This is a genomic window from Staphylococcus sp. GW823-FHT05F06, assembly GCF_058795495.1.
The window spans coordinates 57,672-115,342 of sequence record NZ_JBXAHW010000006.1 but is presented as its reverse complement, the minus strand read 5'-3'; the positions used below and the strand labels follow the sequence as shown (position 1 = coordinate 115,342).

The 57,671-nt window shown below is 32.9% G+C and carries 47 protein-coding genes and 1 pseudogene (2 of these 48 cut by a window edge); 7 read left to right on the top strand and 41 right to left on the bottom strand.

Annotation, left to right across the window (positions count from 1 at the left end; all coding sequences use genetic code 11):
- A protein-coding gene (locus AC1Q7N_RS05770) for an APC family permease (protein ID WP_002489706.1) crosses the window boundary here: on the top strand, positions 1-595 show its final stretch. Its footprint begins 857 nt before the window's first position; 595 of the gene's 1,452 nt are visible here — the last part of the coding sequence; its start codon lies off the left edge, out of view; it ends in the stop codon at positions 593-595.
- 127 nt (positions 596-722) lie between these two features.
- On the opposite strand, the gene AC1Q7N_RS05765 is transcribed toward AC1Q7N_RS05770, so the two are convergent.
- Entirely contained in the window at positions 723-2,060 is a 1,338-nt protein-coding gene (locus AC1Q7N_RS05765) for an aspartate aminotransferase family protein (RefSeq protein ID WP_001830675.1), read from the bottom strand.
- Between the two features lie 265 nt (positions 2,061-2,325).
- On the opposite strand from AC1Q7N_RS05765, the gene AC1Q7N_RS05760 reads away from it, so the two are divergent.
- Positions 2,326-2,757: a hypothetical protein gene (locus tag AC1Q7N_RS05760; protein ID WP_001830680.1), complete on the top strand. Its 432-nt coding sequence runs from the start codon at positions 2,326-2,328 to the stop codon at positions 2,755-2,757.
- 103 nt (positions 2,758-2,860) lie between these two features.
- Here the strand turns inward: AC1Q7N_RS05760 and AC1Q7N_RS05755 are convergent, their stop codons facing one another.
- Positions 2,861-3,739 (bottom strand): YdeJ family lipoprotein, encoded by an 879-nt coding sequence (locus AC1Q7N_RS05755; protein ID WP_002489707.1) that lies wholly within the window; start codon positions 3,737-3,739, stop codon positions 2,861-2,863.
- Positions 3,740-4,061: 322 nt separating this feature from the next.
- On the opposite strand from AC1Q7N_RS05755, the gene AC1Q7N_RS05750 reads away from it, so the two are divergent.
- Entirely contained in the window at positions 4,062-4,652 is a 591-nt protein-coding gene (locus tag AC1Q7N_RS05750) for a hypothetical protein (RefSeq protein ID WP_001830659.1), read from the top strand.
- Between the two features lie 3 nt (positions 4,653-4,655).
- Here the strand turns inward: AC1Q7N_RS05750 and AC1Q7N_RS05745 are convergent.
- Positions 4,656-4,835: pseudogene (locus AC1Q7N_RS05745) on the bottom strand (IS5/IS1182 family transposase); the annotation flags it as partial.
- A 609-nt stretch (positions 4,836-5,444) separates the two neighbouring features.
- Between AC1Q7N_RS05745 and AC1Q7N_RS05740 the strand changes: the two are divergent.
- Together AC1Q7N_RS05740 and AC1Q7N_RS05735 are read left to right on the top strand one after the other, a co-directional pair.
- Entirely contained in the window at positions 5,445-6,806 is a 1,362-nt protein-coding gene (locus tag AC1Q7N_RS05740; protein ID WP_001830662.1) for an FAD-dependent oxidoreductase, read from the top strand.
- Positions 6,807-7,110: 304 nt separating this feature from the next.
- Positions 7,111-8,001 (top strand): fructose bisphosphate aldolase, encoded by an 891-nt coding sequence (locus AC1Q7N_RS05735; protein WP_001830665.1) that lies wholly within the window; start codon positions 7,111-7,113, stop codon positions 7,999-8,001.
- Between the two features lie 132 nt (positions 8,002-8,133).
- Here the strand turns inward: AC1Q7N_RS05735 and AC1Q7N_RS05730 are convergent, their stop codons facing one another.
- From AC1Q7N_RS05730 to betB, 10 genes are all read right to left on the bottom strand, one after another.
- Complete coding sequence (locus AC1Q7N_RS05730) at positions 8,134-9,057, bottom strand: hypothetical protein (protein ID WP_001830655.1); 924 nt, start codon at positions 9,055-9,057, stop codon at positions 8,134-8,136.
- Positions 9,058-9,451: 394 nt separating this feature from the next.
- Positions 9,452-10,951 carry an L-lactate dehydrogenase (quinone) gene (gene lqo, locus AC1Q7N_RS05725; RefSeq protein ID WP_001830651.1) on the bottom strand — a complete coding sequence of 500 codons (1,500 nt, stop codon included), beginning with the start codon at positions 10,949-10,951 and terminating at the stop codon, positions 9,452-9,454.
- Positions 10,952-11,159: 208 nt separating this feature from the next.
- Positions 11,160-11,978 carry a pyruvate, water dikinase regulatory protein gene (locus AC1Q7N_RS05720; protein WP_001830630.1) on the bottom strand — a complete coding sequence of 273 codons (819 nt, stop codon included), beginning with the start codon at positions 11,976-11,978 and terminating at the stop codon, positions 11,160-11,162.
- Between the two features lies 1 nt (position 11,979).
- Positions 11,980-14,607, bottom strand: a complete 2,628-nt coding sequence (gene ppdK / locus AC1Q7N_RS05715; protein WP_001830624.1) for a pyruvate, phosphate dikinase — start codon at positions 14,605-14,607, stop codon at positions 11,980-11,982.
- Positions 14,608-14,954: 347 nt separating this feature from the next.
- Entirely contained in the window at positions 14,955-16,550 is a 1,596-nt protein-coding gene (mbcS, locus tag AC1Q7N_RS05710; RefSeq protein ID WP_001830656.1) for an acyl-CoA synthetase MbcS, read from the bottom strand.
- A 336-nt stretch (positions 16,551-16,886) separates the two neighbouring features.
- The gene (locus AC1Q7N_RS05705) at positions 16,887-17,333 is read right to left on the bottom strand and encodes an antibiotic biosynthesis monooxygenase family protein (protein ID WP_001830617.1); all 447 of its coding nucleotides are present in this window, start codon (positions 17,331-17,333) and stop codon (positions 16,887-16,889) included.
- Positions 17,334-17,360: 27 nt separating this feature from the next.
- A complete protein-coding gene (locus AC1Q7N_RS05700) occupies positions 17,361-17,579 on the bottom strand; it encodes a sterile alpha motif-like domain-containing protein (RefSeq protein WP_001830634.1) in 219 nt (72 codons plus the stop codon).
- A 446-nt stretch (positions 17,580-18,025) separates the two neighbouring features.
- Positions 18,026-19,201, bottom strand: coding sequence for an amidohydrolase (locus tag AC1Q7N_RS05695; RefSeq protein WP_001830632.1), 1,176 nt, complete (start codon positions 19,199-19,201; stop codon positions 18,026-18,028).
- Positions 19,202-19,522: 321 nt separating this feature from the next.
- Entirely contained in the window at positions 19,523-21,241 is a 1,719-nt protein-coding gene (gene betA / locus AC1Q7N_RS05690) for a choline dehydrogenase (protein WP_001830593.1), read from the bottom strand.
- Positions 21,242-21,400: 159 nt separating this feature from the next.
- A complete protein-coding gene (betB, locus tag AC1Q7N_RS05685) occupies positions 21,401-22,891 on the bottom strand; it encodes a betaine-aldehyde dehydrogenase (RefSeq protein WP_001830602.1) in 1,491 nt (496 codons plus the stop codon).
- A gap of 470 nt (positions 22,892-23,361) precedes the next feature.
- Here betB and cudC point away from each other — a divergent pair, with 470 nt between their 5' ends.
- Positions 23,362-23,943 (top strand): choline uptake/conversion transcriptional regulator CudC, encoded by a 582-nt coding sequence (cudC, locus tag AC1Q7N_RS05680; RefSeq protein ID WP_002489710.1) that lies wholly within the window; start codon positions 23,362-23,364, stop codon positions 23,941-23,943.
- A 28-nt stretch (positions 23,944-23,971) separates the two neighbouring features.
- Here the strand turns inward: cudC and AC1Q7N_RS05675 are convergent, their stop codons facing one another.
- From AC1Q7N_RS05675 to AC1Q7N_RS05545, 27 genes are all read right to left on the bottom strand, one after another.
- A complete protein-coding gene (locus AC1Q7N_RS05675) occupies positions 23,972-25,594 on the bottom strand; it encodes a BCCT family transporter (protein WP_001830660.1) in 1,623 nt (540 codons plus the stop codon).
- Positions 25,595-26,014: 420 nt separating this feature from the next.
- Complete coding sequence (locus AC1Q7N_RS05670; RefSeq protein ID WP_001830664.1) at positions 26,015-27,313, bottom strand: anaerobic C4-dicarboxylate transporter; 1,299 nt, start codon at positions 27,311-27,313, stop codon at positions 26,015-26,017.
- A gap of 363 nt (positions 27,314-27,676) precedes the next feature.
- Positions 27,677-28,213, bottom strand: coding sequence for an anaerobic ribonucleoside-triphosphate reductase activating protein (gene nrdG / locus AC1Q7N_RS05665; protein ID WP_002438021.1), 537 nt, complete (start codon positions 28,211-28,213; stop codon positions 27,677-27,679).
- Entirely contained in the window at positions 28,210-30,060 is a 1,851-nt protein-coding gene (nrdD, locus tag AC1Q7N_RS05660; RefSeq protein ID WP_002438017.1) for an anaerobic ribonucleoside-triphosphate reductase, read from the bottom strand. The genes nrdG and nrdD overlap by 4 nt, the downstream gene beginning before the upstream one ends.
- 318 nt (positions 30,061-30,378) lie before the next feature.
- Positions 30,379-30,684: a hypothetical protein gene (locus AC1Q7N_RS05655; protein WP_002438015.1), complete on the bottom strand. Its 306-nt coding sequence runs from the start codon at positions 30,682-30,684 to the stop codon at positions 30,379-30,381.
- A 323-nt stretch (positions 30,685-31,007) separates the two neighbouring features.
- The gene (cysC, locus tag AC1Q7N_RS05650) at positions 31,008-31,607 is read right to left on the bottom strand and encodes an adenylyl-sulfate kinase (RefSeq protein ID WP_002438013.1); all 600 of its coding nucleotides are present in this window, start codon (positions 31,605-31,607) and stop codon (positions 31,008-31,010) included.
- 15 nt (positions 31,608-31,622) lie between these two features.
- Positions 31,623-32,801: a sulfate adenylyltransferase gene (gene sat / locus AC1Q7N_RS05645; protein ID WP_002456703.1), complete on the bottom strand. Its 1,179-nt coding sequence runs from the start codon at positions 32,799-32,801 to the stop codon at positions 31,623-31,625.
- 23 nt (positions 32,802-32,824) lie between these two features.
- Positions 32,825-33,724, bottom strand: a complete 900-nt coding sequence (locus AC1Q7N_RS05640; RefSeq protein WP_002438011.1) for a sulfite exporter TauE/SafE family protein — start codon at positions 33,722-33,724, stop codon at positions 32,825-32,827.
- A gap of 20 nt (positions 33,725-33,744) precedes the next feature.
- Positions 33,745-34,356, bottom strand: a complete 612-nt coding sequence (locus AC1Q7N_RS05635; protein ID WP_002456704.1) for an NAD(P)-binding protein — start codon at positions 34,354-34,356, stop codon at positions 33,745-33,747.
- A gap of 74 nt (positions 34,357-34,430) precedes the next feature.
- The gene (gene cobA / locus AC1Q7N_RS05630; RefSeq protein WP_002438009.1) at positions 34,431-35,210 is read right to left on the bottom strand and encodes a uroporphyrinogen-III C-methyltransferase; all 780 of its coding nucleotides are present in this window, start codon (positions 35,208-35,210) and stop codon (positions 34,431-34,433) included.
- A 21-nt stretch (positions 35,211-35,231) separates the two neighbouring features.
- Positions 35,232-36,950 carry an assimilatory sulfite reductase (NADPH) hemoprotein subunit gene (cysI, locus tag AC1Q7N_RS05625; RefSeq protein WP_002438008.1) on the bottom strand — a complete coding sequence of 573 codons (1,719 nt, stop codon included), beginning with the start codon at positions 36,948-36,950 and terminating at the stop codon, positions 35,232-35,234.
- Between the two features lie 19 nt (positions 36,951-36,969).
- Positions 36,970-38,814: an assimilatory sulfite reductase (NADPH) flavoprotein subunit gene (locus AC1Q7N_RS05620; RefSeq protein WP_002469597.1), complete on the bottom strand. Its 1,845-nt coding sequence runs from the start codon at positions 38,812-38,814 to the stop codon at positions 36,970-36,972.
- Between the two features lie 297 nt (positions 38,815-39,111).
- Positions 39,112-39,843: a phosphoadenylyl-sulfate reductase gene (locus tag AC1Q7N_RS05615; RefSeq protein WP_001830661.1), complete on the bottom strand. Its 732-nt coding sequence runs from the start codon at positions 39,841-39,843 to the stop codon at positions 39,112-39,114.
- Between the two features lie 313 nt (positions 39,844-40,156).
- Complete coding sequence (locus tag AC1Q7N_RS05610; protein WP_002456708.1) at positions 40,157-40,633, bottom strand: glutathione peroxidase; 477 nt, start codon at positions 40,631-40,633, stop codon at positions 40,157-40,159.
- A 12-nt stretch (positions 40,634-40,645) separates the two neighbouring features.
- Entirely contained in the window at positions 40,646-41,989 is a 1,344-nt protein-coding gene (locus tag AC1Q7N_RS05605) for a dihydrolipoyl dehydrogenase family protein (protein ID WP_002456709.1), read from the bottom strand.
- 16 nt (positions 41,990-42,005) lie between these two features.
- Positions 42,006-42,446, bottom strand: coding sequence for a MarR family winged helix-turn-helix transcriptional regulator (locus AC1Q7N_RS05600; protein ID WP_002467790.1), 441 nt, complete (start codon positions 42,444-42,446; stop codon positions 42,006-42,008).
- A gap of 219 nt (positions 42,447-42,665) precedes the next feature.
- The gene (locus AC1Q7N_RS05595; protein WP_002456711.1) at positions 42,666-43,415 is read right to left on the bottom strand and encodes a zinc-ribbon domain-containing protein; all 750 of its coding nucleotides are present in this window, start codon (positions 43,413-43,415) and stop codon (positions 42,666-42,668) included.
- 5 nt (positions 43,416-43,420) lie between these two features.
- Positions 43,421-44,746 (bottom strand): PrsW family glutamic-type intramembrane protease, encoded by a 1,326-nt coding sequence (locus AC1Q7N_RS05590; protein ID WP_002467821.1) that lies wholly within the window; start codon positions 44,744-44,746, stop codon positions 43,421-43,423.
- 144 nt (positions 44,747-44,890) lie between these two features.
- Positions 44,891-46,000 carry a hypothetical protein gene (locus AC1Q7N_RS05585; RefSeq protein WP_001830606.1) on the bottom strand — a complete coding sequence of 370 codons (1,110 nt, stop codon included), beginning with the start codon at positions 45,998-46,000 and terminating at the stop codon, positions 44,891-44,893.
- Positions 45,997-47,181, bottom strand: coding sequence for a hypothetical protein (locus tag AC1Q7N_RS05580; protein WP_002456713.1), 1,185 nt, complete (start codon positions 47,179-47,181; stop codon positions 45,997-45,999). The genes AC1Q7N_RS05585 and AC1Q7N_RS05580 overlap by 4 nt, the downstream gene beginning before the upstream one ends.
- A 127-nt stretch (positions 47,182-47,308) precedes the next feature.
- A complete protein-coding gene (locus AC1Q7N_RS05575) occupies positions 47,309-48,901 on the bottom strand; it encodes a solute:sodium symporter family transporter (RefSeq protein ID WP_049387479.1) in 1,593 nt (530 codons plus the stop codon).
- Between the two features lie 522 nt (positions 48,902-49,423).
- Positions 49,424-50,014, bottom strand: a complete 591-nt coding sequence (locus AC1Q7N_RS05570; protein ID WP_049387480.1) for a DUF4064 domain-containing protein — start codon at positions 50,012-50,014, stop codon at positions 49,424-49,426.
- A 103-nt stretch (positions 50,015-50,117) separates the two neighbouring features.
- Positions 50,118-52,130, bottom strand: a complete 2,013-nt coding sequence (locus tag AC1Q7N_RS05565; RefSeq protein WP_002470142.1) for an ABC transporter permease — start codon at positions 52,128-52,130, stop codon at positions 50,118-50,120.
- A 1-nt stretch (position 52,131) separates the two neighbouring features.
- On the bottom strand, positions 52,132-52,881 hold the full coding sequence (locus AC1Q7N_RS05560; RefSeq protein WP_002456717.1) for an ABC transporter ATP-binding protein: 750 nt from the start codon (positions 52,879-52,881) through the stop codon (positions 52,132-52,134).
- A 110-nt stretch (positions 52,882-52,991) separates the two neighbouring features.
- Complete coding sequence (locus tag AC1Q7N_RS05555) at positions 52,992-53,888, bottom strand: sensor histidine kinase (protein ID WP_002456718.1); 897 nt, start codon at positions 53,886-53,888, stop codon at positions 52,992-52,994.
- Positions 53,889-53,893: 5 nt separating this feature from the next.
- Positions 53,894-54,559: a response regulator transcription factor gene (locus tag AC1Q7N_RS05550; RefSeq protein ID WP_001830679.1), complete on the bottom strand. Its 666-nt coding sequence runs from the start codon at positions 54,557-54,559 to the stop codon at positions 53,894-53,896.
- 30 nt (positions 54,560-54,589) lie between these two features.
- Complete coding sequence (locus AC1Q7N_RS05545; RefSeq protein WP_002456719.1) at positions 54,590-54,769, bottom strand: hypothetical protein; 180 nt, start codon at positions 54,767-54,769, stop codon at positions 54,590-54,592.
- Positions 54,770-55,065: 296 nt separating this feature from the next.
- Between AC1Q7N_RS05545 and AC1Q7N_RS05540 the strand changes: the two genes are divergently transcribed.
- Positions 55,066-56,535, top strand: coding sequence for an alkaline phosphatase (locus tag AC1Q7N_RS05540; protein WP_002456720.1), 1,470 nt, complete (start codon positions 55,066-55,068; stop codon positions 56,533-56,535).
- Between the two features lie 122 nt (positions 56,536-56,657).
- On the opposite strand, the gene AC1Q7N_RS05535 is transcribed toward AC1Q7N_RS05540, so the two are convergent.
- Positions 56,658-57,671 carry the 3' portion of an NAD(P)H-binding protein gene (locus AC1Q7N_RS05535; protein ID WP_002489712.1) on the bottom strand. It continues 531 nt past the right edge of the window, so 1,014 of the gene's 1,545 nt are visible here — the last part of the coding sequence; the start codon falls outside the window, past its right edge; it ends in the stop codon at positions 56,658-56,660.

The following is a 57,671-nucleotide window of genomic DNA, read 5'->3' as shown; positions in this document are numbered from 1 at the left end:
TGGCATGTTCCATTACTCTCAATACGCTGATAATGCAGAGCCAGTAGGTTGGGCATTACGAGAAAGTAGTCATGGTATTATTGCTGCAGTTGTTCAAGCAATTTCTGTCATCGGTATGTTCACTGCATTAATCGGTATGATGCTTGCAGGTTCACGTCTATTATATTCATTTGGACGAGATGGTTTACTCCCTTCTTGGTTAAGTCAATTGAATCACAAACATTTACCTAATCGAGCACTTGTCATACTTACAATCATTGGCGTAGTTATCGGATCAATGTTCCCGTTTGCTTTCTTAGCACAATTGATTTCCGCAGGTACCCTTGTTGCATTCATGTTTGTGTCACTAGCAATGTATCGATTAAGAAAACGTGAAGGGAAAGATTTACCTAAGCCAGAGTTTAAATTACCTTTATATCCTATATTGCCTGCAATTACATTTATATTAGTATTGCTAGTATTTTGGGGATTAAGTTTTGAAGCTAAGTTGTATACACTGATATGGTTTATTGTAGGTATAATTATTTATTTAATTTATGGAATTAGACATTCCAAAAAGAATGATGAAGAAGCGTATCAAGTACCTAGAAAATAAATGAAAGACTTATAGATTAAATTAAAATATAGGGAGTAGGACAATGAACTCGTTATGAATTCTGTCCCACTCCCTATATTAATATTGTTATTTATTATCGAGGAATTGCTATTCATCTACATGCTTCTTACCAACCTTGACCACTAATGTCATATTGATTTAATTCTCCTCTTTCCAACTTTTCAAGCGCCTCTTCTATTGTATCTAATGCTTTATCAAGTTGCTTATAGGTAATCACAAGTGGTGGTTGAAATCTTAAAACATTACCCGCAACTGCTATGATAATCACACCATTTTCAAAGCAGTAATTACATATCTTTAATGCTGCTTCAGAATCTCTAGTTTTCTCAATTTTATTTGATACTATGTCTATTCCAATTGATAATCCAATACCTCGAACATCACCTACATATTGGTAACGTTCTATCCATGGGTCTATTCTTTTTCTAACGTAACTCCCCTTTTTCCATGAAGCGTTTAGTAAATCTTCATCTTCAATCATCTTTATCGTAGCTAAGGCTGCTTCACAACTTACAGGATTTGCACCAGTTGTAAATAAATGAGCAGGTGCTTCAAGACTTTCCATGATTTCTTTACGACCTACAATCGCAGACATTGGTAAACCTCCAGCTAATGACTTTCCAAATGTCATTAAATCTGGAGTAAAATGATAATGATCTACGGAACTCCACTTTCCTGTACGACCTAATCCTTGTTGGATATCATCGACTGCAATAAGAATATTGTGAGCGTGGCAAAGCTCTTGTAATGCTTCAAAATAACCTGGTACGGGTTCAAGTAAGCCACCGTCACCTTGAATTGTTTCAACCACAATACATGCAACTTCCTCCGCAGGGACATATTTTGTAAACATTTCTTTTAAAGGAGCTAAATATTCCTCAACTGTGTTAGGTTTAGCTTGCTCAAACATCCCCCTATACTTATCGGGAAAAGGTATATGGTAAAATCCATTAAGTAATGGCCCGTAACGCTTACGCATATTCAAACTAATTGAAGACATCGATAATGAACCAAATGTTGAACCATGGTATGCATTAGTAAAACTTATGATGTATGGACGTCCTGTATACGCTCGTGCAAACTTTATAATCCCATCATTAGCATCAGAGCCACTTAATCCGAAAGTAACTCTTTTCTCATAATTTCCAGGAGCAATGTCACATAATTTTTTTGATAATCGCACTAACGGTTCATGATACATATATGCTGGTGTATAATGAATAAATTTCTCAGTTTGGTTCTTAATTGCTTCGACTACTGGCTTCGGAGCGTGACCCACATTTTGCGAACTTGCACTTGCTAATAAATCAATATAAGACTTACCGTCTATATCGATTAACGTGGCTCCATAACCATGATCAATAACTAGAGGATAATATTTAATCCGTCCAGAATGTGCAAAATAACGTTCATCTTCATCTATCAAATGATTAACCTTACTCATTGAGTTCCCTCCCAATAGTGACTCTTTTTAATATAGCTATCTACATATGAAGCTATAAAACTATCAACTGCTATCGTTTTAAAATAAATCAATATTAATAGGATAGTAATCAATATACTAATAATTTTCAGATTTGTAAATATTTTCTGATAATTTAGAATATTTGCGTTCCGAATCTTTTGTGATAAAGAAATATATGTCATTGAGGCTTAGAATATATGTTTAAAGGGAATTTAGAATAAAATGTTTTACGGAGGAGATTAATATGAATTGGTTAAAAATATTTTATCATTTATTATGCGCAACCACGATTAGCGTGATATTACTTATTATAACTATATTAATGGATGTGTTACTACAAAACACACATTTAACTCAGTTATTACTCAATATTGATTTTTTAATCAACCCTGATGAAGTGCCAACAATTATTGAAGTACTGATTCATTTAAGTATTGGAATATTGATTTATCTCGCCTTTTTAATTATCTATCATTATTCAAAATCCTTGTATCATCTAGCATACTTACCTTTAGTATTGATATTTACTTTGATGTATCCACTTCTCGTTTTTCTTGCGCAACGTCCATTTTTTTCCTTTAGTTGGAACGAATTTGCATGGTGGTTAGTTGCACATCTTTTTTTCATCATTTTAATGGCGACTTGTCTACCTATCATTTCGAAAAAAATTTTATGATTTTAAAACTCATATCTCAATGTCTTTTACACATTATAAAATAAATATTGGCAGTAGAAACATCATAGATAATTAGACTATGATATCTCTACTGCCTTATTAGTTATTCTGGCTCTCCATCTTCATCATACTTCGTTACTTCTCCATCTTTATCGATAATATAAGATCCTTCTAAATGGCCTTCTTTATCTGTAAATGAGAACCCCCAACTACCATCGCTATCTTTTTCTGGTTCTTTGTAAATATATGTGTCTGTATCTAATTGATGCCCTTCGTAGTCTTCAACTATATCGATAACATTACTTCGTGTCACCGTTGCTTCATCAGAACTACTTGATTGATCTTCAGATTCAGAAGTATCATCTTCATCTGTTAAATTATCACCAACTGAAAATTCAGTCCTCATCATCTGACTTATCTTATTGATTTCACTTTCACTAGCGTTGTATAACTTAACTGTACGAGCATCATCTATAATGCGTTGAGATTCTCTTTTAGAGTAATCAGCGTCACGCCAACTCCCTTGGAAATGTGATGGTACACTATATATTGTAATTGTGCCATCTCCATTACTTTTATAATAAACTGAACCTGCTGCAGTAACACTTGCTGTTAACAATTCTGTTCCTTCAGGTAGTTTGGCTGATTCGTCTGGGTGATAGGGATCTAAAACTTTATTAGAAATATTTTGATGTACAATTTCTAAATCGTCAAAAGGAAGGTCACTTTCACCTCTATAACTATCTAAAGCAGTTAACCAAACTTGAGCATAGTATCTATTCGAATGGGTATCTTGTTGTGTGTCCTGCTGATTATCTTCTGTTTGATTTCTACTTATACTTGATTTTGAATCTCTGTTACTTTTATATCCTGATTGTTGATCATCATTTATCGTTGAGCTTCCATTATTATCACTATCACCAAGACCACAACCAGCTAATATTAATATTGTAAACACACATATCACTGCTAATTTCTTCAATTCAAATACTCCCTCACATTCTAATATATTTAACTCAACAAAATAAACCACTTTATAAAATAATTATAAACTAACTATTTTTAAAAATGTACAACAATTTAACAAATTCTTAAAGATTCGCTATTTACGAAGCAATACTTGCCGTCTGTTTTACTGCTATATCATTAGCAATGGTTTATGATTATTAAGATTTTTAACGTATCTTAAAATTTGTATTTGAATTCTTTTAAACTACTATCATCTCGCAATCAAGGTGCTAAACTATAATCGTAAAGTAATTTAAATACATCATATATCATCAATTCGAAATGGGGTTATCAATGTGAAAAAGATTTCTCTAATTGCAACGACTGTATTAACAGGATTATTATTATTTCCAAGTGTCAATGACACAACGACACATGCAGCCGAAGTAACATCTCATGATGCACAAGCTGTAGCAATTCAAGCTATGAAAAATAGTGGTGGCAATCCGGACTTACAAAATTTCAAAAAAGTTAAGGATAAAGGGGATTATTTCACAATTGATATAAATAATAAATCTGGTGCAGGTGTCGGTACTTATAAAGTATACAAAAATGGAGTGGTGCTATATAAAAGTGGAAATTATGGAGAATATAGTCAACTCAATACACGACAATGTTATGTTGCACAAGATATTGCTACAACATCTTCACAAGTAAAACGACACTCTACTCAACAGACACAAGCAGTGGATAGTACACGTGAGCTCAATTCATACTACGTAGGTCAAGTTCAATCTTCTGACTTACCACAACAAAGTTCATCTGATATGCTACCGAATACTGGTATGAAAGATAAAAATTTCAATACAAATGGTATAATAAGTCTATTTTTACTCACTGCTGGTTTCATTACACTTTACCATCAACCTTTACGTAAAATGTCATAGTTCTTTTAAAATCATTTTTGAATGGTATGATGTTGCACCCCGATGATGTCTTAATTCATCGAATTCAGTCTCGGGAATTGTTTCTACAATATCATTTGCATGTCGTGAAATATCATTTGCGGGGATAAAAAATGAAGTTTTCATTGGTAGCGTAAGTTGAGTCACATTATAATCTTTATACATAAGGCACCTCGTTAATTTAGTTTAGTGATGTTTATTAAATTATACGAAAGGGTCTTATTTTTTTAGTATTTCACATATAAAGACAAAGTATTTTGGCGAGTCCTTGAGAGAACAGGACAAGCTGAAGCTGTCCCCTAAGAAAGCGAGACAACAATACGAGGTATTATAAATAAAAAGCCAGTAAATGAATTTATAAAAAACCCATTTACTGGCTATTTTGCTAGGAATTATGTCCCAGCCTCTCCTTTTAATTTCAATATTTGTAAAATAAATATCTAAGTAACTAAAAGCATAACTAAACTACAGTTTCGCAAAACATTTTGAACACATTATCCCCTCTTACCAATAACATAAATATTGAAACAAACTTGATAAAATCGTATTTCAATCCACTATCGACTACCCATATGTAAAAATCCTTGAGTCAATGACTTAAGTTCCATATTAATCGAACGTGAACGAATCCCCAATTCTTTTACAAAATTTTGAAGAATATATCACTTTTTCAATGACGTTGAATAGAATTTAACTACCTGGGTAAATATCATAATGTAATTGCTAAAACTAACGTAATCAATACGTTTTTATAAATAAAAGGAGGACCTCATAATGAAATATATTGTGGTAGGTACATCTCATTCAGGATATGAAGTGATCCAAACATTGCTTAAAGAAGATGAAAATGCTGATATTCAAGTTTTTGAAAGTGCAGATCAACCGTCCTTTTTATCTTGTGGTATTCAAAGTTATCTTGAAGACATCTCATCATCATTAGATGATTTACATTACGCATCAGTTGACTCTTATAAGGCACAAGGTGTAAATATTCATACGAATAGCACAGTCACAGATTTAGATACTGACAATAAGACTGTTGTAGTTGAACACCAAGGTCAAACAGCAACTTATTCTTATGATAAATTGTTCCTAAGTCCTGGTGGCAAACCTGTTACCCCTCCAGTCGATGGAATTGAAAAATATAAACATGTATTATTTATGCGTGGACGTGATTGGGCAAATCAAATTAAAGAACGCATGAAAGATGCCAAAAAGGCTGTTGTAGTCGGAGGTGGCTATATCGGTATTGAAGCTGCTGAAGCTTTTGCTAAAGCAGACATAGATACTACAATCGTAGATGTCGCTGATCGTATATTAAACACTTACTTAGATAAAGAATTTACAGACATATTAGAAACAAATGCACAGCAACATGGTCTTCATTTTAAAGGTGGCGAAACAGTAAAATCAATTTCAGGAAATCAAAATGGCGAAGTAACTACTGTAGTTACCGACAAAAATGAATATGACGCAGATACTGTCTTATTTGCTGTAGGTGTCGAACCAGCTACCGAGTGGCTAAAAGATAAAATTGATTTAGGTAAGAAAGGAATTATAAACATTAACCACCAACAACAAACATCTGCTAAAGATGTCTATGCGGGTGGCGATGCGACATTAGTTCCTTTTGCACCAGTATCTGAGGATCGTTATATTGCATTAGCAACAAATTCAAGACGTCAAGGCGTTGTCGCAGCAAAAAACATGTTGGGTAAAGAAATGACAATGCCACGCGTTTCTGGTACTTCAGGTTTACAATTATTTGATTATAAATTTGGACAAACTGGCATTCACGGTACAGAAATCGATAATTATGATGGCAATTTAGGTCAAACATACGTAGAAGAATTGATTCGTCCTCAGTTTATGCAAGATGATACGAAAATTCATATGAAAATTATTTATGATAAAGACACTCACCGTATACTTGGTGGTCAAGTCATGTCAAAAGAAGATATTACTGCTTCTATTAACACAATTTCAGTAGTAATATCTGCTGGTTTCACACTTGAACAGCTCGCTGTCCAAGATTTCTTCTTCCAACCTGATTATGATAGACCTTGGCATTATCTTAATGTGTTAGCCCAACAAGCATTGGGAGATACATTTGGTAGCGATAAGATGTTATTCTAAATCTCTTAATCTGATATAGGAAAAAGTAATTATCTATTGTTGTCCTAGGTTGATTTAACCTTTATCAGTTGATAGTTAAATTGCAAATACCAGTTAAACTTTTTCAATTCTATTCATCGGTGTTTCTGACGATATGATGCATTTAAGGAAAACCACTGTTACGATTTATTTACATTTCACACATCTAAATCATAGTTAATTACAACAATTATGTGATTTTTCATCATTTTCAAGTAGAAAAACTTGAGATAAAAAGTAATTTTTATCATACTGTATATGAAAGTTATATTAAGGAGTGGAAAGTATGAATAAAGAACAATTAGAAAAAATGACTCATGGTAAAGGATTCATTGCTGCATTAGACCAAAGTGGTGGTAGTACACCTAAAGCACTTAAAGAATATGGTGTGAATGAAGACCAATACAGTAATGAAGACGAAATGTTCCAACTTGTTCACGATATGCGTACACGTGTTGTAACTTCACCTTCATTTTCACCTGATAAAATTTTAGGTGCGATTTTATTCGAACAAACTATGGATCGCGAAGTTGAAGGTAAATACACTGGAGACTATTTAGCGGACAAAGGCGTTGTTCCTTTCTTAAAAGTCGACAAAGGTCTTGCTGAAGAGAAAAATGGCGTACAATTAATGAAACCTATTGATGATTTAGATGAAACTTTAGATCGTGCAAATGAACGTCATATCTTCGGTACTAAAATGCGTTCTAACATCCTTGAACTTAATGAACAAGGAATCAAAGATGTTGTTGAACAACAATTTGAATTCGCTAAAAAAATCATCGCTAAAGGTTTAGTACCTATTATCGAACCAGAAGTTAATATTAATGCTAAAGATAAATCTGAAATTGAGAAAGTTTTAAAAGCTGAAATCAAAAAAGGTTTAGATTCATTAAACGATGATCAATTAGTTATGTTAAAATTAACTATTCCTACTGAAGCTAACTTATATAAAGATTTAGCTGACCACCCTAATGTTGTACGTGTAGTAGTATTATCAGGTGGTTACAGCCGAGATGAAGCTAACAAATTGTTAAAAGATAACGATGAATTAATTGCAAGCTTCTCACGTGCATTAGCAAGTGACTTACGTGCTAGCCAATCACAAGAAGAATTCGATAAAGCATTAGGCGATGCTGTAGATTCAATCTATGATGCGTCAGTAAATAAAAACTAATCATTTATCAGTTCATAACGAACAATGTTTTATCTAAACAACATCACATTGTCTAGATAAATATTAAAACCGTGTGGTAGATTAATCTGACCACACGGTTTTTTTATACTTTACACACATATTGTCCTTTGATTATTCATCGAACGACATACTACTTTCGATAATTTTTTTAAATACGCCTAGTTGATAAGATGAAAAATCGTTTTGAGCACTTAAGAATGGCGCTGATGCAACTTCAACGTATTTATGATTATCGTCACTATCTAATTCCGTTGGTGAAAATAGATAATAAGCTAAGATGGCTGAGGAAATATCATTCTCTTCATCAGAATCACTGCCTAATATTGAAACTTGAGTGTATGGTTTCCCTTTATATTTCGTCTGTAAAATACCATATGATGTCGCTTTAGGATCTTTCAAACGCGTTAAATCTTCCAATGTCTTAACTTTTTCTAAGTCTTTAGCTTTAACCATTTTCTTTTTGTCTAAAGCAAAAAATCCAGGTTGAATATTTGTAGCTACTAATTTACCTTCTTTAAATGTTGCAAGTATTTGAGCGTAGGACATAGGTTGCTTATTTTCACCTGTTTTTTTACCATCTGGATCTACATACATATAATTGATATGCTTAATATTTTTTTCCTTACTTTTCATTCGTTTAATCTCTACACCTTTTTTATCTTTAAAGAACTTATTAACTTCTTCTATAGATGACCCTTTAGATTCTTTTGTGTATTTATAATCTGCAAGTGTTACCTTATCCACTAATTTTTTATAGTCTTCCCAGCCTTGCAATCCCGTTTTGTTTGTAAAACCTTTTTCTGTAATAAGTGCATCGATTTCATTAAGAACTGGCTTTTGTTTAAGATCCTTAGCTTCTTTTTCTAGTTCTTTATATTCGTCCTCTTTTGTATATTCAGTCGCCACATCCGTTTTTTTCTCCGAACTTTTTGATGATGACTTTTCATTAGAAGATTGATCTGAATCATTGCTATTCGAACATCCCACAAGAGCAATTGACATCACAATTAATAAAATTCCCCAAAATTTTTTCATATTCTATCTCCTTTTAATTTTTATATACAGAGAAATAACAATTAAATATTACTTAGTTTTAAATTGCTATTTATAAATTTATAATACACTATTTAAGTTTTTGAATATATAGTTATCTATACATATTTTTATTTATTAATTTTAAAAAATGAATTTTCATTAATTATCTATCAATTAAAGAAAAGATATGAAATATACTTTGTATTGAATTTTTCGCTGCCTTATCAAAGGATATGATAGTTAACGATCTTGATTTGAATCCCTTCCATCTGCAAATTAACACCATTGACTGTTAATATATAAAAATGCCTGAGACACTCATTGTCTCAGGCATTTATAAGATTAAATACAGCAACTTTACCTAATATGGATTAATAGATAACGCTATATCTTTTTATTTTGCTTTATTATAGAATCCTAATTCAAGATCTTTAGATGTTTGTTTACGTATTTTTCTCATTAATTGAACATCATCAATAAGTGATTCACCATATGAAGGAATCATTTTCTTGATTTTAGGTTCCCAGTCTTTCGCGTATTCAGGGAAGTTTTTCTCTAAAACTTCTAGTGCTACTGATACTGAAGTTGATGCTCCTGGTGATTCGCCTAGTAATGCAATAACTGAGTGGTCTTCAGAATTAACCACTTCAGTACCAAATTGGATAAATCCTTTACCATTCTCTTCAGTATCTTTAATAACTTGTACACGTTTACCAGCTGTATAAACTTGCCAATCTTCATCACGTGCTTCAGGATAGAACGTACGTAAATGGTTCATACAACCTTCTTTTGTCATGATGACTTGGTCAAATGAATACTTAATTAATGGTAAGTTTTTAACTGCAGAAGCAAGTAAAGTCGTAATGTTATATGGTTTAATTGATTTGAATAAATCCAAGTTAGAACCATGTTTTAGGAATTTAGGTCCCACGTTTGCAAATGGTCCAAATAATAATGTTCTTTCACCATCAATGTAACGTGTATCTAAGTGAGGTACCGTCATTGGTGGTGTACCAGGTGGTTCTTTACCATAAACTTTGGCATCGTGTTGTTCAATAACTTGCGGATTTGTACAAGCAATAAATTGACCACTGATTGGGAATCCACCTAAATGTTTACTTTCTGGAATGCCAGTTTTTTGTAATAATGGAATTGCGCCACCACCAGCACCGATAAACACATAATCAGTTTGATGTTCGAATACTTGTCCATTATTTAGATTTTTAATTTTAACTGACCATTTACCATTAGACAAACGTTCAAAATCAACAACTTCATGTTTGTATTGCACTTCAACGTTTGGTGAGTTTTTAAGATTTTGAGCCATTTTACGAGTTAATTCACCGTAGTTTACGTCAGTTCCTTCGTCTATTTTACTCGCTGCCATGTAGCCCTTATCTTCACGGCCTTTCATCATTAATGGAATCCATTTTCTCATTTCTTCAATATCTTCAGTATATTCGATATTATCGAACATAGGGAATTGCTTCATCGCTTCATAACGATCTTTTAAGAATTTAACGTTATTTTTACCACGAACAAAACTAATATGAGGTAATGGATTAATAAATTCTTTAGGATTTTGAATTTCTCCTGATTTAACTAAATGACCCCAGAATTGTTTAGAAATTTCAAATTGTTCATTAATTTCTTTAGCTTTTTCAATATCAATTGAACCATCAGGTTGTTGTACAGTATAGTTCAATTCACATAAAGCTGCATGTCCTGTTCCTGCATTGTTACGTTCATTTGAACTTTCAATACCAGGACGATCTAGACGTTCATATAAATGAATGTCCCAATCAGGTGCAATCGTTTTCAACATAGAACCAAATGTAGTACTTAGTACACCAGCACCGATTAACACGACGTCTTTTTTGTCAGACATAGCCATAATGTTCACCTCTTGTGTAGTAGTTATCATATTGCTTTCCAGCTAATTAGACGTCATCATTCTTGTTATATTACTTTATAACCTCAAAACCTTAGAAAAGAATCAAATCTAATAGCTTTTACATATCTATGTTAAAGCAAGCACTTTGAAAAGTAAATTGTTAATAGTAAATTTATGACAATTTTATGATATATATTTTTATGAACATTTAACGTTTAGCTAAAAACTTTTCAATATAAAATGCCGATTCCTCTATCGATTTATATTCTGTATTAATTACCGTTGCATTTAATTTTCTAAAAACTTCTTCAGCATAAGATAATTCTTTTTTGATACGCTCTAAACTATTGTAATTAGATTCTGAAGATAGCCCTAATGTTTCTGCACGATTACGTCGTATATTTGCGATATAATTGGGACTTGCTGTTAATCCAAATACCTTTAAATTCTTTTGTTGAAATACATTATCTGGAATAGCCACTTCAGGGACTAAAGGAATATTTGCAATCTTATATCCTTTATTAGCTAAGTACATACTTAATGGCGTTTTAGAGGTACGTGATACACCTACTATTAAAGCATCCGCTTCTCCAATATCTGTAAAATGCTTACCATCATCATATTTCACTGAATACTCAATTGCTTCTATACGCTTAAAATACTCATCATTAAGCTTACGCAACGCACCACTTTCCATTAATGGTTTAGCGTGTGTATGTTGTTTAATTATGCTAATTAACTCAGACATGTAATCTACATAGGGAATTTGATGTTCATTTGCAAACTGATGACCTAATGCATTAAATGACTCACTCACTAATGTTGTTGCAACAATTGCATTCTGTTCTTTAGCTAATTGTAAGACATTTAAAAATTCTTGTTCGTCCTTAATATATGGAAATTTCTTAATTTCTACTTGAGTTAAATCTGGAAACTGTGTCAGCGTCGCATGAATCATCCGTTGCGCTGTTTCTCCAATTGAATCTGAAACTATAAATAACTTTAATACTTCATTATTATCCTTCACCTTATCGCTCGCTTTCCTCCGCTTGACTCTGAGCTGTAGCTAAAATTGCACCCGGAACTCTAAATGGTGAACATGAAACATAATCAATTTCCCATTGGTTAAATTTACGAATTGATTTTGCATCGCCACCAAGCTCACCACATACACCAATTTTTATCTCTGGATTTGTATTTTTAGCTTGTTCAACAGCTAATTGAATTAGTCGTCCTACACCTTCTCTATCTAAAGTTTGGAATGGGTCAAGCTGTAAAATGTTATTTTCAGTATACACATTTATGAATTTTCCTGCATCATCTCTAGAGAAACCAAATGTCAATTGCGTTAAATCATTAGTACCAAAACTGAAGAAATCACAATGTTTCGCAAGGTCATTCGCAATCAAGCATGCTCTAGGCGTTTCAATCATAGTACCTATCATATATTGTATATCTTGTTGTGATTCTTTTTCTAAATGTGTAATTGTATTAACTAATCGTTCTTTTAAAGTTGTAAATTCTTCTACTGTTGACACGAGAGGAATCATAATTTCTGGTAGGCACGTTATGCCCTCTTTTTGAAGCTTAATAACACTTTCAATGATAGCTTCAACTTGCATCTCATATAACTCTGGATAAGTCACAGCCAAACGACAACCACGATGACCAAGCATTGGATTGACCTCATTTAAGTCAACGATTCGCTTGCGTAAGAACTCTGAAGATACATTCAGCTGTTGAGAAACATTGTTTATATCTTCTTCAGATGATGGTAAGAACTCATGTAACGGTGGATCAAGTAAACGAACAATCGTAGGTCTATCTTGAGATAATCTGAAAATTGTTTCAAAATCTTCTACTTGGTATGTTTTAATTTTTTCTAAAGCTTGTACACGTTCGTCATGATTTGAAGCTAAGATAAAACGGCGCATTTCTATTAAACGTTCAGGGCCAAAGAACATGTGCTCAGTACGAACTAAACCTATTCCTTTAGAACCAAAATTATATCCAGCTTTTATATCTTGTGGTGTTTCAGCATTCATTCTAACTTGCAGTCTTGCAATCTCTTCAGACCAAGTCATAAATTGATCGAACTCTTCACTATGTTCAGCATTGACTGTTTCAATTGCTCCTAAATATAAATCACCAGCTGAACCATCTACAGAAACGATATCCCCTTCATGTAATTCACCTTCAGGATAATATACTGTTTTGTTCACTGTATCTATCTCTACATTCGAACATCCTGTCACACAACATTTGCCCATTCCTCTTGCTACAACAGCAGCGTGTGATGTCATACCACCATGAGTTGTTACGATTGCTTCACTTGCTACCATCCCCTCAATATCTTCAGGTGATGTTTCCGGTCGCATTAACACTACTTTATTACCATTTTCAGCTTGAAGTTTTGCTTCTTCAGCAGAGAAGACTACTTTTCCTGTTGCTGCACCGGGACTAGCTGGTAAGCCCATTTTAGAAACCACTGTCGCTTGCTTTAATGATTCTTCATTAAAATTAGGATGTAATAATTGGTCTATTGATTTTACTTCTACTTTTGATACTGCTTCTTCACGTGTAATTAATTGCTCGTGAACTAAATCCACAGCAATTTTTATTGCAGCTTTAGCAGTACGTTTTCCGTTACGTGTTTGTAATAAATAAAGTTTACCATTTTCAATTGTAAATTCTATGTCTTGCATATCTTTGTAATGTTTTTCAAGTTGTTTGGTTACATCAACAAACTCTTGATGTACATCTGGCATTTGTTGTTTTAAAGTGTCAATATCCTTAGGGGTACGAATGCCTGCAACAACATCTTCACCTTGAGCATTAAGTAAGTACTCTCCGAATAAATGATTTTCTCCAGTAACTGGATTTCTTGTAAATGCTACACCCGTACCACTATTTTCACCACTATTACCAAATACCATTTCCTGAATATTTACGGCTGTACCAATATCATGTGGAATATCATTTAAATCTCTATATACACGTGCACGATCATTATCCCAAGATTTAAATACTGCTTCAATTGCTTCTTCTAATTGCTTTAACGGTTCTTGGGGAAAAGGTTTATATGCCTCTTCTACATAGATTTCTTTATATTTTTCACATATAGTTTGTAGTCCTTCTGCCGGAATTTCAGCATCATTTTGATAACGATGCTTTGTTTTAAAATCATTAAAATATGTATCGAAAGCTGTCATTGGAATACCATAAACAACCTCTCCAAACATTTGTAGTAAACGACGGTAACAATCATATGCAAATCGTGCATCATTTGTTTTGTCAACAAGCTTTTTTACATTATCATCATTAAGTCCTAAATTAAGAATTGTATCCATCATTCCTGGCATGGAAATTTTTGCACCACTACGTACTGATACTAATAACAAGTTATCATCAGAGGAAAAGGCTTTTCCTGTTCGTTTAGAAAAAGCTGCTAAATGATCAATTAATTGTGTCTTTACTTCTGTAGGTAGTTCTTCATTTTGTTTTAAATATGTAATACAAGCTTCAGTCGTAATTGTAAAACCATCTGGTACTGGTAGTCCGAGTCTCTTCATCTCTGAAAGATTGGCACCTTTACCACCAAGTAAGTCTTTCATAGCTATATTTCCTTCATTAAATGCATAAACGAATTGTGTCATTCTTGACCACCTCTTATTTTTTATTATGTCATACTATTTATTTACAAGTATGTCATAATAAAAAGAGAATTACAACATTTTTAAGAAAAGGCTTTCATTAAATTTGCTCTAAATATGTCAAAAGTATTAATTTAATGCTTTTTTATTCATGATTTTATTTTTCAATTCATCATTGATTAGGTTATACTCATGCAATCTAAAAAGCAGGGCAAAATTCATACTGAATTCCCTGTCCCATCACATTAACTAAATTAAACTAATGCATATTCTAATATTAGTCTCTGACAGTCAAAATAAAAAAACCTGAGACATTGTATAAGTGTCCCAGGAAATATTTTCATTCATGCTTAATGTGATGAATCTTGTTGTTTATATTTTTTTATTTCTGCGTCACGTAATTCAACACGACGTATCTTACCTGAATTTGTTTTTGGTAGATGTTCAACAAATTCAATTGCTCTTGGATATTTATACGGTGCTACTTCATTTTTACAAAATACTTGTAATTCTTGGATTAACTCATCACTTGCTTCATAATCATCTTGCAAGATGATAAATGCTTTAACAATATTTCCACGAATGTCATGAGGACTTGCAACAACTGCACATTCTTTAACAGCTGCGTGATTTGTTAGTGCATCTTCTACCTCGAAAGGTCCAATGGTATATCCTGAACTAATGATAATATCGTCACGGCGACCTTCGAACCAGAAATAACCATCATTATCAATATGAGCTTGGTCTCCAGTAACATAATAATCACCTGTTGAAGCTGCTTTTGTGCGTGCTTCATCTTTAAAGTAACCTTTAAATAAAGCCGGTAAGTCTAAAGGCACGGCGATATTACCTTTAACATTTGGACCAACCTCTTTACCATCATCGTCAATGACAGTAACAAAACTACCAGGTATACCTTTGCCCATAGAACCCATACGTGGTTCAGTATCTTTTAGAAATCCGATCAACAATGTACTTTCGGTTTGTCCATATCCATCTCGAACAGTAATATTAAAATGACGTTTAAATTGTTCAACAACTTCTCGATTTAAAGGTTCACCCGCAGACACCGCACTGTGTAAATACTCTAAATTGTACTGTTCTAAATGACTAAGTTTAGCCATCATACGATATTCTGTTGGTGTACAACATAGAACATTAATTTGATAATTTTGAAGTAACTCGAGATATGTTTCAGGGTGGAAACGACCGTTATAGACAAATGCTGTTGCTCCCATCCCTAATACAGATAAAAATGGACTCCACACCCACTTTTGCCACCCTGGTGCTGCAGTTGCCCATACAAGATCATTCTCTTGTATACATAACCAATGTTTTGGTGCCATTTGTAAATGGGCATACCCCCATCCATGTGAATGCGTTACTGCTTTTGGATTGCCTGTTGTACCTGATGTATAAGAAAGAATCGCCAAATCATCTCGTGTTGTATCTGCGCCTTTAAGGTCATCACTTACTTTTTCTTTTTCATCTTCTATTGAAACCCAATCTTCTTTGTGACCAGCTACTATAAATTTTTTTAATTGGTCATATTCTTTAACGTTTTCAAATTCTTTAGTTAGAGAATCAAATGAAATAACTGCATCAATCTCACCGTGAGTAATTCGATATTGTAAATCTTTTGTTCGTAACATTTCCGAACTTGGAACAATCGCTATCCCTAGTTTCAATGCTGCAATATATAATTCATATGTAACGATTGCACGTGGCATCATGATGAGAACTTTATCTCCCTTTTTTAGCCCATGATTGAGGAATACATTCCCTACTTTATTAGCATTACTGATAAGTTCTTTATAACTTACAGAAATATTTTCATGCTCGTTATCCTTGTAAATAATGGCTTTTTTATGATCTTCTGAGGCATATTTTTCTATTTCTGTAACAATATTATAATTCTCAGGTGCTAGTAAATTTGATTTATTCATAAGTGTACTTCCTTTCAATTCACTTTCATCTAAACATTACCAAAGGTTTATAATCTATCAAACCTCTTAAAAACATTCATATTATTCATCATCAACTAACAAATTTTCAAATAAGAAAAACCTGAAACATAAATTAATGTACAGGTTTATCATTAACTTTTTGATTGTTGACAATAACTTTTTGCTACATTCATTTATCTTATATTATTTGAACAAGTCAAATATACTTTTACGTGTGTACAATTCATTAAAAGCATCCACAAAATTTTATTCTTAATAAATTCAATGGCATATTATACTTTTTTATATTTTATCATTCATATATTCAACACAAATTTAGTTATTAAGACTTTCTAACTCTATTCTTATATTATAGGATAAATCTCTATTGACTATACGATGATCAACACCTTTTTGAGTTCCACGTTTTTTATGAGTTTGCGCATATGCTTGTGAATTTTGCCAATCATAGAAAGCTTGTCTACTGTTCCATAGCGTGATGATAATGTAATGTCTCCCTTTGACTACCGGTCTAAGAAATCTTAACGCTTTAAAACCAGGCACATCTTGCAAATGTTGATTTCGCTTTAAAAACCGTGACTCAAAAACCTCTTCATTACCTCCATTGACGAATAAGTGATTTAACACACAAAATGAATCATTAGATAAGCTGTTGATTGATTCTAATACTTCGTAGTGCTGCTGATCATTATTCTTTTCAATTGTGAATGAATTACTAGTTTCTTCTATTATATATGTTTTATTTGTATCGCTAATTAACATAAGACATCCCTTCATTTCAATTTAAGATTATAGGGCTACTTTACTTTGTTCATATAGTGATAGTGAGCGTTTTACAGCTTCAATACAATCGTCATCAAAATAATTTAACTGATTAAAATAGTTTAATATATTATGTGCTGTTGTTTCTTCCATAGGTAAATCTTCATCTTGGTTAATACATGTGGCTAGTTTACCTAGAGGTGTTTCATCACCAACGAAATTTTGTATAAAATGATAAAAACTCACCTTATCACCTCTTTAATATGATATAAATACATACTACCATGATTTAATATATAAAACATTAAATCCAAACCGACACTCTATGCACGTCACCTATACATATCAACACTATTTATATATTCTTACTGACATTTCGTGGTAAGAAAAGTCCGGATGATAAGGACTGCTGAAATTACCATTGATAGATTGAAACAAAAAACTTAAATTTTTATTTTGACGTTACCAAAAGTATCTTTTAAGCTTCCCTTAACAACTATAAATAACCCACAAGAAGTGTTGTTAGACTCACCACTATATTTATCGTATCTTTTCAATTTCCAAAAGAAGCTTGTATCGTAAAAACAAAATTTAATTATCAATTAGATAATTAACAAATCGTAATAACTATAAAATCGGTACCTAATTACAATGTATAGATACCTTTATATTCTTGATATTTCATACACCTTTTATTTCAAATAATCTAATACAATTGTACCCACTGCCTCTGCAACTACAAGCATAGATGTTTCATTGATATTAAACTTAGGATGATGGTGAGGGTACATAGGTCCATCTTCTGGTGCTGCACCCGAATAAATAAATGTTGAAGGTCTTTCTAACGCATAAAACGCGAAATCTTCTGAGGGTGGCTGCGGCTCACAAATATCTATTGCTTTTATGTCATCCAGCTTAGCATTTTTTAAAGTTGTTGCTACATAAGAAGTAAATTCAGGATCATTGTAAAGAGCTGGATAATCCTTTTTAAATTCAAAATCACAAATCACTCCGAACATCTCTTCTAATCCTCTGACTAGTCGTGTCATTTCATTCTGAATATTGTCTCTTGTATCATCAGTCAGTGCACGTACATCACCTTCGATTGTTATTGTATCTTTAATCACATTGAATTGTCCTTTCCCGTCGAAGGAACCTATTGTGACTACACCCGTTTCAAACGGATTTAAGCGTCTTGAAACAATGGTCTGTGCGGTCGTTACAAAATGCGCACCTGCTACAATAGCGTCATTCGATGTATGTGGGGATGAGCCGTGACCACCCTGACCTTTCACAACAAGTCTAAAATAAGCGCGTCCCGTTTGAACAAAACCTTCACGATAGTATATTTTACCTGTTTCCATCATACTCATCACATGTGCACCTAAAACATGGTCCACCCCTTCTAATACGCCGTCATCTATCATACCTTTCGCACCGCCCGGTGGCATTTCTTCTGCAGGTTGATGTATAATCACGACATTACCTCTCAATTGATCTTTCATTTCAATTAATGTTTCTCCAAGTATTAGCATGTACGCAGTATGTGCATCATGACCACAAGCATGCATGACTCCCTCATTTTTAGAAGCATAAGGTAATTCTGTTTCTTCTTTTATCGGTAGCGCATCAAAGTCAGCACGAATAGCGATAGTTTTTCCTGGATGTTTACCTGCGATGGTAACTTTAATTCCATTAGGACCCACATTCGTCTCAACTAAACAATCCTTATCTTTATAAAAGTTTGCAATATATTTAGATGTTTCATTTTCTTCGAATGATAATTCAGGATTTTCATGTAAGTAACGTCTTATTTCTTTCATTCTTTGCTCTTTTTCACGTAGATGTTGAACTAAAGTTTGATTCATCTTAATCCTCTCCTCAAGATTATTATAAACTTTAATTTATAAATATTGTTACACAACGTTTTAGAGATACATATCTTAATTTTTATATTTAAACAATCATCGTACAAATCTATCACAGTAATGTTACACACTAAAAAACCTGAGACAACAAGTTGTCTCAGGCTTCTATATGAGTAACCAATGAATAAGTTACAATTGTGTACACAACAATTTTTTAAAGTTAAGTCTTTATATACCGTAACAGATGATTGAATTCAATATGATTGCTATTATAATCTATTTCTGGTTAGAATTTAAGATTATATTTTGAATCAAACTATTTTAATATTGGTAGAATGGATCATCTTCCATTGCACCTGCTTTTTCATCATCAATACCATGTTTATAATAGTCAACATATTGAGGTTCAAGCGGTTTTCTACCACGAATAATGTCCGCTGCTTTCTCAGCTAACATCAATACAGGTGCATGAATATTACCATTTGTTGTTCTAGGCATTGCTGAAGCATCAACGACACGTAAATTTTCCATACCATGTACTTTCATAGTTAATGGATCGACTACTGCCATTGGGTCAGATGCAGGTCCCATTTTCGCGCTACAAGATGGATGTAATGCAGTTTCTCCATCTTTACGTACCCAATCTAGAATTTCTTCATCCGTTTGAACTTGTGGTCCTGGTGAAATTTCGCCACCATTAAATGGGTCCATAGCTTTTTGTTTTAGGATATTTCTTGCTACTCTAATTGCTTCAACCCATTCTCTTTCGTCTTCTTTCGTAGATAAGTAATTAAACACGATACTTGGTTTTTCAAATGGATCCTTAGATTTGATTTTCAAACTACCTCTTGAGTTGGAGTACATTGGTCCAACATGTACTTGGTAACCATGTGCTACTGGTGCTTTTTGACCATCATATCTTACAGCAATTGGTAAGAAATGGAACATGAGGTTTGGATAATCAACATCATCATTTGATCTTACAAAGCCACCACCTTCAAAGTGGTTAGACGCCGCTGCACCTTTACGTGCAAAAATCCATTGTAAACCGATGAACGGCATACGTTTGACATCAAGGCTAGGTTGTAGTGAAACCGGTTGTTTACATTTATGTTGAATATATACTTCTAAGTGATCTTCGAAGTTCTCACCAACACCTGGTAAATGCATACGTGGCTCTATACCTTTTGATTTTAAGAATTCTGAGTCACCAATACCTGATAATTGTAATAGTTGTGGTGTATTGAAAGCACCGCCAGATAAAATAACTTCGTTTGCATGAACAGTATGTTCTTTACCATTTTTCTTGAAAGTCACGCCTGTTACTTTTTTACTATTATTTTCATCAAAAATTAATTTTGTAACGAATGCACGTGTTTCAACATCTAAGTTTCTACGTCTTAATGCTGGGCGTAGATACGCTCTTGAAGCAGACATACGACGTCCATGATGTACTTGGCTATCAAATGGTCCAAAACCTTCTTGTCTGTATCCATTAACGTCTGCAGTTTTATGATAGCCCGCTTCAACACCTGCATTAAAGAATGATTTAAATAATGGATTAGTAGCTGGTCCACGTTTTAATTTGATTGGACCATCATGGCCTCTAACTTTATCGTATGGCGCTGCACCATATGTTGTTTCTAACTTTTTGAAGTATGGTAGACAATGTGCAAAGTCCCATGTGTCCATTCCTTCAGGTTCTGCCCATCCTTCATAGTCCATTGGGTTACCTCGTTGATAAATCATACCGTTAATAGAACTTGAGCCACCTAATACTTTACCTCTCGCATGATCTACTCTACGTCCCATATGTGGTTCTTCGTCAGTTTGATATTCCCAGTCATAAAAACGATTACCTGATGGGAACATCAATGCTGCTGGCATTTGAATAAATAAATCCCAGAAATAGTCACTACGTCCAGCTTCTAATACCAAAACATTTTTATCTTTATCCTCTGAAAGGCGTGCACCAAGAACTGAACCTGCACTACCGCCACCAATGATGACATAATCGTATGAATCGCGTTTTCTTCTCATCGTTAAAGACCTCCAAAAATTGATTTGTTTTCTTTGTTTGTTAACATCTCTTTCTTAAAAGGTTTCATTTATTGAAGTGAGCACTATACCTTAGTTAGTACTCACTTCATGTAGCATTTTGTATTTATAAGTCATTTACTGTATATAAGCAATGTATTATTATTTACTGAACCAATCCACTGGTTCTGGATTAGTATTTGTAAGAATGTGTTTACTTACTAAATATTCCTCTAATCCTTCTTTACCTAATTCTCTACCGATACCTGATTGTTTGTAACCGCCCCATGGCGCTTGTGCAAAGTATGGATGGAAATCGTTAATCCAAACCGTACCAAGTTTCAATTTATTTGCAACACGTTGTGCTTTACCAATATCTTTAGTAAATATAGCACCTGCTAAACCGTAAATTGAATCATTTGCTAAGCGAATAGCTTCTTCTTCGTCAGCAAATCCTTCTACAGTCACAACTGGTCCAAAGACTTCCTCTTGAACAATACGCATTGATGTATCACAATCTGTAATTACAGTAGGTTCAAAGAATAATCCGGCTTGTAAGTCTTCACGTTCAGGGCGTTTACCACCAATTGCAATTGTTGCTCCATCTTTTTTCGCAACTTCCATATAACCTTCAATTTTATCGCGGTGTGCTGTTGAGATAACTGGTCCCATTTCAGTATCTTGATCAAAACCGTTACCTAATTTGATTTTGCTTACACGATCGATAAGAGCTTTTTCGAATTTATCTTTAATATCATTGTGAACTAAGATTCTTGAACCAGCAGAGCACACTTGACCAGCGTGGAAATATCCACCATTAAGTGCTTGGTCTACAGCTAATTCAAAATCAGCGTCATCAAAAATAATATTAGGATTTTTGCCGCCTAATTCTAATGCAACGTCAGTCACGTGATTAGCTGCTTGTTTCATGATGTGTTTTCCTGTTTCAATACCACCTGTAAATGAAACTAAATCGACTTCTTCATGACCTGACATCACGTCGCCCACTTCTGATCCAGCACCAAGTACTAAATTAATTGTTCCTTTAGGGAAACCAACTTCCTCCATCAATTCAAATACACGAATTGTTGTTAACGGAGTAATTTCACTTGGTTTCATAACTAATGAGCAACCTGTTGCTAAAGCTGGCGCAATTTTCCAAGATGCTTGAAGTAATGGATAGTTCCAAGGTGTAATTTGAGTAACAACACCTACAGGTTCTTTAACTACTTTACTTTCAGCATTAGGAATAGGTGAATTGATAATTTCACCGCCATCTTTATCAGCTAAACCAGCAAAATACATAAACACATTATGAATATCATCCATATCAGCATAGGATTCTTCTAAAGTTTTACCAGTGTCTAATGTTTCTAATTTAGCTAACTCTTCTCTATTTTCTTTAATTTTATCAGCAACGGCTCTCACTTTTTTACCTCTGACTTCACTTGTTTCAAGTGACCATTCACCGTCTTCGAAAGATCTTCTAGCAGCTAAAATTGCTCTTTCAACATCTTCTTTAGTTCCTTCAGCTACAGTGAAGATTGTTTCTTGATTGTAAGGATTTATAATATCTCTTGTGTTTTTATTTGAACTTTCAACCCATTCTCCATCAATATATTGACGATTTGATAATTTATCTACAAGTTCCATCAAACGACCTCCGTTAAGTTTGTTAAATTTTTATTTAACGAATTTTACAGAGTTATGTTATCATAATTGATGAAAAAGTGTCAATTTCTTTAAAAATGTTTGTATTTTACAATCGAACTTATCTATGTTTAAGAAATAATTTTTGTTCAGAAAATTACTTTTCTTTTTTTCATAAAAGGCTTTATAATGATTCTCGTGTGTATTTATTAGAAATGGGACATATAGCATAGGTTTTTATAGCCATTTATAGATTGCAGCATTGAATTTAGTCAAAAGTAGTATAGACATTAACAATTCAAATCGATAACTAACATTTGATTATGAAATTTCAATGTAATTATGCTTTATATTCATGAACGAGTTACAACTCAAAGTAATAGATGTATCCTTTACAGGCAAATCATCATAAAAATCATAGTATCTGGTGCGTCCACCTAAGCTAAATAATGGATTAAAATGGAGGTGCAATGATGGATTATAATAACAATGACAGTCAATATATCGAAGAAGCTAAAGATTTAGTTATCAACTCAATCGGTGAAACCATGGATTTGTATGGTATCAACCGTAGTGTAGGTAACTTGTATGGCATTATGGTTTTTGAAGGAAGTATGACACTTGATGAAATGCGACAACAACTGCAAATGAGTAAACCTAGTATGAGTACAGGTGTAAAAAAACTACAAGAATACGATATCGTCAAACAACAATTCACGCGTGGTAGCCGAAAGCAACATTTTATTGCAGAGAAAGATTTCTTCACTTTCTTCCGCAACTTTTTTACTAAAAAATGGGAACGTGAAATTGACACTAATATGGAAGCAATTGAAGATGCAGAAAATATCATTCACCCACTTCTTGAAAAGAATGATATAGATGAGGAAGTTAAAAAACAAGCAATAAATGTAAAAGCGCAGTTAGACCACTCTAAAATATATTACAAGTGGCTCGCTCAATTAAGTGAAGCTCTAGAGTCAGGAGAAATTTTTAACTATTTCCCAATTCCAGATGAACAACATCATCATGATCAATCAGAAAAAGCCAAGCGATAATGATTTAACATTCGCTTGGCTTTTTTTGTTATAAGTTATCGTCTTCAGGTTTGTCTTTGACCTGAACTATTCTTAGAGAACGTCTTTCAATTTCTTTATGCTTATCTGCACGTCTTTCTAACTTGATACGATCTCGTCCGAGTATAATTAAGAACGAAATCATCATTAGCGTAAATATAACAATTAAAGGTACACTAGCAAGTAATGATGCTGTTTTCAATACTTCTAATGCACGTTCTCCTCCAACTAGCATTAAAGAGAACGGTAGTAAACATAACGCAAACGCCCAGAACAAACGATTAGCACGTAACGGTTCTCCTATCACTTTTTTCTGTGACGCTGCTGCTAAAATATATGAACCAGAATCGAATGTTGTTGCTAAGAATAAGAAAGCTGATATTAAGAATAAGATAATAGTAATTGTCGAGAATGGTAGTTGATGCATTATTTCTATGATTGTTGCCTCTGTACCATAATTGTTTAAATAGCTTATTACATTAAATTGCTCAGTAATTTGTAGATATACAGCATAGTTACCAAAAATACCGAAAAATAACACACAACCTAATGTTCCATAGCATATTGTTCCTAATACAACTTCTTTAAGTGTACGTCCTTTTGAGATACGCGCGATAAACAATCCAATAAACGGTGCATAAACGAGCCACCATGACCAGTAGAATATTGTCCAATCTTGAGGGAAATTCGTTTCTTTACGACCTTTTATGCCACCAAATGGTTCCATCCATGTCGCCATATGGAAGAAATCTTTTATCATATTACCGAACCCTGTAACTGTAGTTTCCATAATAAACACAGTTGGACCTACGATGAATACAAATGCTAATAATAAAAATGATAACCAAACGTTAACATCACTTAATTTTTGAATACCTTTTTTCAAACCTGTGTAAGAACTGATTGCGAAAATAACTGTAATAGTTAGTAAGATGATTGAACGTAAAATCATATTAGATCCATCTAAACCAGTCAATCGTTCAATACCAGCTGAGATCATCGGCACGCCTAGAGCGAGTGATGTTGCAGCACCACCGAGCAAACCGAAAATAAATAAAATATCTACGATTTTTCCTAATAATTTATCCGTATGTCCTTTTAAAATTGGTCGACAAGCTTGACTAATTTTATAGACGGGTTTCTTCTTAACGAAAACTAAATAACCGATTGGCAAAGCTGGTAGCACATATATTGCCCAGGCTATAGGTCCCCAGTGAAACATACCATATTGAGTTGCATATTGAAGTGCTTGATCGGACATTGATTTTGCACCGTTAGGAGGTACTTGATAATAAAATGCCCACTCAATAACACCCCAATATAAAATATCTGAACCAATACCGGCACAGAATAACATGGCTGCCCATGTGAAATTATTAAATTCAGGTTTGTCAGTCGCTTTTCCTAACGTGACATTCCCATACTTACCAAATGCTATGTATAAAACAAAACAAAATATAGCCAGTCCCATAAAGAGATATACCGATCCAATTGAATTAGAAATGGCACTATTGATATCGGTAATGATTATTTCACTTGCTTTCGGAAAAACCATCATAGGTATAACAGCAAAAAGTAACACAATGACTACGCCTATGAAGGTCGTCCAGTCCATAACTTTTTCCTTTTTCAAATGTGATCCCCCTAATATTAATTTATGAATCTTTACTTTAAATTACGTTCAATGGATAGTGATTCACAAAAAAGACAATAACGAACTTTTAATAATAATGCAAATTACATACATGTATCATCAAAATCTAATTTGAATAATTATATAATTTAAGCCTCTCAAATATTCATCTTAAATTGCTATGACAACAGTGTTAAGTTAAAATTTAACAAAATGAACGAACTTTACAATATTTCATATCGTATTTTTATACACTTTTAACGTATATATATTTATTTTATTTTTTTCTCCACTGATACTCACTCTTAATCTATAAATAAAAAATCGCCAATATTTAGTCATTCAAATACCTTACTCGATGAGATGAAGTATTTAAAACACTATATATATGGCGATTAAATTCCAACTTATAAAAATTGATTAATATCCTAAAATGGTTTTAATAACAAATCCTGTAATGACGGATACTGTTATAACAAAAAATCCTGGTATCATAAAGCTCGTAGGTCTTGTTCTACCTGTTTCATCTAGTTCTACAGCAAATAATAGTGTCGGTTGAGCTGGAATAACGAAATTCACATTTAATGTTTGTACCATCGCAACAAAATAGATGGGAGGTATACCTAAACTCATAACTATCGGCACCATAATTGATGCTGTAGCTGTTTGAGAAATGACAATCATTGCAACTACAGAAACAAGTATGATAACAAGCCAAGGTACTTCACTAATAATTGACCCAATATCATTTTTCAATATTTTTAAGTTATGTGGAGCATTAAATATTGTTGCACCTAACCAACCTGGGCCAAGAACTGCAAAAAGTGCTCCCATTGCAGATTGTGTAATATTCGATGACAGAATATCAGAAGTATTGATTTTTATTAATAATAAATTGATTGTAGCGCTGAGATACATAAAGAACTGAACAATTTCAGTCATCTCAACTTTAACTACATCTCCATTCACATTGAATTGCGGCATGAGATTAGGAAATATGCCAAACGTTAAAATACCCATGACACATAATAGGAATGAGATAACACCTATTTTTACTTTTAATGAAAAGTCATTTTTGATTTCGACTTCTGGCATCTGAACTAAACGTTCTGACTCATCACGCACGTGTTCTTTTCGTCCTACAAATGTACAAAATGTACTAAGCATTAACATACTAATTAAAGCTGTAGGTAAAACAATACTTAAATACTTGCCCATCGATATTTCATACCCTGCTAATACAGAAATAATATAAGCTGTAGCAGAAGCTGCCGGGCTACAAAGTAAGGCTAAATTGGCTGTAAGTACCGAAGCAGTTAATGCGCGTTTAGGCTGAATTCGTGCTTTTTGTGCAGTTTTCGCTATGATAGGTTCAAGTGAAAGAGCTATATTTGCAGTACCAATTCCAAAAACAAAGACAAAGACAATCATTGGCGCTATAAATATAATTGATTTTGGAAAGCGTTCAATCACACGTGATGCAATGTATACTAAATAGTCAATACCACCAGTGGCTTGTAACGTACCACCTGCTATACCAATAGATAATATGATTAACACTGCCGTCACTGGTGCTGAACCTGGAGGTAACTGGAATCCAAATATCATGATAAGCTGCGCTACTATAGCAAAGATGCCACATCCCAGTGCACCAGCAGTTCTTAATCCTAATAATATCGCTAGAATCATGATTATGATTTCTATGATAAACAATAACATGGAAGAATCTCCTAACTTATGCCGAACAATTTTCACTTCAATATTTTATCACTTTAATATGTAATTAGTATATATATAAGTATAAGATTATTTCTTTTACTTTTTAGATGTTTAATGTTTGTCACTTTTCAGTCTATAAATTGCAACAAATCACATCTACCTACTAAAAAGTGATATAAATTTACTTTAAAAATAAAATTAACTATACTCTTTAAAACTGTCGTTATACATGTGGATAACTTTCATGTTCATCCCATTGAAAACTTATAACAAAGATTGCCCAAAACAAATGAACCATAACATTTATTTTGGGCTATTTTTCCAAGAGATATCTTAAAAATTAATTCCAATTATCATCATAAACTATTTAGTTAGATATTCAATGACCTGTTCTTTTTGTAAGGAAGATTGAACATCAATCACACGTTGATTAAGTGATCCTTTATATGGAAGATTCGGACGATATAAATGTTGAATAAACATACCATCAACTAATACATCAATATGTTCGAGTAATGACTTGCGCGCATCGTCTTGCTGTTTCAAATATTCAAATAAAAAGCCAGTCCATACCCAAATTGTTTTTGTATGACCGAATCGTTGTCTAAAAGCTTCAACAAGTTGGAGTGTGATAAACAAATTACAAAATGGTTCTCCACCAAGTATGCTTAAGCCTTCGATATAAGAAGGCGCACAATAATCTAAAATCTCTTCAAGCATTTCAAGTTCGAAAGGTTCTCCGTATTTAAAATTTTGGGCTTTAACGTTATAACAACCTTTACATTGAAAAGGACATCCGGAAACATATACACTGCATCGAACACCTTCACCATCTACAAAGCTATGACTTTCTATTTTAGCTATATAGTGTTGACCTTCTTTAATGTTTAAAATATTCATGAACGAGGTTCCTTCATGTGTTTCACTCTTGCACATATCTCTTTTTGTCGACCTTCAATAACAGGTCTTTGAACTGGATTTCCTAAATAACCACATGTTCTTTTTACAACGTCAACCGTTTTAGGATCAGTGTTACCACAATGTGGGCATCTATATCCGTTAGCAGTAGTTTCAAAATCTCCATCATAGCCACAACGATAACAGTGATCAATAGGAATATTCGTACCTAAATAACCTACCTTATCATAAGCATAATCCCATACTGCTTCTAAAGCTTTCAGATTATGATTTAACTTTGGATATTCACAATAATGAATGAATCCACCACTTGCATAGTAAGGATAGTCTTTTTCAAAATCTAATTTTTCAAACGGCGTTACATCTTTACGCACATCATAGTGGAATGAATTTTGGTAATATCCTTTATCAGTAACATCTGGAATAAATCCAAATTTTTCTTTGTCCAATCGGCAAAATCTATCTGTTAGTGATTCACTAGGTGTACTGTATATACTGAACCAAATATCATATTGTTTCGTCCACTCTACTTGATAACGTTTCATTTCTCTTAATATGTCTAGTGTGAATGTTTTAGCTTCAGGATTGTGTTCCCAATTCGGTCCATAAAATAATGTTGCCGCTTCGTATAAACCGATATACCCCATTGAAATCGTTGCGCGTTGTTTTGTAAATAATGAATCGACAGTATCTTCTGAAGTGAGTTTATTTTTAAATGCACCACTTTTATATAAAATAGGCGCGTTATCTGGAATAGCATCTTGTAGTCTTTGAATTCGATACACAAGTGCATCATGTAATAATTGCATGCGTTTTTCAAAGATATCCCAAAACTGCTGCATGTCACCATCTGCTTCGATTGCAATTCTCGGTACGTTCAACGTCACTACACCTAAGTTACATCGTCCATTATTTTCCAATTGACCTTCATCATTCTTCCAACTTGGTAAAAATGAACGACATCCCATCGGTGCTTTAAAATCACCAAGCAGTTCCACAAGTTTATCGTAATTTAAAATATCGGGATACATGCGCTTTGTTGAACATTCCAATGCAAGTTGTTTAATATCATAGTTAGGATCTTCTGGACTAAAGTTAACCCCCTTTTTTATCGAAAATACAAGTTTAGGGAAAATTGCAGTAACCCTATCTTTACCGAGACCTTTAATACGGGTATGTAAAATTGCTTGTTGAATTTTTCGACTTAATTGATCTGTTCCTAAACCAAATCCCAAAGTAACGAATGGCGTTTGTCCATTGGAAGTATAGAGTGTGTTAATCTCATACTCTAAACTTTCAATTGCATCACCAATATCCTTAGTTACTTGTGTATCCACATAATTCTCAATTTTGTCAGGTTGAACGAAATCATTCGCTACTTCCCTGTGATGTTGTGCATTCATTTGTGCATATTTACTTAGTAATTCGTCAACACGATCGACAGTACAACCTCCATATTGACTGCTTGAAACGTTTGCAATGATTTGTACAAGTTGTGCTGAAGCGGTTTGTATTGATTGAGGTGTTGTAACATTAGCATTGCCTATCTCAAAGCCATTCTCTAACATATCTTTTGCATCTATGAGACAACAATTGGTTAATGGTTGAAATGGATGGTAATCTAAGTCGTGAAAATGAATATCTCCCGATTGATGTGCATGAGCAACATGCTTTGGAAGTAAATGATCGAGTGCATAAGACTTTGATACCGTTCCAGCTGTTAAATCTCGCATTGTTGAGAATGTATTACTATCTTTATTTGCATTTTCATTTAATATAGTTGGATCTTTTGTGATTAATCGAGTTAATGATGTTTCTAGAGTAGTCATTTCGTCACCCTTCGCTATATATAGTGTATATCAATAAAATAAAATACTATATATAGTATTACAATCGATTACTAAGTCGTTAACTAAAATGTCATAAAGATTATTAACGTTTAGTGAACTCTATGTGAGATAAAGATAGTTTTGTAATCAATATAAAAACCTGAGACGTCAATGTTCTCAGGCTTCTATAACATATAGTTAGTTTTTAATTCAGTTAAAATTTATAATATCTTCATTTTTGGTAATTCTAGTAATTATCTTCGTATAAATTGGGAATAAATAACCGAAATAAGCATTTACCTTTTCCCTTTCACCTATCTAATTATTTCTATTATCTTGTGTTGATTGATTTATATTTTGATGTGTTTGTTGATGATCTTGAACGACATGTTGAGAATGCTCTTGTGTTACTTGTTCTTCCCCATTGCTCGACTCTTGCGATACATCTGTATGTCCCTTTGACATCTCAAGATTTTTTTCTAAATTTTTGCGCTTTTCATCTTCTGATCGACGGTCATATGAGCGCTCTTCTAACACTGAGCCAACTGTTAAAATGAGAATTACAGCTATTGTCCCCACAATAAATAATACAAGTAAAATCCACATCCAAATATTAAATGACATGTTATATCACCATCCTCTTATTTTTTTGATAAATCACACAATATCTCTTTAAAAATATTTTCCCTTTTTATTTCACTTTAATCACACATCAATAATTAGCTTTTTAGAAATTTAAATTATAGTTGTCACAAACTAAGCATAAATCATGACTCATAAGTATACTATTGATGACATTTAAAAATTAACATCTTCTTACTTAATTAAAAGTAAGTATATCTGACCAAATGCTTTTCTTTAAAAACTTTCCATTATACTTTTAAAATTAAAAAGAGTAGGATTAAGAATCTTTAATTCTCTCCTACTCTATATAATGAAATATCAATTTAAATATATTCGTGTTCTTTAAGATAACGTATAATTTGTACCACTGATTGTTCAATAGTGTCGTGTTCAGTATCTATAGTAATTTCAGGGTTTTCAGGTGCTTGATAAGGTGCACTTATACCTGTAAATTCAGGTATTTCCCCAGATCGTGCTTTTTTATACAATCCTTTAGGATCTCTCTTTTCACATTCCTCAACACTACATTTTGTATATACTTCTATAAACTCATTATCCTCTAGTAATGCTCTAACACCTTCTCTGTCTTCTTTATATGGGGAGATAAAAGCAGTAACTGTTAAGGCTCCAGCGTCTACCATTAATTTTGCTACTTCTCCAATGCGTCGAATATTTTCTGAACGATCTTCAGGACTAAACCCTAAATTTTTATTAAGACCATGACGCACATTATCACCATCTAAACGGTATGTTTGTTTTCCTTCATTAAATAATTCTTTTTCTAAGGCAACAGAGACCGTTGATTTCCCTGACCCAGATAGCCCTGTAAACCATATAACAGCACTTTTGTGTCCATTTTTATGCTGTCTTTGTTTCTTCGTAACTTCTGAGTCATGCCATGTAATATGATTTGATTCACTCATTTTAACACTCCTGATTTATTTTTCTCGCAAACCTTTAATTAGAACTTCGGCAACTTCTGGTCTTGAAAATTTAGTTGGCAATGATTCGCCATTACGCAGTTTTTCTCTTACTTTAGTACCACTTAAATGTAAATGTTGAGAAGCGTCATGCGGACATGTTTTAGCAGTTGCCATATTACCACAAGCTTCGCAATAAAAGGCATGTTCAAATTTTAAAATTTGAATACCTAACTCATCTTCAAATTGAGTAATCAGCTCTTGTGCTTCATAAGTACCATAATAATCGCCTACCCCAGCGTGATCTCTTCCCACAATAAAATGTGTACAACCATAATTTTTACGGACAGTTGCATGAAGTATCGCTTCACGTGGTCCGGCATAGCGCATTGCAGCAGGATAAATGACTAGACGTGCTCTATCTTCAGGATAATAGTTTTTTAATATCACTTCATAACTTTCCATACGTACATCCGCTGGAATATCGTCTGACTTTGTTTCACCAACTAGTGGATTTAAAAGTAGACCATCAACAATTTCTAGTGCTGATTTTTGAATATATTCATGTGCTCGATGCACTGGATTTCTCGTTTGAAAACCTACGACAGTTTTCCAACCTAAATCATGAAATAATTGTCTCGTCTCTGAAGGATCCAGATGATAATTTGAAAACGCGTCATGTTTTGGACGATTTAATAGTTTAATAGGACCACCTAAATATATATTACCTTTTTCATAAACCTTTTTAACTCCAGGATGAGCTTCTTCAGTAGTTCCGTACACCAAACGCGCTTCTTTTTCTTTATCATATGTGTACTTTTCTTCTAATTTAAGCGTTCCATATAACTGACCATCTTCACCATATAAAGCAATATCATCACCTATTTCAAGTTTATCTGCTTCGGATTCTGTTACAGGTAAAGTGATAGGAATACTCCAAACTAAGCCATTGCTTAAATGTGTTTCCTCTATAACCTTAGTGTAGTCTTCCTTGTTCATAAATCCTGTAAGGGGACTAAATCCGCCAATACCTATGAGCTCTAGATCCGATATTCCCCAAGGATTTAAAGTAATCGGTTTAAAATTTAATGCTTCCTCAATCAAACGTTCACGTTCGTTTCCTTCAACAACACGATTGATGAGTTCTCCTCCATGAGGTTTAATTGTATAATTGGTTATTGTTTCATTGTTAGACATTATAATCAAATCTCCTTTTCCAATTAATTATATTTGTTTACTCGGCTTTTCTTATAAGAAAAAGACAATTTCTTGTTTCGAACGACTTGAAAAACAAGCAAAATAATAATTGCAAGAATAATAATGAATCGAACTGTATTTGAAATAGTGTTATCTTTTACAAAATAGCTTAATAATGCATTACTATTTGTAAAAATAATTAAACCACCGACACAAATTGCAAGAATGTTAATGGGTAACACTTTAACTAAATACGCTGAAATAGGTGCTGCTACCATTCCACCGAGACTTAAAGCAATTACAGCAAACCAATTAATTTGAGTGACTCCTAAAAAGATAATGAAACTTAAAGCGGCAGATGACGTAACAAAAAATTCACTTGCTGAGACTGTTCCAATCGCATATCGTGGTTGAATTTTTTTACTTGAAAGCAGGAGCGGCGTATTAACCGGTCCCCAACCACCACCACCGATTGCGTCTAAAAATCCTGCCACAAAACCTTGTGGAATTACTTTAAAACTACTCAAATTTCCCACATGATGATGATGTTCATGTGCACGTTTAAATAGAAATTGATACAAAATATAAAATCCCATACTTAACAAGAATAAAGCAATGAATGGTTTAATATAATCACCATGAATAAATGTCAAAACACCTGCACCGATAAAGGCGCTTATTGACCCAGGTATAGCTAACTTCAACATTGTTGGTTTATGAACATTATCAAATCTCCAATGTGATGTCCCAGATGCAGCTGTTGTTGCAATTTCAGAAAAATGAACGGTTGCTGACACTACTGCCGGTGCTATACCGTAAGTTAATAATATTGATGACGATGAAGCGCCAAATCCCATGCCTAATGACCCATCAACAAGTTGTGCTAAAAATCCCGCAATTGCGAAAATTAATACTTTGCGCATATATCATATGCCCCCATTCTTCATTTGACTTGTGATTTTAGCCATCGGATGAAATCTTGTTGCTTCTTCTCATCTAAATATTTGTCTGACAAAATTTGCTCGAGTAACGCTTGTTTATCAGATGGCTCAATTTTAAGTGATTTAATATATTGTCTACTTTCATATAAAAACTGAATATACATTGAATAGTCTTCATTGTATGTATCTTTTAAATCTTTAATAATTCGTTGACCTAATTTAGGACTTGCACCATCAGTTGATACACTTATTGTTAATTTATCTCTTTTTAAGAAATTAGGGAACGTTACATTACCTAGGTCTGCTTGTCCTGCATGATTAAATAATACGTTCTTAGACAAAGCTGCCCCCACATCGTTGTTAACATCAGATTGATTAGTAGCCGCGATGACCACATCAGCATTCTCAACATCTTGTGGTTCGAAGTGTTTCTTTTCATAAGTGATTTGCTTCGTTTCTAGATATTTTTGTAATGTATCGGTAATTGTTGGACTTACAACATGAATATGTTTTGTATAAGCTAATAAAGTTTTAGCACGACGTGTTGCCACTTTACCTCCACCTACAATGACGACTTTCTTGTTACTTAAATCAATCATTAAGGGCATATTCATGATGATTTCCTCCTATACACTTTAATTAATACTCATTATAAACGTGATTTTTACTGTTTTTTTAAATGTATGCGCTAAGTTGATGACATTTCCGTTAACGTTTCATTTTGAACAGTTGCCTGTTCTACAAACCAATTAATTTTTTCTCTCATCTTAACCACTTCGCCTACAATAATCATTGCTGGATTCTGAATATGATGTGCTCGTTCTTGAATTGTATCGAGTGTCCCAGTCACTGTCATTTGCTGTTTTGACGTTCCCATATGCACGAGAGCTACTGGTGTTTCTGACGAACGACCATATTGTATTAACAACTCACAAATTTCACTGAGTCTCTTAACCCCCATATAAATACATAAAGTTTCAGGACCATTGGCCAAATGTTGCCAGTATTTGCCTTTATCCATACCAGGTTTATTCACTGCAGTTACAAATGCTACAGAAGAACTATAATCACGATGTGTTACTGGAATTCCAGCATATGCTGGTGCTGCAATTCCCGATGTAATTCCAGGTATAATTTCAAAGTGGATATTATGACATGCTAATTCCTCTGCTTCTTCTCCGCCACGTCCAAAAACAAATGGATCGCCACCCTTTAAACGTGTAACTATGTGCCCTTTTTTGGCTAAGGTTACCATCATTTTATTTGTTTCTTCCTGCGGTAAGGAGTGCCTGTGAGGATCCTTACCGCAATAGAAGAACTTAGTAGAAGGAGAAGCATAATTAAGTATTTCTTTATTTACAAGTCGGTCATAAAGGATGACATCGGCTTCTTTAATGGCTTTTAAACCTTTTAACGTTATTAATTCTGGATCACCAGGTCCAGCTCCAACTAAATATACTTTCCCCATATGAACCACTCCCCCTCTCGTTTAACTATGAAAATCGCGACCATCATGAACTTTGGCTATCACACCGTCACGAATTACAAAGTCCCCAAAGTGTTCTCCGTCAAGACGCTCTTTACTATAACGCAACAACAATGGACGTAGACTTTCTAATATCTCATTTTCGTCGATATTCTCTTTATATATTTTATTTAGACGTTCGCCTTTAAAACTACCACCTAAGTACATATTATATTTACCAGGTGCTTTACCGATAAAGGCTATTTCTGCTAGCGCTGGTCTCGCACATCCATTGGGACAACCTGTCATACGAATCGTTATTTCTTCCTCTTTTAAACCAGACTCATCTAATAAATCTTCAATTTTTGTAATTAGTGAAGGAAGATATCTTTCAGATTCTGCCATAGCTAAACCACACGTTGGGAAAGCAACACAAGCCATAGAATTTCTTCTAAGTCCTGTATAATTTTTGCCATCTGTTAATTTATATTTATCAATAATAGCTTGTATTTCTTCCTTTTTCTCAGGAGAAACATTTGCAATAACTAAGTTCTGATTAGGTGATAATCTGAAATCTCCAGTATGGATTTCTGCGATTTCTCTTAAGGCTGTTTTTAACAAATAGTCTTCAGTATCTTTCACACGCCCATTTTGTATAAATAAAGTGAAATTCCAATTATTAATACCTTCAATCCAACCTAATCGATCACCATTATGTTCAAATTCGAAATCACGTGGCGCTTTAATTTCCCAACCTAATCGTCGGTTTAATTCTTCAGTCACCCAAGTTTCTCCTAGACGGTCCACTGTATATTTAAAACGTGCATTTTTTCGATTTTCACGATTACCATAATCACGTTGTATTGTAAGTATTTTCTCACATACATCTACAACCTTTTCCTTAGGTATAAAACCTATGAGACGTCCAAGTTGAGGATATGTTTCAGTATTACCATGAGTCATACCCATACCGCCACCGATAGTCACATTAAATCCAATTAACTCATCTTGTTCAACGATAGCGATTAAACCAATATCTTGAGAATAGACGTCAATATCATTAGATGGTGGTACTGCAATACCTATTTTGAATTTACGTGGTAAATACGTATTCCCATAAATAGGTTCCTTTTCCTCACTCGAATCTAAAACCTTTTCACCATCAAGCCAAATTTCATGATATGCATTTGTTCTTGGAAGTAAGTGATTACTTATACGCGTTGCATAATCATTAATCTCCTTATGTACTTGAGATTGATAAGGATTAGGATTGCACATCGTATTACGATTAACATCTCCACATGCAGCAATAGAATCAAGTACTGCATGATTAATATTTTTCATTGATTGTTTCAAATTACGTTTAAGAATTCCATGAAATTGAAATGCTTGGCGTGTTGTTAATTTAATCGTATGATTTGCATATTGATTAGAGATATCATCCATAGCAATCCACTGTTCAGGAGTCGCTTTCCCCCCAGGTACACGAACTCGAATCATAAAACTATATGCAGGCTCAAGTTTTTGTTTACGACGCTCATCTCTTAAATCCCTGTCATCTTGCATATAACTTCCGTGAAACTTTAGCAGTTTTGCATCATCTTGTGTAATGGATCCAGTGATTGGATTAGCTAAACTTTGTTCAATAGTTCCACGCAAAAAGTCACTATTTGCTTTTAAAAATTCCATTTCATCAAGATTTTTATCTAATTCTTCCGAAATATGATTATTTGTATTAACCATGTATCCCCCGTCCCTTCTATTAATACACGTCTCTTTGATATCTTTTATCTCTTTTCATTTGTTTTAAGTATTCTTCTGCATCTGTTTCAGATAGGTTTTGCTCTTTGATTAACACATTTTTAATCGCTTGATGAACATCCTTTGCCATTTTACTTTCATCACCACATACATAAATAGTAGCGCCATTTTCAATCCATCGATTAAATTGTTCACTATTTTCTGCAATTTTATGTTGCACATACACTTTTTTATCAGTATCTCTAGAAAAAGCAACATCTAATTTTGATAAAGTTCCATCTTCAAGCCATTCTTGCCATTCCGTTTGATACAGAAAATCTGTAGTGAAGTGTTGATCTCCAAAGAATAACCATGTATTTCCTTCAAAACCTAGTTCCTCTCGTTCTTGCATATAGGATCTAAACGGTGCAACACCTGTCCCAGGACCTATCATAATCACAGGTGTTGATTCATCTTGCGGAAACTTAAAATTCGGATTTCGTTTTAAATAGATAGGAATTGTATCGCCCTCTTGTATTCTCTCTGCAAATTGTACTGAACAAACACCTGAACGTTCCCGACCGTGTGCTTGATATCTAACTGCTCCAACAGTAATGTGAACTTCATCTGGTGTTGCTTTATAACTACTAGATATTGAGTACTCTCTAGGTGGTAACTTTCTTAATAATTGATGTAAATTTTCAGGTTGTAGTTCTGTCGTTGCGAAGTCATTTAATAAGTCAATCAAATCCCTTCCCTCAACGTAGTTTTGAATCCATTCTTTATCTTGAATTTTTTCAGAAAGCTCTTCATTATCAAAAAATATCGCAGCATTTTCTATTAACGGTTTTGTTAATTTAGTAATTTCAAAATGCGATGTTAATGCCTCTTCAAGATTTAAAGTATCTCCATCCTCGTTAATTAAAACTTGTGTTTCTGGACTCCAACCTAATGTGCTAATAAGTAAGTCTACGATAGCTGGATCATTTTGAGGCAAGACAACTACACAATCTCCCGGTTCATATTCCTCACCAAAATTATCAAGTAATAACTCAATATGTCTCGTCTCTTTGTCTGAACCTCTACCATTCAAATTAATATTGGTCAATACTTCAGCATCGTAAGGATTAGACTTACTATATTTCTTTTCTTTTGCTGATTTTATAGATTCGCTAACAACTTGTTCACTTTCAGTACCAGCCGGTGTTGAATCAATCGTATTAATAACATTGGCCATCCACTTTTCAGCGTCTTCTTCATAATCAACATCGCAATCAGTACGATGATAAAGTCTTTCTGCCCCTAATTCAGCCAAACGGTTATCAAAATCTTTACCAGTTTGACAGAAGAATTCATAGGTTTGATCTCCTAATGCTAATACTGAAAATCTCACCCCATCCAATTTTGGCGCTTTACGTCCGTGGATGTATTCATGTAATTCAACAGCGTTATCTGGTGGATCTCCTTCGCCATGTGTAGATGTGATAATAAATAAATCTTCTACTTTCTTCAAATTCTTAGGTTTAAAGTCATCCATTGATTTGAGCGTAACGTCATTTCCAATATCAGATAAACGTTGTTCAAATATTTCTGCAAGTCCTTGCGCATTACCAGACTCAGATCCATATAAAATTGTTATCGATCTAGCTTCCGGCTCAACTGAAGGTTCCTTTTCATGTAGCATCGCTTCTGTATTGTCATCTGAGTTATGTTGTTCTACAGAATCTGTAGATGTATTTGATTGTTGATTTGCCATCAGATAGCCACTTAACCATACTTGTTGGTTAGATGATAAAGTGTGAAGCAATTCATTGATTTGTTTAGCTTGCCCTTCCGTAAAAGGACTATTGGTAACACTTAAGTTCAATCTTATCCACCTCTTATACTTTGTTATTCCGATATTTGTCATTATTTATATATGTCTATTTTTGAAAGTTATTAATTATATCTTCAATTCTAGTATGTACCATTTGTTATTTTCAGTAAATGTAATACTCAATTGATAACTAAAATCGAAAAGACAATTTATAATATCAAAGGGCAATACAAACTTTTATTACTCAAAATTATCGTTACTAAATAAAGCTGTATCAGCTTTTAACAAACAACTCTTTATTTCTTATCGGAATACTATGTTTTGAAATTAAAATTTTTTGACTATCTCTTATGGTTTATCAGCTACATGTAATCCACATTCAGTCTTACTAGAATTGGACCAACGACCAGCACGTGAATCATTAGAATCAAATACGGGTGATGTACATGGAATACAACCAATACTTGGATAATTTTGATCATGTAATTCATTATATGGTAAATCCTTATCACGTATATAAGACCATACTTCTTCTTCTGTCCAATAGATTAAGGGACACACTTTAATTGACTTAAATCTTTCATCTTTGTTAATGAAATTTGTATGTGCTCGTGTTGGTGATTGTGCTCGTCTAAGACCTGATATCCAAGCTACAGCACCAGATAATACGTCTTCTAGTGGTTTAATCTTGCGTATGTAGCAACATTGGTTAGGATCATTCTTCCATAAAGCAGGATTATATTTCTCACCTTGTTCCTCTAACGTAAGTTCCGGTTTTTTCATTTTAATGCGTAATTGCGGATATTTATCTTTCACCCTATCTATTAAGTCATATGTTTCTTGAAAATGTAAATCAGTGTCTAAAAATACAATTTGTGCGTCGGGTTTAATTTGAGAAATCAAGTCAATCAAAACCATACTCTCAGCACCAAAACTGCAAGAATAAACAATATCATTTTCATAAGTTTGATATGCCCATTTTAAAATCTCATAAGCACCTTTTGTCTCATCATTAATATCTAATTCATTTATAAATGGATCGTTTTGAAAATTGTCATAAGTAATTCTTTCTATAGACATTAGCGGAGCCCCCTCTCACCTTATCAATCCATCCAAATCAACAAAACATATCAGAATTGTCAGAATAATTATGTTTAATACTTTAACTACTTTTATAACGAAAGTCAAGGTAACTCGAGAAATTATCGAAATAAAGATAAGATTAATTTAAATTTTTTGTCCTATATGCTCATAAAAAATTTAAAGAGCCTACACATATGATATGGCAGACTCTTTAATAATTTCTTTTACATTCGTTTATAGTGACTTCATTCAAAATATTACAAATGGAACAAGATTATTTTATTCTTTAATCCAAGAAGAATATAGGCATTTATTTTAATAATTGTCTTATTAATTTTTCCATTTGGTTAGGATTATCACAAGGTAAAAATCGTTTAACAATATTTCCCTGTTGATCTACTACAAATTTAGTAAAATTCCATTTAATTTGCGAACCAAATAATCCTGGTTGTTTACATTTTAATAATGTGTACAAAGGGTGTTCATGCTCTCCATTAACATTAATCTTAGCATGGATGGGGAAAGTAATACCAAACTTATATTTATATACTCGATAAATATCTTTGATTAATTCTGGCTCCTGATTATTAAAATCATTGCAAGGGAAGCTCAAAATTTCAAGACCATACTTATGATATTTTTTATAAAGCATTTCTAATTTATTAAATTGATCATTCAGAGTACAATTCGTTGCAGTATTTACGATAATGAGCACTTTCCCTTTATATCTTTTTAGTAAATAGGTAGAGCCATCATAATTCTTTACCGCAATATCATAAATACTCATTTAGATACACCTCTACATCATTGCCAATTTCAATAAATCTATAACGCCACTAGAAGCTCCAGGAAATGCAAAAATATTTTTATTTAAGTCTTGTGCAGTAAGTTTTTGATTAATGATAAAGACTAGGAGATTAACCAAATCACCAGCGTCATTACCATAAATCTCTGCTCCTACTAAACGTTTGTGACTATCTAATACAATTGACATTTCAGCCTCTGTTTCGTTTTGATACTCAAATACCATTTGTCTTCCGAATGGTATATCTTTAATCATATACGTATCATCTTTCTTAGCCTCGCTAACTGTGACACCTATTTGAGATAAACGAGGCAATGAATAAAGCACTGAAGGTATTGGTGGATACTGAATGGCATCTGTATTCAATCCAAGGATATGGGCAGCGATATAATTAGACTCAAATGTAGCTGTAGGAGTAAGTTTAGGAATCATTTTATTGATAACGTCCCCACTTGCGTATATATTTTTCACATTTGTTCTTAAATAATCGTCAACCTCAATACCTCTATCACTAAATAGTATACCCACTTTTTCCAAACCTATTTGCTGAACATTAGGCTTTCTACCGGTTGCATCCAGTACATAATCTGTTTCAATCATCTTTCCAGACTCAGTTTCTACTATAAAACGTTGTGCATTCGGTTTAACTGACTTGGTATTCTCACTAAAGTAAAATTTAACACCTTCATCTTTTAACTTTTGAATTAATTTATTGACGTGTGATTCGTTAAACCCTTCAAGTGCATGATTTGTATGATGAACCACATTAACCTCTACACCTGATTTGATCATGATAGAAGCGAATTCAATACTGATAATACCTGCTCCAATAAAAGTGATACTATCCGGTAAAGATTGCATTGATAAAAATTCCCGACTATCATGCGTATATTCTTTACCCTCAATATCTAATTGATGACTATGTTGTCCAGTTGCTATAACAATATAATCTGATTGTAAAGTTGTATTATTTACCTCTATTGTATGAGCATCTACAAGTTTACCTTTCCCCATGATTACATCAATTCCCTGTTGTTCAAACATCGATGTGAGGGTTTCAGACATAGGATTAATGACTTGTTCTTTGTAATGCATTAAATTCTTCCAATTCACTTCTAAATTGTGACTATCAATAATATTAGGATATTGTTTGGCTTCTTCAAGCACTTCATAAGGTCCCTCTAATAAAATTTTCGCATTACAACCATAGTTAGTACATGTACCGGCGATGGTATCTTTTTCAACTACAGCTACTTGCTTACCACTTTGCTTTAATGTTAACGCAGCATGCCAAGCTGCATGACCACTTCCTAAAAATACTACATCATATTGTTTCATTAACACTCATCCTTTCTTATTTTTCTATGAGATGTTTTAATGTTTGCTCTAGTTCTTCAAACACATATTTCGTTTCATCATACTCAGTCGTATCAAATTCTTGTGGTAAGCAACTTGAAATTGCTTCAAAAACAGCTTCTTGTTGTTGTTGCCCATTGTCAGTTAACGTAATTATCAACTGTCGTTTATCAGATTGTTGACGTTCTCTTTTAACCCAGCCAGATTGCTCAAGTCTTTTTAGTAAGGGGGTTAAAGTATTACTAGATAAATCCAAATGTCTACCAATTGAATTTAATGTTTGAGGATTCTCTTCCCATAACGTCAGTAATACTAAATACTGAGAATAAGTTATACCAAACTGTTTTAACTTTTTCTCATAAAATTGAGCAAATAAACGACTTACATTATATGCTGAAAAACAAAGCTGATTCGCTAACCTCATTTGTTCTTGTTTCACATCTCCACCTCTTTTCAATCGTGCGCGATTGATTATAGTATAAAATGACTCGCATATATTCATAATATATATGCTCACAATTAAAATTTTCTCATTAAACCATCAACTATAAAGTTAAAGCGACTTGGAATAATACTATATCCAATCTACCCTGACCACTAATCATAGAAAAAGCCCAAGACACTCTGTGAGGTCTTAGGCTTTCCATAAGCGTTATATTTAAATTTGATTTACATTTTCAATGACAGTAACATATCCATTTTTAACATTAGCTAACACAGAGAAGTCATTATCTTTGTTACTATCATAAATGAGTTGGCTTGAATTTCTATCATCCGGTTCATTATACATACTTAAAAATTGATCTTCTGAAATATGATTAGGTGCTACACCTACGCTAACAACTTCATTATCATCGTAGGCTACAGCTAAATCACCATATTTTTCGTAACTCCACTTCAAACTTTCTACAGAACCATTGGATGTTCCAAATTTATCTTCAACTTCTTCACGTGTCATTCCATTATAAACACCTCTATATCCACTTGTTGAAGCTGACTTCATATAACCTTGATCAAAGTCATCACTAAAAACATCAATGCTTGGACCAGTGGATTGATCCTTATTTTGACCACTTTCATTTGATTGCTGAGACTGTGTTGTTTGATGACTTTGCTCATCACTAATATAATGATTGTAAGTATAGTACGCACCATACAATAGCGCTGCTATCAACAAGACAAATATAATTGATAATACAATTAGCCAACCAGTATGTTTTTGTTCTTTATAAAATGTTGAATCATGATGTTGTCTTTCCTCACAAGAAATATACGATTGCTGTTCACGCATATGTTCAATTTGATTTTCACTTTTTCTTTGTGTCGATGTCTTTAAATGTTTTCCACATTTATTACAAAATGACTGTTCCTTTTTTATCGGATTTCCACAATGAGGGCAGAATTTCATTTATATCACCTTTCCTCTAAACGATTGTATTCATCACGCAACTGATTCACCTGAGTTAGCCCTGCTTTCATAAGTATAAATATAAATAGCCATGCAATCATAATTAATAAGATATATTTTAAATAACCACTACTTAAAAGTGTTATTTCCGTATCCCATATTCCGTGTAATGTCACTGCCACAAAAAAGAAAAATATAAAACGTTTATCGATGATATTCGCCCATTCGAAATGCTTTGTTTCTTTCACTATTACTGCCGCAGCACCAACAATAGCTGCCCAAACGAGGTGACTACCTAAAGCTGTCCAACCTCTTTGTATAGTGATTTCAGTAATATTATTAACTCCATCAAATAAATTAAATCCAAACCTAAAGATATAACCAGCTGATTCAAACACCGCGAACCCTGCACCAACAGCAGCACCGATAAGTAATCCATTGAGTATTTTATTTGTTTTTAAATAATTAATAAATAAAATAACAACAGTTGCTTTTCCAAGCTCTTCAACAAATCCTACTATGAACGCATCTGTTATAGTCATAATTCCATAATATTGCGATTCAGTACTAAATGTAACAAATTGATATAAAATCATTGTACTAATGAGTGATAATACACCACCAATAAAGAACATCCTCATTACATCAAAGATACTAATGTTTTTAAATGCATTAGATTCGAAGAAGAAGATTAATCCTGAAATAGGAACTAATAGTGCGCCAATAAATATCATACCTGGTATGGCATTGGCATTACCAAATATATTTGTTAATATCCATAACGCTAGGAAAGTGATACCTAAAGCTAAAAATACACGTGAGAACACCCAAGGTCTTCCCCACTCCTCGGAAACTTCATTAATATGTGGCGTCGTACGTTTTGTTCCAGCAATAAATACATCATCCGCTTCATCTTTGGTGTGAGATTTAAACACCTCAGAAAACATGTCACGCAAATTTAATTTTAAACTTTCATCATTCCCTGCTAGCCTACCTATTGATTTCGTTGTGTTATTAAATAGATGCTTGGCTTCTTCTGTCAATCGAATATGATCTGCAGTTTCATTTTCAATTTCAGGTTTTGTATTTGAATATGTATGTGATGCTATGTTGTCATTTGAATTTGATAATGTTTGCTGAAGAGAATGACCACAATTGATACAAAACTTATCATCGACATTTACTACTTTGTGACACTTTGGACATTGTCTATCTTGACTATTAAAATTATGTTCAGTTTTTGTCTTTGGATTATCGAACACACTCTGCCCACAATTAACACAAAATTTATCATCCTTCTCTAAATGTGCCCCACAATTAGAACAAATCAATTCAATCCCTACTTTCAAGTTATCTCTATAAAAAAGTTGTTATCAATATTTTAAATTAATTCTCATAAAATCGCTATATTCTATGACAGATAAACTGTTAAATTTCGTATTGCAAAAATAAAATGTCGATAAAAGCGACTGCTTTTATCGACGTTGTTCTTCGTATCTTACACGCTGACGATATCCATATGTGCTTTCTTTAATGAGTTCATCATTAAGTAAACCAGCACCTATTGCACCTGCAACTGTCGAAATTGAAGCTGCAAACCATGGAATACTTAAATATAAATCAATGCCTGCAGGACCTTTTAATCCAACTTGCTGACCTAAAAATCCTGATGGCAATAATACGATTTCAGCAATTAAGAATAGTAAATAAAGAATAATATAATAAATTATAATGGCAAAAATCAATGTCATTATTGTTGTAAGATTGTATAACCAAGTAATACGCTTATGGTTGCTTTTATTAACTGGTTCCCATAAATCATGTGACATCATTATCCATATTAGCATTCCAATAATCGCAATAATTGAAATTCCAAATAAACGCCACATTGAAAAGTTATAAGCCATTTGCCACATCGTTGTAAATACAAGTCCAAATGCACCTGTAGTAAATGCAATAGCTACTATATTACTTAAACTTGCCATCATATTTAATGGATTATTCGCAAATGTCATTCCACTAACAAGGCGAAACATGCCTCTAGAACGTGAACTTGATAAATATCTTAAGTGATAAGAGTCTGTTTCTTTCATATATATTGTTTCTTTGTCTATTTTAGAGAGCGGAAATTGTTTTTTTACTGAATTTTCTATTTGATTATTATTATCATAATTACGACTTTCTTGTTCAGCTTCATTTAATTCTTGAATAATATTATAAATCGCATGCTTGAAACGTTTTTTTACTGGACGCCAGCCAAATGCCGGATATGAGAATATAGCTGCACCATTTTCCATATTAATATCTAATGCCATCACTTGTTTGTCAGCAAACATCGGTAAATCTGTAATTGCTATCACATAATCCCATTGTCTCTTATCGTGATAATCGGCTACTTTCTCAAAAATTTCATCTACAGATTCAGCAAAACCAGTAAGCGGATCAGTAACTAAATCAAAAATCCATTCTTGCTGATGATCATAATGCGTAGATAACATTTTAGGCATTTCTTGTATGAGATTTTCTGCAAGGCGTTCAGTAACACCTGGAGCGACGACTAGACCCACAGTTTTTTGATTTGTCATGCGTCATCCTCCTCTCTATGTCCTTGTTTTTTACCTTCATATTGTTCATTATTTTCATCTTTACTTGAAGTTTGTTGTTCGACATTTTGTTGTGATACATCACGAGAAGTTTCTTGTTCTTTTTGTTCTTGCTCAGCTTCTTTATAACGATGATATTGTCTATAAGAATAAGTAATACGACGTATTTTCTCTTCATTTTCAACAGTTGATCCCATAGCTCCAGCTAAAAGTCCTAATGATGATACAAACCAAATCAATCTCATATAATTTGAGAACGTAAATTGTGATTGGGCACTCGTCCAACTATTAAATAATTCCACAGGGACAAAGAGTGTAATACTGATGATTAACAATAAATATAAAATGACATAATTTATGAGTGTAATCAAACTTAGTGTAACAAGTGTGGTTGAATTATAAATATATCGATATACACGCTGAGATTTAGCAGTTTTCTTTTCAATCAATTGATGCGCATAGAATAGCCATCCAGCCATCCCAAGTATAGCAATCACCATCAATATGATAAGTCGAAGCGGTGAATAAATCACGCTTAATTCCCATGGCATTGAAAATATTGAGACATAAGTTCCTGTTGCAAAGGCAACTGAAATGATTTTCTTAAAATTAAAGATGTTTTTCCAAGGCTGATTTGCTCGTGTCAGTCCACCAATTAACTGAATCCAACTTATGATAAATAAAATATTAATATATCGTTGTTTTGATGTGGCGTCTTCGTCAGGTTCTACAGCCTTCACGCGTACAAAAGGATGTGGCGCATTTTTGTCTTTCGGTTGATTATAATATAATTGTTCAATCAATGAAGTCATCGTTTTAACTAGCTTGCGCTTCAAATCAATAAAACCTAGTGACGGTAATGATAGCATTGCAACATGTTTGTCACTATTAAAGTCGCTGACAACCACTTTATTATCTGAAATACTAGGCAAATCTGTCAGACAAACAACGTAATCCCACTGATGTTCCTCTTTAATTTGTGCTGCTTTTTCAACACTTTCATGTACATCCTCTGCAGATCCTATCATGAGATCGACTTTGATGTCGAAATTCCATTGACTATGTTTAGTCCGCTTTGACAATAACTGTTTAACATTTGGAATTATTTTTTTTGCATGTTGATGTGCTATACCTGGCGAAGGTATAATTCCGACTGTTTGCATCGTCGTTGTCCCTCCTTTCTAATTTTTAAATCAACTTTATTCATAGTTAAAGTGCACGTGATCACGCTGATAAACGTCCTTAACGTACACTTTTATTTTCTTACTCATTAAGTTTTAATTGTAACATTTATTTTGCCAACACGAGTGGTGAGAAGATAATATAACTTACTACTACTAAAGCAAGAACAATAATACCTGCAACGTAACGATATTTCCATGGCGTCATATCTACTTTCGGTTGGTGCGTGCTTAAATCAAACTCACTAGATAGTTTAACTTTGTTAAAAATCAAAATAATAATTAAATCTACAAAGAATAATACACTAAATGTGTATAGATAATTAATTTCTGTAAATACAAAGCTGATTATAGCGTATAAAATTATATGTGTGAAGAGTGTCACTTTAGCGCCCAATTTAGATGTGCGTTTAGAAAAGAAAGCGATTAAAATTAAAGCTAGCACTGGCATACTATACACACCATTAAACTGTTGAACTACTGCATAAAGACCACTAGGGAATAATGTGATGACTGGTGCAAGTGCTACAACAATAACTCCAATGACTACAGTAGCAATATGGCCTACTCGAGCAATATGTTTATCTGATTTATTTTTTCCAAAAATAGGTTTATAGAAATCGAGTGTTAATAGTGTAGTTGTACTATTCAATGAGCCAACAAATGAGCTCAATATTGCACCAAAAATAACCGCACCAAATAAGCCGAATGCCCATTCTGGTAATACTGAAGTTACAAGTGCAGGGTAAGCGTTATCTGATTTATCAAGACTACCATTAAAATAGTTAAATGCTACTACGCCTGGTAAGACTGTAAATAAAGGTCCGAACACTTTAAATAAGCTTAAATATATTGCACCTTTTTGAGATTCTTTTAAATTTTTAGCTGCGAGTGCTTTTTGAACTATCATCTGGTTTGCGCACCAGAAGAATAAATTGTTAAAGAACATACCGAAGAATAGGGTTGGCCAAGGTACAACATCCGAGTCCACCTTACCAAAACCATTCAATTTCTCAGGCGTGTCTTGCACGATTTTGTCGAAGCCATGTAGGAAGTTGCCATCTCCTAATTGACCCAGACCTAATATTGTAATCGCAAGTCCAGCTATAATTAAAGCCATGCCATAAATCGAATCACTAAAAGCACTTAACGATAAACCACCTATAAATAAGTAAATAATGCCAATTATACCAATAATAGATGAAATAATAATGACAGCAGTTGAACTACTTACACCTAAGTATTCATCAACTTTAAACATTTTATTGAACACTAGGGAACCAGAATACAATACTACAGGCAAGAAAGATACGACATAGGTAAAGATAAATAAAATGGAGACAAAACGTTTAGTAAATGTATCATAACGTAATTCCAAAAACTCAGAAATTGTATTAACACCGTATTTTAGATATTTAGGAAGAAAGACCCAGGCCAACAATACAACTGCTACGGCAGCCGTAACCTCCCAAGCCATTACTTCCATTCCTTGTGCATAGCTTTGACCATTTTGCCCAACAATTTGTTCTGTCGACAAATTGGTCATGATAATTGTAGAGGCAACTGTAAATCCAGTAAGGCTATTTCCTCCCATAAAATAACCATCTGAACTATTCGTTTTAATTTTTCTTGATTGCAAATAGGCATAAAAAGAAATGCCACCTACGACCATAATAAATAAAATAATCGATATCCAATTCATTTAATATGTTCCTCCTTTTCACTTTAGTCGATTGGATATAATTAAAATGAATCCTAAAAAACAATGATAGTGACTTATACGTAAAACAATGAATTTATCTACATCAACTTAACAACATATTATTGTAAAGTGATAAATATTTCATATGTGAATTGCGTTTGTCATTTCGTGCACAACTCATATATAGACAGAAATATAAATTTTAAAACTTCTTTTTTGTTTTTAAATTGAATTGTGCGCTTTAGAACATTTTGTAATAGCGACATTTTTTCCATATAATTTTTTAAAGTATCCTCGCACTAAATTTAACTATAGAAATCACTTTATCATTTTAAAATAATAATTAAATTTTTATACTAAAAAAGCGAGACCGATTCTTTTCAGATTCGTCGTCTCGCTCCCTTACAACTGACTATGATTCGAAACAGTCAGCAACAAGCATTTTTCAATTCATTTATTTATAATAAAAGTTTCAAACATTAAAACATATGATATAAGTATCCAACCTTTAATACATTTGTACTATTTGTATGGTTGATTATCATGATTATGGTTTTCTCGTTTATTTTGATCATTCAATGCGTGATCATGATGAGATGTTGATGTTTGACCAATATGTGGTTCATTCATATTATATTGTTGTTGTTCACGTTTCTTTTCTTCTGGCACAACATGTGAATGTATGTCATTACTATATTGAGAATTGATTTGGTCATTTTGTGTTTGTGGTTTACGTACTAAAAGCATGATACCTGCTATTAACCATAAGGCACCAGCAATAAAACTTAAAAAGAGACCAATGATTCCTGTAATAACAAGTAATATTCCTGATACTTTGGCATTTTTGCCAATTAAAATAGCGGCAACTATTGATACAATTAATAAAATGAGAAGTATAATAATGAGGACAACACCTAAACCTAACATCAAGTTATAAGTTTGGTATGCTAAATCATATTCCCCCGGATTTTCTTCTATAAATCCTTGAATCATCCCATTTTTAAAATCACTTGTTTGTGTCATTATGAAAAATATGCCTACTAAAAATACATACAACAGATGTAATCCATTGCCAATCCATGAAAGTATTAATTCACCTTTACGTTGTATCATTCTTGTTCATCCTTTTCACCTATTCATTTAATTCCCTATTTTTTTTAAATATATGCATTAAATTAGATATATTGTAATTTATCTTTCTTAAAATATATAAATATTAATGCTTATCATTTATCATCGTATAATAAATTCTAGAAGTAATCCAGTACATCATTGAATAAAAAATAATAAATACAACTATCACACCTACGTAACTAGTAGCATACAGTCCCAAATCATATTGACCAACGATTCCTAATACAGAGTATATGATACGAAAAGCAGCTAGCGTATGTATAATTGCAACAATTACAGGAATAAGAAATACCCATATTACTTGTTTATTAATTGTTTTTTTGATTAAAATTTCATCTAATCCTAGTTGTTTCATCGTTATATATGCATCTCTATCTTCATGTCCTTCTGAAACTTGTTTATAATACATCATAAGAAATATACCTATTAATAAAACTAGAGATACAACACTTCCTACAAAAATTAAACTTGAGTTGACTTGTTTCCACATCAATAGGTTTTGTTTTTTCACTTGAAATTCAATATCGTGTTGAACACCTATTTTCTTAATACGATGATTCAACTTATCCTTTTCTTTTAATACATTAAATTCAACCGCAGTTTGGACTTGATTAGGAGTGATGATTAAATTTTCATCATTGTGATTACGATATTCATTAACAATACGATCCATCAGTTGTTGTTGATTCACAATTAAAGTTATACCATCTGCATAGAGTAAGTTATCTATATTTGTCGACTCAATATATTTAACTCTGTATGTTTTCCCGAATATATTGAGCGTTTTCATTTTTTTAAATAATGACACACTTGTACTTATTGCAATTTCATCATCATCTAATTTTATTTTTTTATTGTTTTTATTATAATCACTTTTATTATATATAGAAATAAAAGAGTTGAATTTTTGCTTATTTCCAAAATTAAATAAACCACTCGATACAGTTTGTCTTTTTAGCTTTTTATGTTTTAAGCCTCCCTGCAATTCCGCTCCAACCATACCTCGTGCATAGATTTTAAATTGACCAGTTGGAACTTCTTGGCGAATATCTTTTTTTAAATTTTCTATCTTACGTTGAATTTTGCTATCTTTATGAAAATCACCAATATAATAACCTGCGTAATCATTTTTAAATGCAAATTCAAACCTATGATCCATATTTCTATAAGTTGAGACTGTCATACTTAACGTAACAATCAGAAATGTACACATAAATGAAATCGTAGCTAAACCAATCGCACTAGATTTTACGCGTGATTTGAGTCCTGCAATAAAGAAAAAATGATTGGGTTTATAATAATAATGATCTAATTTTTGTAACATTTCTAAAACTATTGATCCTAAGCTAACAAAGAGCAAATAGGTACCGATAAGCGTTGACAAAATCGCAAAAAATATAATCCCCAAGGAACCGATAGCCGTGTTAGGTTTTATAGCTAAATAATAGCCAATCCCTATAAAAATTAATCCTAAAATTAAAAATATTATTAACCGTACACGTGACTTTTCATGCGTCTTACTTTTATTTTTAATCAATAACTGTAAGGAGTTTTTAAATGATATTTTAAAATTGTTAATAACAAACAATATGATCATCAAACTGAGTAGCATGGTTAATGTGATTTTCATTGACAAAACATCAAATGGATAATCTGACAACTGAGGTTGATGCGTATTAACTATTTTATTAAATAACATAAAAAAGAGCTCACCAAATAAGTAACCTCCAACAATGCTCAAGATTGCAGATATAATAAATTGAATGAAAAGTTCAATCAAGATGATGAGTCTTAGATGTTTTTTCTCCATACCAAGAGCCATATTTAAGGCAAATTCCTTTTTCCTATGATTCATAACAAAGTGATTTGCATAAATTAAAAATATGAATAATAACATCGTCATAAACACTATTCCAATAATCGCAGATATTTTTAATTCAGGATGATGCTCATTAAAGTAAATGTTGGTTGTTAACGATAACAATATGTATTCAATACCGAATAAAATACTTATTACGCTAATAAATGGAACAATGATATGACGTTGATTAACAAAATTTTGTTTAATCATTTTCCACAAAATCTTGAAAGTCATATTAGTCACCTACTCCATTCAATATGGCCAAACTATCGGCAATACGCTTTTGATAATCTGTTTGCGATTCTTCACCACGATAAATCTCATGATACAAACGACCATCTTTGATGAAGATGACACGGTTCGCATATGACGCGTCAATATTTGAATGTGTCACCATTAATATAGTTTGATGCTTTTGATTAATTTTTCGAAATAAACACATAAGGTTTTTAGAGGTTTTTGAATCAAGTGCACCAGTGGGTTCATCAGCTAATAATAATTTAGGTCGTGCTATCAACGCACGGGCTATAGCTATCCGTTGTTTTTGTCCCCCAGATATTTCAGACGGATATTTTTCAAGCAAGTCTTCAATTCCTAATTGTTCACTTATTTCCATTAAGCGTTTTTGCATTATTTTCGGACGTTCATTTGCAAGTACAAGAGGCATCAAAATATTATCTTTGTTCGACATCGTATTCAACACATTAAAATCTTGAAACACAAATCCCATCATTTCTCTGCGAAAGCGTGCAATGTCTTTATTCTTCAATTGATTAAGCGGCAACTCGTCTAACTTTATTAATCCTTCAGTTGTACGATCAAAAGTAGCAATTAAATTGAGTAATGTAGATTTACCTGAACCTGACTCGCCCATGATTGCTACAAATTCATTTTCATCAATTTCAAGGTTCATTTGATTTAAAGCCATTGTCGTGTTCATACCTCTGCCATAGACTTTTTTTACATTTTTAACCTCTAATAACACTATGCAAACTCCTTTCTACCCTTCTACTACATCATAAAATAAAAAGAATGCCAATAACATTCATGAAATCTTACAAATATCATTGGCAAACTTACAATTTTGAAAGTTTATTATTTTTCTTTAGTAAAATGTATAAAAAATACTGTCCCATGATTCAACTCTGATTGTACAGTTACTTGTATATTTAAATGATTTGCAATGTGTTGCACTATAAATAGACCTATACCAGTTGATTGTTCATTCAATCTACCGTTAAATCCTGAGTATCCTTTATCAAAAATTTTAGGAATATCTGCTTTACTAATCCCAATACCATTATCTTTAATCTGTAGAGTTTGATTGGCAACATCAAAATCTATCCAAATATCTTTACCTTTAGCATATTTTAAAGCATTATTTAAAAGTTGCTCTATCATTATAGAAGCCCATTGTGCATCGGTTAAAATAATGTCCTCACTTTTTTCATAATGGATTTGCGTCTTTTGTTCAATAAACTGAATTCTATATTTTAAAATCAACGGGCGAATCAAATCATCAACTGTCACTTTGGTAATTGTCATATCTGACTCTTCATTTAATAATTTTAAATAACTTAATGCGAGACTTGTATAATTATCAATGTGCACAATTTCTTGTCGAACACGATTAACTACATTCTCCTCGTTTCTCTCCAAAAGTAATTGTGAGGCAGTGATAGGTGTTTTAATTTGATGTACCCATGTTAAAAAATAACTTTCAACATCGTTACGATATTCAATTTGCTGATTCTTAACATGTGCTAACTCATGTTCTAAATATGCTACTTTATCTTTAAGATGTTCATTCTTTTTAAAACTTAAATACTTTATCCACCAACGTACACACATCAATAGTAATATTATACTGATTGCTAGTACGTATGCATCAAAAGGTAAAGAAAACACATAAAATATAAGTGCAAAAAATAATAGAATTATTAAAATAATTGAAATCTCATTACGAATCGATTGAATATATGCAAACTTCATATGTCTCAAACCCTGTATCCTACATTTTTCTTTGTCTCAATTAAATCATCGACACCGATAGAAAGTAATTTTTTTCGTAATCGTGTCATATTTACTGCGAGCGTATTATCATCAATAAAATTCTCAGACTCCCAACACTTCTCAATTAAAGCTGTACGACTTACATATTTATTTTCATTTTGAAATAACAATTTTAATATCTGTAGCTCTGTTAAGGAAAGTTGAACATGTTCATTATCCTTGCTAAGCTTGGCCTCATCAACAATTAGTTTACAACCTTTAACAGCTATTTCATCACGAGCTATTGATAAATCATAAGTGCGACGCAATAGTGCCTGAATTTTAGCTACTGTTAAAGACAAGTTAAATGGTTTCTCGATAAAATCATCGCCACCCATTTGGATAGCCAGAATTTGATCCATATTATCTGTTCTTGAACTAATAAACATAATAGGCACATGAGATACTTTTCGCATTTCTTGGCACCAATGGAAGCCATTAAGTGTTGGTAGATTGATATCTAATAATACGAGTTGTGGTTCTACTCGGCGAAAATCTTCCATTATCTTTTCAAAATTATCAACCACATGCACCTCATAATTCCATTTAGATAGCTCATTAGCTAAACTTTCAGCAATCACTAAATCGTCTTCTACAATGAAAATCTTCATATATGTTCACCTTTCACTATCTTTTCACTCTTATTTATCATCATTTGAATTTTTATTTTGTTGTTGTTCTTTGTCGATATAATCATGTTGTTGCTGATCTACATGATTCGAATTTTGTTCTTTTGAATTTTTCTTTCTACGTTTTTCTTCTAATACGCTTAGTACAATAAACAAAATAATTAATATTGGAGATAACATTACAAATATCATTGTCTCACCTTCTCTTAGGGTCTCTAGCTCCCAATAATTATGATACCTATTATAGATTATTTTACATGTTTATTAATAGGAAATACATTGTCATGATGCTATTATTTTAACAATATTATAACTTTGAGAGATATAAACGAACATCGAATATAGAGTCATACATTTTATTTAAGTGATAAAATTTTATAATATGTAAAAATAATATTACTTTACATTATATTTACTAAAAACTAACTCTCAGTCAAAGTTTGTCTTCTATACTTAAATTATCATACATATTGGGAGGCAATTTATTTATGAAATTTATGAACAAAATGGGTAAGACGACGCTTGCTTCATCAATCGTAGCAGCATCCGTTTTAAGTACGGTAAACGTATCATATGCTTCAGGTAGCTCAGAACAAAGTGCTCAAACTAAGCAAACACAAAACGATGCCATTGCTTTCGGCAACACAAAAAATCCAAAAAATGTCATCTTCATGGTTGGCGATGGTATGGGACCTTCTTTTAACACTGCATATCGTTATTATAAAAATAAGCCTGGTGCTAAGAAAATGACTCCAACTGCATTCGATAAATATCTAAAAGGAACAAATCGTACTTATTCTAATGATCCTAAAGAAAATGTTACAGACTCTGCTGCTGGAGGAACAGCTTTTAGTACCGGTCACAAAACATATAACGGTGCGATTAGTGTTGATACAAATAAAAAACCAATTAAATCTGTGCTAGAACAAGCTAAAGAACAAGGAAAATCAACTGGTTTAGTAACTACTGCTGAACTTACTGATGCAACACCTGCTGTATATGCTGCTCATGTAGATTCACGCGACAAAAAAGATGAAATTGCACAGCAATTTTATAATGATAAAATAAATGGTAAACATAAAGTCGATGTGATGTTAGGTGGCGGTGCAAAATACTTCGGTAAAGAAAATAAAAATTTAGCGAAAAAATTCAAAAAAGATGGTTATGATATCGTTTCTAATAAAGATGAATTAAATCAATCACAAAGCAAGCAAGTTTTAGGTACTTTCTCAGAAAAAGATATGCCATTACAAATAGATGCACCTCAATCTAATCCGTTGCTAGTAGACATGCAAAACAGTGCACTAAATAAATTAAGTAAAAATAATAAAGGATTCTTTTTAATGGTTGAGGGTGCTTCAATTGATAAAGCTGCCCACCCTAATGATATCACTGGTGTGATGTCTGAAATGTCTGGTTTCGAAACTGCTTTTGATAATGCTATTAATTATGCAAAGACACATAAAGATACACTTGTTGTAGCAACTGCAGACCACTCAACTGGCGGTCTATCAACCGCAAAAGGTAAAGATTATAAATGGAATCCAGAGGCTATTCACAAGATGAAACATTCTGGAATGTATATGACAAAACAAATCGCTGATGGAAAAGATCCTGAAAAAGTAATTAAAGATGGATACGGTATTGATTTCCCAAATAAACAACTCGATAAAGTCAAAAAAGCAGCAGACGAGCTTCACAAATTACAAAAAGAAGGTAAAGATGACAAAGACGAAAAAGTTGTAGAACAAACAACAAAATTACAAAATGCAATTCAAAAACCAATTAACGATGCTTCACACACAGGTTGGACAACCAATGGCCATACAGGTGTAGATGTTAACACATATGCATATGGGCCAGGTTCTAACAAATTCAAAGGGAATATGGAAAATACCCAAAGCGCTAAAAACTTATTTGACTTTTTCGGAAACAATGTAACATCAAATCAAAATTAATTATAAAGTTTAAATTTAATATAATAAGAAAGGGACAGTCGTCGTCATGACCACTGTCCCTTTATCATGTAAATGATATATTTTATACACATAAGATGTAATAACAATTAAATATAAAATGCTTATAATTCTGCATTCGACATTGTGTTCTTTTTGATTTGATGCTTTTTAAAAAGTTGGAACCCTACTGCGCTTCCAATAACGAACGCTGATGCTACTGTTACTCCAATAGTTACACGATTAGACATATATGTTTCATCTTTCACATTTTTTTGTTGCGATAAACGTGCCATTTTATTTTTAAAAATATTCATAACAGTCTTGTGTGCTTTAGCTTGAGTTAGTTTATATACTACCCAAGGTAATGTAGGTTCATATTCTTGTAAAGCAATAATACCCTCATTGGTGTTTCTTATTCTTCGGAATTCAAAGCGTGCATTTCCACCATCATTTGAATGTGCTAAATCGCCACCCACAATATTATATACCACCATATCTTCTGTAGAGTCAGCTTCATCACGTTCCATTTTTAAAATAAATTTATTAATGAAGGGCAAATTCATATTAAATTCTCGTTCATTTATCGTACCTTTAACGAGATGTAGTGTGATATTATTGATGAATTTTGCATATTCTTTAGTCACATCTTTAATCGAATAACCTTCCGGAATTTTAAACCGTGTAATGGCTCGTACATCTTTAATTTCTTGATGCATACGCCCAAATGATTGAGAATTTTTCGAATCCGACTTTTTCTTAGAAGTCTTTTGTTCTTCTCTTAGTGCTCTTTTCACACTATCTTCAAAGGTGATATTTCCTACGGACAAGTTAGACACAACGCGTTTTCGATGTGGTACCATATCGTGAGTTAAACTATTCATTAATGGATATACCATTTCTTTCGGTACATTTGAAATCAGTTGTACCCAATACCGACTTACGATAATGGGTATAATAGGTAAATCAAGCATAGGCAGTCGCTTATCAAGTACGTTAGCTGTGCGCTGTATCAGCGTTTTATAATTCATCACTTCAGGACCTGTGATATCAATTGCTTCGTTATCTTTGGGTGTTCGATTCACCAATGCTGCTAAACCATCTATCACATCGTCAATGGCAACAGGTGCAATTTTATT

Excerpts from the sequence above, each read along its gene's own strand:
- AC1Q7N_RS05655 (WP_002438015.1), bottom strand. The coding sequence starts at position 30,684 with ATGTCATTTAATATTTGGATGTGGATTTTACTTGTATTATTTATTGTG.
- lqo (WP_001830651.1), bottom strand. The coding sequence starts at position 10,951 with ATGGCTATGTCTGACAAAAAAGACGTCGTGTTAATCGGTGCTGGTGTA.
- AC1Q7N_RS05670 (WP_001830664.1), bottom strand. The coding sequence starts at position 27,313 with ATGTTATTGTTTATCATAGAAATCATAATCATGATTCTAGCGATATTA.
- AC1Q7N_RS05570 (WP_049387480.1), bottom strand. The coding sequence starts at position 50,014 with ATGATACAACGTAAAGGTGAATTAATACTTTCATGGATTGGCAATGGA.
- AC1Q7N_RS05705 (WP_001830617.1), bottom strand. The coding sequence starts at position 17,333 with ATGTTAATTAGCGATACAAATAAAACATATATAATAGAAGAAACTAGT.
- AC1Q7N_RS05640 (WP_002438011.1), bottom strand. The coding sequence starts at position 33,724 with ATGCGCAAAGTATTAATTTTCGCAATTGCGGGATTTTTAGCACAACTT.
- betA (WP_001830593.1), bottom strand. The coding sequence starts at position 21,241 with ATGAGAAGAAAACGCGATTCATACGATTATGTCATCATTGGTGGCGGT.
- AC1Q7N_RS05605 (WP_002456709.1), bottom strand. The coding sequence starts at position 41,989 with ATGAAACAATATGATGTAGTATTTTTAGGAAGTGGTCATGCAGCTTGG.
- AC1Q7N_RS05735 (WP_001830665.1), top strand. The coding sequence starts at position 7,111 with ATGAATAAAGAACAATTAGAAAAAATGACTCATGGTAAAGGATTCATT.
- AC1Q7N_RS05740 (WP_001830662.1), top strand. The coding sequence starts at position 5,445 with ATGAAATATATTGTGGTAGGTACATCTCATTCAGGATATGAAGTGATC.
- ppdK (WP_001830624.1), bottom strand. The coding sequence starts at position 14,607 with ATGACACAATTCGTTTATGCATTTAATGAAGGAAATATAGCTATGAAA.
- AC1Q7N_RS05595 (WP_002456711.1), bottom strand. The coding sequence starts at position 43,415 with ATGAAATTCTGCCCTCATTGTGGAAATCCGATAAAAAAGGAACAGTCA.
- cysI (WP_002438008.1), bottom strand. The coding sequence starts at position 36,950 with ATGGTTAATACAAATAATCATATTTCGGAAGAATTAGATAAAAATCTT.
- sat (WP_002456703.1), bottom strand. The coding sequence starts at position 32,801 with ATGTCTAACAATGAAACAATAACCAATTATACAATTAAACCTCATGGA.
- AC1Q7N_RS05695 (WP_001830632.1), bottom strand. The coding sequence starts at position 19,201 with ATGAATCAAACTTTAGTTCAACATCTACGTGAAAAAGAGCAAAGAATG.
- AC1Q7N_RS05760 (WP_001830680.1), top strand. The coding sequence starts at position 2,326 with ATGAATTGGTTAAAAATATTTTATCATTTATTATGCGCAACCACGATT.
- AC1Q7N_RS05635 (WP_002456704.1), bottom strand. The coding sequence starts at position 34,356 with ATGAATATGCCCTTAATGATTGATTTAAGTAACAAGAAAGTCGTCATT.
- AC1Q7N_RS05615 (WP_001830661.1), bottom strand. The coding sequence starts at position 39,843 with ATGTCTATAGAAAGAATTACTTATGACAATTTTCAAAACGATCCATTT.
- AC1Q7N_RS05540 (WP_002456720.1), top strand. The coding sequence starts at position 55,066 with ATGAAATTTATGAACAAAATGGGTAAGACGACGCTTGCTTCATCAATC.
- cobA (WP_002438009.1), bottom strand. The coding sequence starts at position 35,210 with ATGGGGAAAGTATATTTAGTTGGAGCTGGACCTGGTGATCCAGAATTA.
- nrdD (WP_002438017.1), bottom strand. The coding sequence starts at position 30,060 with ATGACTACTCTAGAAACATCATTAACTCGATTAATCACAAAAGATCCA.
- cudC (WP_002489710.1), top strand. The coding sequence starts at position 23,362 with ATGGATTATAATAACAATGACAGTCAATATATCGAAGAAGCTAAAGAT.
- AC1Q7N_RS05765 (WP_001830675.1), bottom strand. The coding sequence starts at position 2,060 with ATGAGTAAGGTTAATCATTTGATAGATGAAGATGAACGTTATTTTGCA.
- AC1Q7N_RS05585 (WP_001830606.1), bottom strand. The coding sequence starts at position 46,000 with ATGACAAATCAAAAAACTGTGGGTCTAGTCGTCGCTCCAGGTGTTACT.
- AC1Q7N_RS05545 (WP_002456719.1), bottom strand. The coding sequence starts at position 54,769 with ATGATATTTGTAATGTTATCTCCAATATTAATTATTTTGTTTATTGTA.
- betB (WP_001830602.1), bottom strand. The coding sequence starts at position 22,891 with ATGGAACTTGTAGATAAATTATCAAATCGTCAATATATTGATGGAGAA.
- AC1Q7N_RS05550 (WP_001830679.1), bottom strand. The coding sequence starts at position 54,559 with ATGAAGATTTTCATTGTAGAAGACGATTTAGTGATTGCTGAAAGTTTA.
- cysC (WP_002438013.1), bottom strand. The coding sequence starts at position 31,607 with ATGAGTGAATCAAATCATATTACATGGCATGACTCAGAAGTTACGAAG.
- AC1Q7N_RS05610 (WP_002456708.1), bottom strand. The coding sequence starts at position 40,633 with ATGAGTATTTATGATATTGCGGTAAAGAATTATGATGGCTCTACCTAT.
- AC1Q7N_RS05730 (WP_001830655.1), bottom strand. The coding sequence starts at position 9,057 with ATGAAAAAATTTTGGGGAATTTTATTAATTGTGATGTCAATTGCTCTT.
- AC1Q7N_RS05580 (WP_002456713.1), bottom strand. The coding sequence starts at position 47,181 with ATGCAAACAGTCGGAATTATACCTTCGCCAGGTATAGCACATCAACAT.
- AC1Q7N_RS05575 (WP_049387479.1), bottom strand. The coding sequence starts at position 48,901 with ATGAATTGGATATCGATTATTTTATTTATTATGGTCGTAGGTGGCATT.
- mbcS (WP_001830656.1), bottom strand. The coding sequence starts at position 16,550 with ATGAATAAATCAAATTTACTAGCACCTGAGAATTATAATATTGTTACA.
- AC1Q7N_RS05555 (WP_002456718.1), bottom strand. The coding sequence starts at position 53,888 with ATGAAGTTTGCATATATTCAATCGATTCGTAATGAGATTTCAATTATT.
- nrdG (WP_002438021.1), bottom strand. The coding sequence starts at position 28,213 with ATGAATATTTTAAACATTAAAGAAGGTCAACACTATATAGCTAAAATA.
- AC1Q7N_RS05565 (WP_002470142.1), bottom strand. The coding sequence starts at position 52,130 with ATGACTTTCAAGATTTTGTGGAAAATGATTAAACAAAATTTTGTTAAT.